49 protein-coding genes and 2 pseudogenes are annotated in these 46,153 nt (G+C 71.7%); 28 read left to right on the top strand and 23 right to left on the bottom strand.

What is annotated here, in order from left to right; translation table 11 throughout:
* Nucleotides 1–22: 22 nt before the first annotated feature.
* Nucleotides 23–739, top strand: a pseudogene (locus ACWEN3_RS03425) (SDR family NAD(P)-dependent oxidoreductase); the annotation flags it as partial.
* Here ACWEN3_RS03425 and ACWEN3_RS03420 read toward each other — a convergent pair.
* Complete coding sequence (locus tag ACWEN3_RS03420) at nucleotides 726–1,160, bottom strand: cupredoxin domain-containing protein (RefSeq protein ID WP_452965082.1); 435 nt, start codon at nucleotides 1,158–1,160, stop codon at nucleotides 726–728. The pseudogene ACWEN3_RS03425 and the gene ACWEN3_RS03420 sit on opposite strands and share 14 nt — an antisense overlap.
* Before the next feature lie 171 nt (nucleotides 1,161–1,331).
* Between ACWEN3_RS03420 and ACWEN3_RS03415 the strand changes: the two genes are divergently transcribed.
* The 4 genes from ACWEN3_RS03415 to ACWEN3_RS03400 all read left to right on the top strand — a co-directional run bounded on the left by ACWEN3_RS03415 (nucleotide 1,332) and on the right by ACWEN3_RS03400 (nucleotide 5,089).
* Complete coding sequence (locus ACWEN3_RS03415; protein ID WP_452965080.1) at nucleotides 1,332–2,114, top strand: SDR family oxidoreductase; 783 nt, start codon at nucleotides 1,332–1,334, stop codon at nucleotides 2,112–2,114.
* Between the two features lie 166 nt (nucleotides 2,115–2,280).
* The gene (locus ACWEN3_RS03410) at nucleotides 2,281–3,051 is read left to right on the top strand and encodes a trypsin-like serine peptidase (RefSeq protein WP_452965078.1); all 771 of its coding nucleotides are present in this window, start codon (nucleotides 2,281–2,283) and stop codon (nucleotides 3,049–3,051) included.
* A gap of 147 nt (nucleotides 3,052–3,198) precedes the next feature.
* Nucleotides 3,199–4,155: a bifunctional lytic transglycosylase/C40 family peptidase gene (locus ACWEN3_RS03405; protein WP_452965088.1), complete on the top strand. Its 957-nt coding sequence runs from the start codon at nucleotides 3,199–3,201 to the stop codon at nucleotides 4,153–4,155.
* Between the two features lie 229 nt (nucleotides 4,156–4,384).
* Nucleotides 4,385–5,089, top strand: coding sequence for a phosphatase PAP2 family protein (locus ACWEN3_RS03400; protein ID WP_452965075.1), 705 nt, complete (start codon nucleotides 4,385–4,387; stop codon nucleotides 5,087–5,089).
* Between the two features lie 7 nt (nucleotides 5,090–5,096).
* On the opposite strand, the gene ACWEN3_RS03395 is transcribed toward ACWEN3_RS03400, so the two are convergent.
* On the bottom strand, nucleotides 5,097–6,674 hold the full coding sequence (locus tag ACWEN3_RS03395) for an FAD-binding oxidoreductase (RefSeq protein WP_452965073.1): 1,578 nt from the start codon (nucleotides 6,672–6,674) through the stop codon (nucleotides 5,097–5,099).
* 324 nt (nucleotides 6,675–6,998) lie between these two features.
* Here ACWEN3_RS03395 and pstS point away from each other — a divergent pair, with 324 nt between their 5' ends.
* From pstS to pstB, 4 genes are all read left to right on the top strand, one after another.
* A complete protein-coding gene (gene pstS / locus ACWEN3_RS03390; protein WP_452965071.1) occupies nucleotides 6,999–8,135 on the top strand; it encodes a phosphate ABC transporter substrate-binding protein PstS in 1,137 nt (378 codons plus the stop codon).
* 123 nt (nucleotides 8,136–8,258) lie between these two features.
* Nucleotides 8,259–9,266, top strand: a complete 1,008-nt coding sequence (gene pstC, locus ACWEN3_RS03385; protein WP_452965069.1) for a phosphate ABC transporter permease subunit PstC — start codon at nucleotides 8,259–8,261, stop codon at nucleotides 9,264–9,266.
* Nucleotides 9,263–10,324: a phosphate ABC transporter permease PstA gene (gene pstA, locus ACWEN3_RS03380; RefSeq protein ID WP_452965066.1), complete on the top strand. Its 1,062-nt coding sequence runs from the start codon at nucleotides 9,263–9,265 to the stop codon at nucleotides 10,322–10,324. The genes pstC and pstA overlap by 4 nt, the downstream gene beginning before the upstream one ends.
* A gap of 48 nt (nucleotides 10,325–10,372) precedes the next feature.
* Nucleotides 10,373–11,149, top strand: coding sequence for a phosphate ABC transporter ATP-binding protein PstB (gene pstB / locus ACWEN3_RS03375; protein WP_452965064.1), 777 nt, complete (start codon nucleotides 10,373–10,375; stop codon nucleotides 11,147–11,149).
* 239 nt (nucleotides 11,150–11,388) lie between these two features.
* On the opposite strand, the gene ACWEN3_RS03370 is transcribed toward pstB, so the two are convergent.
* Nucleotides 11,389–12,387: an anion permease gene (locus ACWEN3_RS03370; protein ID WP_452965061.1), complete on the bottom strand. Its 999-nt coding sequence runs from the start codon at nucleotides 12,385–12,387 to the stop codon at nucleotides 11,389–11,391.
* Nucleotides 12,388–12,394: 7 nt separating this feature from the next.
* The gene (locus tag ACWEN3_RS03365; RefSeq protein ID WP_452965059.1) at nucleotides 12,395–13,015 is read right to left on the bottom strand and encodes a DUF47 domain-containing protein; all 621 of its coding nucleotides are present in this window, start codon (nucleotides 13,013–13,015) and stop codon (nucleotides 12,395–12,397) included.
* Nucleotides 13,016–13,233: 218 nt separating this feature from the next.
* Between ACWEN3_RS03365 and ACWEN3_RS03360 the strand changes: the two genes are divergently transcribed.
* A complete protein-coding gene (locus tag ACWEN3_RS03360) occupies nucleotides 13,234–13,539 on the top strand; it encodes a metal-sensitive transcriptional regulator (RefSeq protein WP_353598716.1) in 306 nt (101 codons plus the stop codon).
* Between the two features lie 4 nt (nucleotides 13,540–13,543).
* Here ACWEN3_RS03360 and ACWEN3_RS03355 read toward each other — a convergent pair whose 3' ends face one another.
* The gene (locus ACWEN3_RS03355; RefSeq protein ID WP_452965091.1) at nucleotides 13,544–13,702 is read right to left on the bottom strand and encodes a hypothetical protein; all 159 of its coding nucleotides are present in this window, start codon (nucleotides 13,700–13,702) and stop codon (nucleotides 13,544–13,546) included.
* A 118-nt stretch (nucleotides 13,703–13,820) separates the two neighbouring features.
* A complete protein-coding gene (locus tag ACWEN3_RS03350; RefSeq protein WP_452965086.1) occupies nucleotides 13,821–14,684 on the bottom strand; it encodes a hypothetical protein in 864 nt (287 codons plus the stop codon).
* Between the two features lie 127 nt (nucleotides 14,685–14,811).
* Here ACWEN3_RS03350 and ACWEN3_RS03345 point away from each other — a divergent pair, with 127 nt between their 5' ends.
* Entirely contained in the window at nucleotides 14,812–15,003 is a 192-nt protein-coding gene (locus ACWEN3_RS03345; protein WP_452965057.1) for a hypothetical protein, read from the top strand.
* Between the two features lie 6 nt (nucleotides 15,004–15,009).
* Here ACWEN3_RS03345 and ACWEN3_RS03340 read toward each other — a convergent pair whose 3' ends face one another.
* From ACWEN3_RS03340 to ACWEN3_RS03295, 10 genes are all read right to left on the bottom strand, one after another.
* Entirely contained in the window at nucleotides 15,010–15,423 is a 414-nt protein-coding gene (locus ACWEN3_RS03340; protein WP_452965055.1) for an NUDIX hydrolase, read from the bottom strand.
* Complete coding sequence (locus ACWEN3_RS03335) at nucleotides 15,420–16,526, bottom strand: CHAD domain-containing protein (protein ID WP_452965053.1); 1,107 nt, start codon at nucleotides 16,524–16,526, stop codon at nucleotides 15,420–15,422. The genes ACWEN3_RS03340 and ACWEN3_RS03335 overlap by 4 nt, the downstream gene beginning before the upstream one ends.
* Nucleotides 16,507–18,861 carry an RNA degradosome polyphosphate kinase gene (locus ACWEN3_RS03330; protein ID WP_452965050.1) on the bottom strand — a complete coding sequence of 785 codons (2,355 nt, stop codon included), beginning with the start codon at nucleotides 18,859–18,861 and terminating at the stop codon, nucleotides 16,507–16,509. Before ACWEN3_RS03330 ends, ACWEN3_RS03335 begins: the two co-directional genes overlap by 20 nt.
* 264 nt (nucleotides 18,862–19,125) lie before the next feature.
* Nucleotides 19,126–20,052 carry a mycothiol synthase gene (mshD, locus tag ACWEN3_RS03325; RefSeq protein ID WP_452965047.1) on the bottom strand — a complete coding sequence of 309 codons (927 nt, stop codon included), beginning with the start codon at nucleotides 20,050–20,052 and terminating at the stop codon, nucleotides 19,126–19,128.
* A 365-nt stretch (nucleotides 20,053–20,417) separates the two neighbouring features.
* On the bottom strand, nucleotides 20,418–21,890 hold the full coding sequence (locus ACWEN3_RS03320) for a sensor histidine kinase (RefSeq protein WP_452965044.1): 1,473 nt from the start codon (nucleotides 21,888–21,890) through the stop codon (nucleotides 20,418–20,420).
* Nucleotides 21,887–22,621 (bottom strand): response regulator transcription factor, encoded by a 735-nt coding sequence (locus ACWEN3_RS03315; protein WP_452965041.1) that lies wholly within the window; start codon nucleotides 22,619–22,621, stop codon nucleotides 21,887–21,889. Before ACWEN3_RS03315 ends, ACWEN3_RS03320 begins: the two co-directional genes overlap by 4 nt.
* A gap of 195 nt (nucleotides 22,622–22,816) precedes the next feature.
* Complete coding sequence (locus ACWEN3_RS03310; protein WP_452965038.1) at nucleotides 22,817–23,056, bottom strand: hypothetical protein; 240 nt, start codon at nucleotides 23,054–23,056, stop codon at nucleotides 22,817–22,819.
* A 13-nt stretch (nucleotides 23,057–23,069) separates the two neighbouring features.
* Complete coding sequence (locus ACWEN3_RS03305) at nucleotides 23,070–24,131, bottom strand: S1C family serine protease (RefSeq protein ID WP_452965036.1); 1,062 nt, start codon at nucleotides 24,129–24,131, stop codon at nucleotides 23,070–23,072.
* 132 nt (nucleotides 24,132–24,263) lie between these two features.
* Complete coding sequence (locus tag ACWEN3_RS03300; protein WP_452965034.1) at nucleotides 24,264–25,289, bottom strand: LacI family DNA-binding transcriptional regulator; 1,026 nt, start codon at nucleotides 25,287–25,289, stop codon at nucleotides 24,264–24,266.
* Between the two features lie 105 nt (nucleotides 25,290–25,394).
* Nucleotides 25,395–26,174 (bottom strand): response regulator transcription factor, encoded by a 780-nt coding sequence (locus ACWEN3_RS03295; RefSeq protein WP_452965032.1) that lies wholly within the window; start codon nucleotides 26,172–26,174, stop codon nucleotides 25,395–25,397.
* 171 nt (nucleotides 26,175–26,345) lie between these two features.
* Between ACWEN3_RS03295 and ACWEN3_RS03290 the strand changes: the two genes are divergently transcribed.
* The 3 genes from ACWEN3_RS03290 (at nucleotide 26,346) to ACWEN3_RS03280 (ending at nucleotide 28,850) form a co-directional block, all read left to right on the top strand.
* Complete coding sequence (locus tag ACWEN3_RS03290; RefSeq protein ID WP_452965031.1) at nucleotides 26,346–27,212, top strand: alpha/beta hydrolase; 867 nt, start codon at nucleotides 26,346–26,348, stop codon at nucleotides 27,210–27,212.
* A 125-nt stretch (nucleotides 27,213–27,337) separates the two neighbouring features.
* A complete protein-coding gene (locus ACWEN3_RS03285; RefSeq protein ID WP_452965030.1) occupies nucleotides 27,338–27,592 on the top strand; it encodes a MoaD/ThiS family protein in 255 nt (84 codons plus the stop codon).
* Between the two features lie 4 nt (nucleotides 27,593–27,596).
* Nucleotides 27,597–28,850, top strand: a complete 1,254-nt coding sequence (locus ACWEN3_RS03280) for a hypothetical protein (protein WP_452965027.1) — start codon at nucleotides 27,597–27,599, stop codon at nucleotides 28,848–28,850.
* A gap of 133 nt (nucleotides 28,851–28,983) precedes the next feature.
* On the opposite strand, the gene ACWEN3_RS03275 is transcribed toward ACWEN3_RS03280, so the two are convergent.
* The 4 genes from ACWEN3_RS03275 to ACWEN3_RS03260 form a co-directional block, all read right to left on the bottom strand.
* Entirely contained in the window at nucleotides 28,984–29,271 is a 288-nt protein-coding gene (locus tag ACWEN3_RS03275) for a DUF1416 domain-containing protein (RefSeq protein ID WP_006139129.1), read from the bottom strand.
* 54 nt (nucleotides 29,272–29,325) lie between these two features.
* On the bottom strand, nucleotides 29,326–30,171 hold the full coding sequence (locus ACWEN3_RS03270) for a sulfurtransferase (RefSeq protein WP_452965025.1): 846 nt from the start codon (nucleotides 30,169–30,171) through the stop codon (nucleotides 29,326–29,328).
* Nucleotides 30,172–30,297: 126 nt separating this feature from the next.
* On the bottom strand, nucleotides 30,298–30,378 hold the full coding sequence (locus ACWEN3_RS03265) for an Ms5788A family Cys-rich leader peptide (protein WP_350751515.1): 81 nt from the start codon (nucleotides 30,376–30,378) through the stop codon (nucleotides 30,298–30,300).
* A gap of 209 nt (nucleotides 30,379–30,587) precedes the next feature.
* Entirely contained in the window at nucleotides 30,588–31,325 is a 738-nt protein-coding gene (locus ACWEN3_RS03260; RefSeq protein WP_452965023.1) for an LmeA family phospholipid-binding protein, read from the bottom strand.
* A gap of 225 nt (nucleotides 31,326–31,550) precedes the next feature.
* Here ACWEN3_RS03260 and ACWEN3_RS03255 point away from each other — a divergent pair, with 225 nt between their 5' ends.
* Entirely contained in the window at nucleotides 31,551–31,850 is a 300-nt protein-coding gene (locus ACWEN3_RS03255) for a DUF3099 domain-containing protein (protein ID WP_452965020.1), read from the top strand.
* 7 nt (nucleotides 31,851–31,857) lie between these two features.
* Here the strand turns inward: ACWEN3_RS03255 and ACWEN3_RS03250 are convergent, their stop codons facing one another.
* Nucleotides 31,858–32,220: a DsrE family protein gene (locus ACWEN3_RS03250; RefSeq protein WP_452965019.1), complete on the bottom strand. Its 363-nt coding sequence runs from the start codon at nucleotides 32,218–32,220 to the stop codon at nucleotides 31,858–31,860.
* A 97-nt stretch (nucleotides 32,221–32,317) separates the two neighbouring features.
* Here ACWEN3_RS03250 and ACWEN3_RS03245 point away from each other — a divergent pair, with 97 nt between their 5' ends.
* The 6 genes from ACWEN3_RS03245 to ygfZ all read left to right on the top strand — a co-directional run bounded on the left by ACWEN3_RS03245 (nucleotide 32,318) and on the right by ygfZ (nucleotide 37,238).
* The gene (locus tag ACWEN3_RS03245) at nucleotides 32,318–33,076 is read left to right on the top strand and encodes a hypothetical protein (protein ID WP_452965017.1); all 759 of its coding nucleotides are present in this window, start codon (nucleotides 32,318–32,320) and stop codon (nucleotides 33,074–33,076) included.
* Nucleotides 33,073–33,816, top strand: a complete 744-nt coding sequence (locus tag ACWEN3_RS03240) for a hypothetical protein (protein WP_452965016.1) — start codon at nucleotides 33,073–33,075, stop codon at nucleotides 33,814–33,816. The genes ACWEN3_RS03245 and ACWEN3_RS03240 overlap by 4 nt, the downstream gene beginning before the upstream one ends.
* A complete protein-coding gene (locus ACWEN3_RS03235) occupies nucleotides 33,813–35,021 on the top strand; it encodes a hypothetical protein (RefSeq protein ID WP_452965014.1) in 1,209 nt (402 codons plus the stop codon). Before ACWEN3_RS03240 ends, ACWEN3_RS03235 begins: the two co-directional genes overlap by 4 nt.
* 211 nt (nucleotides 35,022–35,232) lie before the next feature.
* Nucleotides 35,233–35,808 (top strand): FABP family protein, encoded by a 576-nt coding sequence (locus ACWEN3_RS03230; RefSeq protein WP_452965011.1) that lies wholly within the window; start codon nucleotides 35,233–35,235, stop codon nucleotides 35,806–35,808.
* 16 nt (nucleotides 35,809–35,824) lie between these two features.
* Nucleotides 35,825–36,262, top strand: a complete 438-nt coding sequence (locus ACWEN3_RS03225; protein WP_452965010.1) for a Fur family transcriptional regulator — start codon at nucleotides 35,825–35,827, stop codon at nucleotides 36,260–36,262.
* A gap of 10 nt (nucleotides 36,263–36,272) precedes the next feature.
* Complete coding sequence (gene ygfZ, locus ACWEN3_RS03220; protein WP_452965008.1) at nucleotides 36,273–37,238, top strand: CAF17-like 4Fe-4S cluster assembly/insertion protein YgfZ; 966 nt, start codon at nucleotides 36,273–36,275, stop codon at nucleotides 37,236–37,238.
* Nucleotides 37,239–37,266: 28 nt separating this feature from the next.
* Here the strand turns inward: ygfZ and dtd are convergent, their stop codons facing one another.
* On the bottom strand, nucleotides 37,267–37,692 hold the full coding sequence (gene dtd, locus ACWEN3_RS03215; protein WP_452965006.1) for a D-aminoacyl-tRNA deacylase: 426 nt from the start codon (nucleotides 37,690–37,692) through the stop codon (nucleotides 37,267–37,269).
* 159 nt (nucleotides 37,693–37,851) lie between these two features.
* Between dtd and ACWEN3_RS03210 the strand changes: the two genes are divergently transcribed.
* The 3 genes from ACWEN3_RS03210 (at nucleotide 37,852) to ACWEN3_RS03200 (ending at nucleotide 40,989) form a co-directional block, all read left to right on the top strand.
* The gene (locus tag ACWEN3_RS03210; RefSeq protein WP_452965003.1) at nucleotides 37,852–38,454 is read left to right on the top strand and encodes an RsiG family protein; all 603 of its coding nucleotides are present in this window, start codon (nucleotides 37,852–37,854) and stop codon (nucleotides 38,452–38,454) included.
* Between the two features lie 81 nt (nucleotides 38,455–38,535).
* Nucleotides 38,536–39,771 carry a GNAT family N-acetyltransferase gene (locus tag ACWEN3_RS03205; protein WP_452965001.1) on the top strand — a complete coding sequence of 412 codons (1,236 nt, stop codon included), beginning with the start codon at nucleotides 38,536–38,538 and terminating at the stop codon, nucleotides 39,769–39,771.
* A 309-nt stretch (nucleotides 39,772–40,080) separates the two neighbouring features.
* Complete coding sequence (locus ACWEN3_RS03200) at nucleotides 40,081–40,989, top strand: winged helix-turn-helix domain-containing protein (protein WP_452964998.1); 909 nt, start codon at nucleotides 40,081–40,083, stop codon at nucleotides 40,987–40,989.
* Between the two features lie 12 nt (nucleotides 40,990–41,001).
* Here the strand turns inward: ACWEN3_RS03200 and ACWEN3_RS03195 are convergent, their stop codons facing one another.
* Nucleotides 41,002–41,190, bottom strand: coding sequence for a hypothetical protein (locus tag ACWEN3_RS03195; RefSeq protein ID WP_452964995.1), 189 nt, complete (start codon nucleotides 41,188–41,190; stop codon nucleotides 41,002–41,004).
* Nucleotides 41,191–41,340: 150 nt separating this feature from the next.
* Here ACWEN3_RS03195 and ACWEN3_RS03190 point away from each other — a divergent pair, with 150 nt between their 5' ends.
* The 4 genes and pseudogenes from ACWEN3_RS03190 to ACWEN3_RS03175 all read left to right on the top strand — a co-directional run bounded on the left by ACWEN3_RS03190 (nucleotide 41,341) and on the right by ACWEN3_RS03175 (nucleotide 46,087).
* The gene (locus ACWEN3_RS03190) at nucleotides 41,341–42,219 is read left to right on the top strand and encodes a winged helix-turn-helix domain-containing protein (protein ID WP_452964993.1); all 879 of its coding nucleotides are present in this window, start codon (nucleotides 41,341–41,343) and stop codon (nucleotides 42,217–42,219) included.
* Nucleotides 42,220–42,314: 95 nt separating this feature from the next.
* Nucleotides 42,315–42,980, top strand: coding sequence for an HAD family hydrolase (locus ACWEN3_RS03185; RefSeq protein WP_452964990.1), 666 nt, complete (start codon nucleotides 42,315–42,317; stop codon nucleotides 42,978–42,980).
* A gap of 255 nt (nucleotides 42,981–43,235) precedes the next feature.
* Complete coding sequence (locus ACWEN3_RS03180; RefSeq protein WP_452964987.1) at nucleotides 43,236–45,452, top strand: phosphotransferase; 2,217 nt, start codon at nucleotides 43,236–43,238, stop codon at nucleotides 45,450–45,452.
* A gap of 9 nt (nucleotides 45,453–45,461) precedes the next feature.
* Nucleotides 45,462–46,087: pseudogene (locus tag ACWEN3_RS03175) on the top strand (TetR family transcriptional regulator).
* Nucleotides 46,088–46,153: the final 66 nt, after the last annotated feature.

Below are 46,153 nucleotides of genomic sequence, written 5' to 3'. Positions count from 1 at the left end.
CTGAGGGGCGGGCGCGCGTCGCACTGAGGTGCGCCGTCTGGACCTGGCGGACCTGGACTCGGTGCGCGAGTTCGCCGCCGGCTGGGACCGCCCGCTGGACCTGCTGATCAACAACGCGGGCGTGATGATGCTGCCGGAACAGCGCACCCGGCAGGGCTTCGAGATGCAGTTCGGCACCAACCACCTGGGGCACTTCGCGCTGACGAACCTGCTGCTGCCCCACGTCACCGACCGGGTGGTGACGGTGTCGTCCACCTATCACGCCCTGGGCGACAAGGTGATCCACTTCGAGGACGTCAACCTGCGGGGCGGCTACCACCCGACGCGGGCCTACGCCCAGTCGAAGCTGGCCAACCTCCTGTTCACCCTGGAACTCCAGCGCCGCCTGGCCGAGGCGGGCTCCCCCGTCCGCGCCCTCGCGGCCCACCCCGGCTACGCGGCCACCAACCTCCAGAGCCACGCGGCCAGCCCGCTGTCCCGGGCGGTCATGCGGCTGGGCAACGTGTTCCTCGCCCAGGACGACAAGGGCGGCGCCCTGCCCACCCTCTACGCCGCGACCCGGGATCTGCCGGGGGCGTCGTACGTCGGTCCCGACGGCCTCGGGGGGATGCGCGGCGCCCCCGCCCTGGTCGGCCGCAGCGCGGCGGCCAGCGACCCGGAGGCGGCCCGGCGGCTGTGGACGCTGTCGGAGGAGCTGACCGGGGTCGAGTGGAACGCCGTGCCCGTCAGCCGACCTTGACCTGCTGGTCCATGCCGAGCTGCTTGTGTCCGTCGACGGGGCAGTACACGTCGTACGTGCCCTTCTGCAGAGTCACCGTCAGCGAGGCCTCCTTGCCGCTCGGGATGTCGGTGGTCCGGGCGTCCCGCACGCCGGGGCCGTCGACCGACAGGGCGTGCGTGATGTGGCCGGCGTTCCGGGAGACGAAGGTGTAGGTGCCCGGGGTGAAGGACGACCGGGGCAGCTTCAGCGCGTACTCGGTCTCGGTGACCGTCACCCGGGTCCCCGAGGCCGCCGTGCTCGCCCCGGGACTCGCCGGGCCGCTTGCGTGCCCGCCGCCTCCGCCGCTTCCGCCGGAGCAGGCGGCCAGGGCCAGGACGGCGGAGAAGGCCACCGCCGTCGTACCGAGTGCCGTACGGGTCGTGGGTGCCGAGATCAGCATTGCGGCTCATCCCTTTCCGGGGGCCGCCCGCGGGCTGCCGGGACTGTCCGGGTACGCCGCGAGTGGCCGCCTATAGAGGAATACGGGTGAATGTGCTCCGGAGTTCAGTGCGCCGCGACCCCACCGGATACGGTGACCTGGACGGACTTCCCCAGGACCCACGGACCCACCATGGCGGCAGAGACGGGCGGCACCGGCCCCGTGGACTTCCGGCTCGACGGCCGTACGGCCCTCGTGACCGGCTCGGCGCGCGGGCTCGGCCTGGAGATGGCCCGCGGGCTGGCCGGGGCCGGCGCGCGGGTGGTCCTCAACGGCCGGGACCCCGCCACTCTCGAAGGGGTGGCCGCGCGGCTGCGGGACGAGGGGGGACACGCCGTCACGACCGCCGCGTTCGACGTCACGGACCGGGCGGCCACCGAGCGGGCGGTCGGGGCGCTGGGTCCCCTCGACATCCTCGTCAACAACGTCGGCCACCGCGACCGGCGGGGTCTCGCCGAGATGACGCCGGAGGAGCTGAACGCGCTGCTCGACGTCCATCTGACCTCCGCGTACGCGCTGAGCCAGGAGGTGGCCCGGGGGCTGGCCGAGCGCGGCGTCCCGGGCCGGATCATCAACGTCTCCTCGGTCGTGGGCCAGTTGGGCCGCACGGGTGACGTCGGCTACACCACCGCGAAGGCGGGCCTCGACGGCCTGACCAGGGCGCTCGCCGCGGACCTCGGCCCGAGCGGCACGACGGTGAACTCCGTCGCGCCGGGCACGTTCGCCACCGAGGTGAACGCGGAGCTGACGACGGACCCGGAGTGGGAGGCCTGGCTGCGCACCCGCACGGCCCTGGGCCGCTGGGGCCGGCCGGAGGAGATCGCAGGCATCGTCGTCTTCCTGGCGAGCGACGCGGCGTCCTTCATCACCGGTCAGACGATCGCGGTGGACGGCGGGATGACGACGACGTTCTGACGGTTCTGGGCGCTTTTCGGGTGGTTAACCCGATCCGATGCACGAGGGAGGCTCCCGGGAACGACGTCGAGTACGGTGGTCTGCACCGGCCATCGGAAGGTTTCTGCGGAAAATCTCAGTGAAGTCGGAGCGGGTTTCTCACATTCGTGAGACAGAGTGAGGGCTGATGAAGCGCATCTCACGCATCTCTGTCACCTCGCGCCCCGCGCTGCTCGGGGCTGTGGTGATGCTCGCCCTGACCTCGGCGTCCGTGGCGGCCGCCGACGACGGGCCGGGACCCTTCGGGGTCACGGCGGACGCGGTCGCGTCCAGGCGGAGCGCGCGCGTCGGCGCGCTGTTCGGCGCCGACCGGGCGGACAACCTGGCGGGCGGCCACTTCTGCACCGCCTCGGTCGTGCACAGCCCGCACGGCAACCTCATCGTCACCGCCGCGCACTGCGTGAACGGCGGCGACAGCAACCTGGTGTTCGTGCCGGGCTACCGGGACGGGCGGGCTCCCTACGGGGTGTGGAAGGTGACGCGCCGCTTTCTACCCGACGGGTGGGCCAGGGACCAGGACGAGGACAGCGACATCGCCCTGGCCGTCGTGGCGGACCAGCACGGCAGGTCGATAGAGGACGTGGTCGGCGCCAACCAGTTCGTGCCCGGGACGGCCACCGGCGCCACCGCGGTGACCGTCACCGGCTACCCGGACGGCCGCGAGGTGCCCATCCGCTGCACCAACAAACCCCGTCTGCACAGCCGTACGCAGCAGCGCATCGACTGCCCCGCCTTCGCCGCCGGCACCAGCGGCAGCCCCTGGATCAACGGCGACGGACAGGTCGTCGGCGTCCTCGGCGGCCACGAGGAGGGCGGCCTGACGGACGACATCTCGTACAGCGTGGTCCTCGGCCCGCAGGCGGCGGAGCTCTACCGGGACGCCACTTCCGCCTCCTGAGACCGCTGAGACGGCGTCACTCCGGCCGCGCCTGCTGTGAAATGCCGCCACTTCCCGACCAAATGGCTCTGAACCGCGCCCGCATGGGGGAAAGTTGAACCCGTGCGGAAGGTATGGGTGATCGGTGGGGCGGCCGTCGGGCTCGGGATGGGCTTCGTCATGCTGCTCGTCGTCGGGGTGTACGTCGTCGCCGGCAACCTGGCGGGCGGGCTGACCTCGGGGGGACGGGCGCTCGCCAAGGGTGCCGTGCCCGCCGCCTACAAGCAGCTCGTGCAGCAGTGGGGCAATCTGTGCCCGGCGCTCAGCCCCGCGCTGCTCGCGGCCCAGCTGTACCAGGAGAGCGGCTGGAACCCGACGGTCGTCAGCCCGGCCGACGCCCAGGGGATCGCGCAGTTCATCCCGAGCACCTGGGCGACGCACGGCATCGACGGCAACGGCGACGGGAAGCGGGACATCTGGGACCCGAACGACGCCATTCCGTCCGCGGCGTCGTACGACTGCGAACTCGCCAAGTACGTCAAGGACGTTCCCGGCGACGTCTCCGACAACATGCTCGCCGCCTACAACGCGGGCGCCTACCGGGTCATAAGGGCGGGCGGGGTGCCGGCCATCCACGAGACGCAGGACTACGTCAAGCGCATCCGCAGCCTGGCGGAGAGCTTCGCCGCGCCGTCCACCCGGCTCGACCCCACCCGGCAGGCCGCCGGCGCCATCACCTTCGCCCAGAAGAAGCTCGGCACCCCCTATCTGTGGGGCGGCGAGGGAACCGCCGAACAGGGCGGCCGCTTCGACTGCTCGGGCCTGACCCAGGCCGCGTACTCGAGCGTCGGGATCACCCTGCCGCGCGTGGCCAACGACCAGTACAACGCCGGCCCGCACCCCACACGCAGTCAGCTCCTGCCGGGTGACCTGGTGTTCTTCTCCACGGACCTCACCGACTCCCGCGCCATCCACCACGTGGGCATGTACGTGGGCGGCGGATACATGATCGACGCGCCGCGCACGGGGGCCGTCATCCGGTTCGACCCGATCGACAGCCCCGACTACTTCGGCGCCACCCGTGTCACCGAAGATGGCGCAAAAGCGCTCCCCACAGCGGTGTGACGGAGCGTGAACCCACAGCCTGAGCTGCGATGATGAGTCTCTCTTCGATAACGTCTGCGTGATCATTCAGTGGAGAGTGGAACGTATTGGTGGGGGCCGTGCGTTCCTGTTGACGTAGCCGAGCGGACGTCAGTACGGCAGTGCAGCGGAAGCGGATCTACACACCACCGGGGGCACGGGCGACGCACACGAGGTGCGTCCGGGAAAACGACGAAGGGGCCGCAGCACCATGGCTGTACTCGCCGAATCCGGATCGAACCCCGACGTCGAACTGCTCTACGACATCAACGGCCTGGCCAAGGACGCGCCGCACTGGTTCGACCGGGTCATGGAGTTCGTGGGCGAGTACGGCCTGCTGGTCGCGATGGTCCTGCTCGTGCTGTGGTGCTGGTGGTCCGTGCGGCGCCGCGGCGGCGAGAACGCGGCGTCCTCGGTGGCCGCGCTGGTGTGGGCGCCGCTCGCGGCCGGCATCGCGGTGCTGGTGAACATCCCCATCCGCGGCTTCGTCGAACGCCCCCGGCCGTTCGTGGACCACCAGGGGCTCGACGTCCTCGTCCCCGGCAAGACGGACTTCTCCTTCGTCAGCGACCACGCGACGATCACCATGGCGCTCGGGGTGGGCCTCTTCGTCGCCAACCGGCGGTTCGGCGTCGCGGGGATCGCCCTCGCGCTGCTGGAGGGCTTCTGCCGTGTGTACATGGGCGTCCACTACCCGACCGACGTCGTCGGCGGCTTCGCCCTCGGCACGGCGGTCGCGCTGCTGCTGTCCCCGCCGGCCACGGCGCTGCTCACCCCGCTGACGCGGGCGGTGGAGCGCTCGCCGCGGGCGGGGTGGATCGTGCGGCGCCGGTCCCCGGCCGGGGACCGGCAGGAGGCGCTGGTGCCGGGCGCACGCCGGCCGGTCGAGTCCGAGGAACGGGACCTGGCCGCGTAGCCGCCCGCTACAGGCCCTGCCCGTACGAGAAGAAGCGGTTCGGGTCGTACTGCTGCTTCACCCTGCCCAGGCGTGACACCGCGTCCCCGTAATAGGCGGTGCGCCAGTTCGTCAGCGTCGGGTCCGTGTAGTTCTGGTAGGCGGCGCCGGAGGCGTAGGGGGCCATGGCGCTGTGGGCCGAGGTGAGCCAGGCCTGGGCGGTCGCGCCGGAGGCCCCCGCGCCCCAGGAGGCGATGTACTGGGCGAGCATCCGGGAGCGGCGGTGCACGAAGGCCGTGGCCGTGGGCGAGACGCGGTTGACCGCGCCGCCGAGGGCGGTGAAGGCGATGCTGCCCGCGCCGCCGCGTACCGAGCCGATCTGCCGCAGCGCGGTCTGGATGCCCGCGGCGGACAGCGAGCGGTCGAAGAAGTCGGAGCGGGCCGCGTAGGTCTCGCGGCCGAGCCTGCCCTGCGGGGACCGGCCGGGGGTCGAGCCCGGCAGATGGCACTGGGGCTCGGTGGAGAAGGAGGAGCAGCCGGCGTAGATCTCCATCGCCTCCTCGTAGCCCCGGCGGCGCAGGGAGACGGAGGAGGCGTTCGCGCCGGCCTGGTGGGCCAGGCGGTCCACGGCGTTCTGCAGCTCGCCGTAGGTGCCGAGGGAGAAGCAGGCCACGGAGACGCTCGGGGTGCGGCCCGGCGCGCACTCCAGGTGCAGGGAGGACCAGATCTCGTCGGGCCGGCTCGGGCCCCACTCCTGCCAGGCCTTGAGGACGGACGCGGCCTTGGCCCAGGGCCAGGTCATGTACGCGGTCACCGCCTGCGGCGCGGGGTGGGTCCTGAACTGCAGCTCGGTGACGACGCCGAAGTTGCCGTTGCCCGCGCCGCGCAGCGCCCAGAAGAGGTCGGAGTGGTTCTTGGCGTCCGCGGTCACCTGGGTGCCGTCCGCCGTGATCACCGTCGCCTGGGTGAGGCTGTCGCAGGTCAGGCCGTAGGCGCGGGAGGCGACGCCGTGGCCGCCGCCGAGCACCAGGCCGGAGACGCCGACCGTGGGGCAGGAGCCCGCGGGTATGGTCACGCCCTTGGCCGCGAGCGCCCGGTAGACGTCGATCAGCTTGGAGCCGGCGCCGACCACCGCCTGGCCGCCGCCGGCCCGGATCCGGTTCAGCCGGGAGACGTCGAGGATCAGGCGGCCGTCGCCGGAGGAGTAGCCCGCGTAGGAGTGGCCGCCGTTGCGTATCGCCACCTTCAAATGGTGGGCCTGGGCGTACGCCAGGGTCGTACGGATGTCACCGGCGTGGGCGACGTAGGCCACCGCGGCGGGCCTCAGGCCGTCGAAGCGGGTGTTGTACAGCTGGTGGGCCGTCTGCCAGCTCGCGTCGCCGGGCCGTACGAGGGTGCCGTCCAGGTCATGGGCGAGGGCGGTCCAGTTCGCGGCGGCGGTCGCGCTGGTGGTCTTCAGCGACGTAAGAGAGGATGAGGTCGCCCCGGCCGTGCCCGACGGGTGCGCCGGGGCCGCGGCGGAGTGGCCCCCGCCCGTACCGCACGCGGTCAGTGCCGTCGTCGCCAGGGCGGCCGCGCCGCCCGAGATGAACGTACGCCGTTCCATGTGTCCGTCGCCTTTCCTCGGCTCTCCTGGAACGAGACGACGGCGCGCACAACAGGGTTCCCCCGTTCGAGTGACGAACGCCGAATACGTGTTCGTGTAACACGACCGTCGGGACCGGCGCGTGCTCTCCCCGTAAGCATTCCGTGACCTCACCGGGCCGACGGCAGGGGTTCACCCGTCGTTCACTTACGGCCTTCGGCGGCTTCACCTGTTCTGCCTAATTTCGGCCGTGCACGGTGCGGAGTGCGGCCCTACGGGCGCTCCTCGCACTCACTTACCTCGCACGCCGCCGACAGCGGCGGCTCCTGGAAGGAACTTCCGAAAGTGATGCTTCAGCGCAAGAACCGGCTGCGCGCCCTTTCCCTCGGTGCTGTCGCCGTGACCGGCGCCCTGGCCCTGACGGCGTGCGGCTCCAACGACACCGGTGGCGGTTCCAAGGCGTCGGGCAACCCGTCCTCGGCGACGAACGCCAGCTCGATCAAGTGTGACAACGCCAAGGGTCAGCTGCTGGCGGACGGCTCCTCCGCGCAGAAGAACGCGATCGACGCGTGGGTGAAGAACTTCTCCCAGGCTTGTGGTGTGCAGATCAACTACAAGGGCGGCGGCTCCGGCGCCGGTGTCACCGCGTTCACGCAGGGCCAGGTCGCCTTCGCCGGTTCCGACTCCGCGCTGAAGCCGGCCGAGGTCGCGGCTTCCAAGAAGATCTGCACCGGTGGCGGCCAGGGCATCGACCTGCCGATGGTCGGCGGCCCGATCGCCCTCGGTTACAACGTCCCGGGTGTCGACAACCTGGTCCTGGACGCGCCGACGCTCGCCCAGATCTTCGACAGCAAGATCACCAACTGGAACGACCCGGCGATCAAGAAGCTGAACCCCTCGGCGAAGCTCCCCGACCTGAAGATCCAGGCCTTCCACCGCTCGGACGAGTCCGGCACCACGGACAACTTCACCAAGTACCTGATCGCCTCCACCCCGGCCAACTGGAAGTACTCCGGCGGCAAGGCCTGGCAGGCCAAGGGCGGCCAGTCCGCTCCGCAGTCCGCGGGTGTGGCCCAGCAGGTGAAGCAGACCTCCGGCGCCATCGGCTACTTCGAGCTGTCGTACGTCCAGGACGGCATCAAGGCCGTCTCCATCGACACGGGTGCCAGCAAGCCCGTCGCGCCCAGCACCGACAGCGCCACCGCCGACATCGCCGCCGCGAAGGTCGTCGGCACCGGCCAGGACCTGTCCCTGAAGCTGGACTACAAGACCAAGGCCGAGGGCGCCTACCCGATCACCCTGGTCACGTACGAGATCGTCTGCGACAAGGGCAACAAGCCCGACACCCTGCCCGCCACCAAGGCCTTCCTGAACTACATCGCCAGCGAGGACGGCCAGAAGGTCCTCTCGGGCATCGGCTACGCGCCGGTCCCCGACGCGATCATCAGCAAGGTTCGCACCACCATCGCGGGCCTGAGCTGACCTGATCCGAGAGTGCGGCCCGGTTCCCACGGCCTTCCGCGGGCCGGGCCGCACCGTCCGGTGCACCGCCGCCAAGAGTCGTGAACCCCGGTGGGTGAGCGGCTCCGCAGACCGGAGATCCCGATGGACATATCGACGAAGACAACCGACGCTCCACCCCCCGCCCCCCACTCGACCGTGACCGAGATGAAGCGCAACGCACGCGGCGCGAGCCGCCCCGGAGACCGAGTCTTCCTCGGGCTCTCCCGCGGTTCCGGCATCCTGCTGCTGGTGATCATGGCCGCCATCGCGGTCTTCCTCACCTACCGTGCCACCCTCGCGATCAGCAAGGACCACGGCAACTTCCTGACCACCTCCGAGTGGAACACCAACCTCCAGCCGCCGACCTTCGGCATCGCGGTGCTGGCCTTCGGCACGATCGTCTCCTCGGTCATCGCCATGATCATCGCGGTCCCGGTCGCGGTCGCGATCGCGCTGTTCATCACGCACTACGCGCCCCGCCGGCTGTCCGGCCCCGTCGCGTACGTGGTCGACCTGCTCGCCGCCGTGCCGTCCATCGTCTACGGCCTGTGGGGCGCGCTGATCCTCGTACCGCACATGAACGGCCTGTACGGCTGGCTCAACGACTTCTTCGGCTGGACCGGAGTCTTCTCCTGGGACCAGGGCGCGCCGCGCTCGATGCTCACCGTCGGCATCCTGCTGGCGATCATGATCCTGCCGATCATCACCAACGTGAGCCGCGAGGTCTTCCGCCAGGTCCCGCAGATGCACGAGGAGGCGGCCCTGGCTCTCGGCGCCACGCGCTGGGAGGTCATCCGCATGTCCGTGCTGCCCTTCGGCCGCTCCGGCGTGATCTCCGCGTCGATGCTCGGCCTCGGCCGTGCGCTCGGCGAGACGATGGCCGTGGCCACCGTGCTCTCGCCCGACTTCATCATCCACGCCAGCCTGCTCAACCCGGGCGGCGGCACCTTCGCCCAGAACATCGCCAGCAAGTTCAGCGAGGCGGACGAGTTCGGCCGGGACGCGCTCATCGCCTCCGGTCTGGTCCTGTTCGTCATCACGCTGGTGGTCAACGGCGCGGCCCGGCTGATCATCGCCCGCCGCGCGGAGTACTCGGGGGCCAACGCATGAGCACCGCAGCCGTCACCGACCGGCGCCACAGCACCCTGCGGGCCGCGAGCCTGCCCAAGTGGACGCCGTGGGCGATCGCCGCCGGCTCCCTCGCCCTCGGCATCGGCATCAGCCTGGCCGCCGGCCTGGACAGCAAGATCCAGTGGGCCCTGATCGCCGCGGTCCTGTTCGTCCTCGGGACGTACGGCGTCGCCGCGCGCGTCGAGGGCCGCCGCCAGGCCAGGGACCGCATCGCGACCAGCGTCGTCTGGGTCGCCTTCGTGCTCGCCGTGATCCCGCTGGTCTCCCTGATCTGGGTGACCGTCGCGCGCGGTGTGAAGGTCCTGAACGTCTACTTCCTGACCCACTCCATGGGTGTCGTCGCCGACACCGAGCCCGGCGGTGGCATCTACCACGCCATCATCGGCAGCCTGGAGCAGGTCGGCCTCGCCACCCTGATCGGCGCCCCGATCGGTGTGCTCACCGCGATCTACCTGGTGGAGTACGGCCGCGGCCGGCTCGCCAAGGCGGTCACCTTCTTCGTCGACGTCATGACGGGTATCCCGTCGATCGTCGCGGGTCTGTTCATCCTCAGCCTGATGCTCATCTTCAAGATGCAGCCGTTCGGCTTCGCCGGTTCGCTGGCCCTGGCCATCCTGATGATGCCGGTCGTCGTCCGCTCCACCGAGGAGATGCTGAAGCTCGTCCCGAACGAGCTGCGCGAGGCGTCCCTGGCGCTCGGCGTGCCGAAGTGGCGCACGATCCTGAAGGTGGTCCTGCCGACTTCCATCGGCGGTATCACCACCGGCATCATGCTGGCCGTGGCCCGTATCGCGGGTGAGACCGCCCCGGTGCTGCTGCTGGTGTTCGGCAACCCGTTCATCAACAACAACCCCTTCGAGGGTGCGCAGTCGTCGCTGCCGCTGTACATCTACCAGCAGTTCGCCAACAGCGCGGGTTCGGGTGCGGCCTACGACAGGGCCTGGGCGGCCTCGCTCACGCTGATCGCCTTCGTGATGATCCTGAACCTGGTGGCCCGCGGCATCGCCCGCTGGAAGGCCCCGAAGACCGGTCGCTGACTGCGGCCACACAGCGACCGAGCCTGAAAATCTGGAAGTGAAGTAGACATGGCCAAGCGAATCGACGTAAGCGGACTGACCGCCTACTACGGCTCCCACAAGGCGATCGAGGACATCTCGATGACCGTCGAGCCGCGTTCGGTGACGGCGTTCATCGGCCCCTCCGGCTGCGGCAAGTCGACGTTCCTGCGCACGCTGAACCGTATGCACGAGGTCACCGCCGGTGGCCGCGTCGAGGGCAAGGTGCTCCTTGACGACGAGGACCTCTACGGCGCCGGCATCGACCCGGTGTCGGTGCGGCGCGAGGTGGGCATGGTCTTCCAGCGCCCGAACCCGTTCCCCACGATGTCGATCTTCGACAACGTCGCGGCGGGCCTGCGCCTGAACGGCAACTACAGGAAGAGCGAGCTGAACGACATCGTCGAGAAGTCGCTCAAGGGCGCCAACCTCTGGAACGAGGTCAAGGACCGCCTGAACAAGCCGGGCTCCGGCCTCTCCGGTGGTCAGCAGCAGCGGCTGTGCATCGCGCGGGCGATCGCCGTGGAGCCGAAGGTGCTGCTCATGGACGAGCCCTGCTCCGCCCTGGACCCGATCTCGACCCTCGCGATCGAGGACCTGATCGGTGAGCTGAAGGAGCGCTTCACGATCGTCATCGTGACGCACAACATGCAGCAGGCGGCGCGCGTCTCGGACCGTACGGCGTTCTTCAACCTCGCGGCGGTCGGCCAGCCCGGCCGGCTGATCGAGATCGACGACACCGAGCGGATCTTCTCCAACCCCTCGGTCCAGGCGACGGAGGACTACATCTCCGGCCGCTTCGGCTGATCCCAGAACCCCTCGCGGTGCTGCATGGCGGTGCCACCGCGAGGACGCAAGAGGGCCCACCCCTGGCTTCCGGGGGCGGGCCCACGCGTTTCGCTGCGCTCGGCTCGGCGGCTGGTTTCGGGGGCTCCGACCCCAACCCCGCCGGGGCTTCGCCCCTGGCCCCCTTCGCCCGCTCAGGGTGGGAAACGGAACGCCCACCCGGCTCGGTCGAGGCGGGTGGGCGTGGGGGGAAGAGACCGTTACAGCACCGTCAGGTTCAGGACGCCGAAGGCCGCCGCGGCGACCAGTGCCGCCGCCGGCATCGTGATGAACCAGCCGAGGACGATGTTCTTGGCCACGCCCCAGCGGACGGCGTTGACGCGCTTGGTCGCGCCCACGCCCATGATCGCGGAGGTGATGACATGGGTGGTGGAGATCGGCGCCTTGAAGAGGTACGCCGTACCGAACATGATCGACGCGCCCGTGGCCTCCGCGGCGAAGCCCTGCGGCGGGTCCAGCTCGATGATCTTGCGGCCGAGGGTGCGCATGATGCGCCAGCCGCCCGCGTAGGTGCCGAGGGAGAGCATCAGCGCCGAGACGATCTTCACCCAGACCGGGATCGGGTCGCCGAAGGTCTCGTGGCCGGAAATCACCAGGGCCATGACCACGACACCCATGGTCTTCTGGGCGTCCTGGAGGCCGTGACCGAGGGCCATGCCGGCCGCGGAGACGGTCTGCGCCATGCGGAAGCCCCGCTTGGCCTTGTGCGGGTTGGCGCGGCGGAAGATCCACATGATCGCCAGCATCACCAGGTAGCCGACGATCAGGCCGACCACCGGGGACAGGAACATCGGGATGATGATCTTGTCGACGACGCCGTTCCAGTGCACCGCCGTACCGCCCGCCAGCGCCGCCCCCACCAGGCCGCCGAACAGCGCGTGGGAGGAGGACGAGGGCAGGCCGAAGTACCAGGTGATCAGGTTCCAGGTGATGGCGCCGACGAGCGCCGCGAAGAGGATCCCCATGCCGGCGGCGCCGGAGGGGGTCTCGATCAGCCCCTCGCTGACCGTCTTGGCGACCCCGGAGCCGAGGAAGGCGCCGGCGAGGTTCATCACCGCCGCCATGGCGAGGGCGGCCCGCGGGGTCAGCGCCCGCGTCGACACCGACGTCGCGATGGCGTTCGCCGAGTCGTGGAAACCGTTCGTGTACGTGAAGAAGAGCGCGACCGCGATGGTCACGATCAGGGCGAAGGTGGCCATCGAAGCCTCAGGACTCCTTGACGGCGATGGTCTCCACCGTGTTCGCCACGTGCTCGAACGCGTCCGCCGCCTCTTCCAGGACGTCCACGATCTGCTTGAGCTTGAGCACCTCGATCGCGTCGTACTTGCCGTTGAAGAGCTGGGCGAGCAGCTTGCGGTGGATCTGGTCCGCCTGGTTCTCCAGCCGGTTGACCTCGATCCAGTACTCGGTGAGGTTGTCCATGGTGCGGAGGTTGGGCATGGCCTCCGCGGTCAGCTCGGCCGCCCTGGCCAGCACCTCGATCTGCTGCTCGACGCCCTTCGGCAGCTCCTCGACGTTGTAGAGGACGACGAGGTCGACGGCCTCCTCCATGAAGTCCATGATGTCGTCGAGGGAGCCGGCGAGGGCGTAGATGTCCTCGCGGTCGAACGGCGTGATGAACGAGGAGTTCAGCTGGTGGAAGATCGCGTGCGTGGCGTCGTCACCTGCGTGTTCGGCTGCCCGCATACGCTCCGCGATCTCGGCCCGGGCGGAGGAGTCCGCCCCGAGCAGTTCCATCAGGAGTTTCGAGCCGGTGACGATGTTGTCCGCGGATGCGGAGAACATGTCGTAGAAGCTCGTCTCCCTGGGGGTCAGACGAAAGCGCACGTGGGGTCCTCGGGGTGCTTCGGTTTCGGTCAGGGTGATGCTAGGCGCATCATCCGGCCACGGCTATCGGGCCGCATCCCAGTGTCGCCCATCGGGCAAAGTGATCATCACGGGGGCGTACCAAGGGCCCCATACCCCGCGAAGTTCGGTACCATATACCCACTAGGGGTATGTTTCCGCAATCGTGTCCACAGCCCGTCCCGAGATGGAGGCCCGCGATGACGACGACCGAGGCCGGCGCCACGCACGGCTACCACAAGCAGAAGGACGAGCACCTCAAGCGGCTGCGCCGGATCGAGGGGCAGATCCGCGGTCTGCAGCGGATGGTCGAGGAGGACACGTACTGCATCGACATACTCACGCAGGTCTCCGCCTCCACCAAGGCGCTGCAGTCCTTCGCGCTCCAGCTGCTGGAGGAGCACCTGCGGCACTGCGTGGCCGACGCGGCCGTCAAGGGCGGCGACGAGATCGACGCGAAGGTGGACGAGGCGACGAAGGCGATCGGCCGGCTGCTGCGCACCTGACGGCTCAGGCGTCCCGCTCCTCGGCCACCCGCAGCACCTCGTCGATGCTCTCGAGGCTGAGCCGGTCCTCGGCGGCCGAGGCCGCGATGATCAGCTCGCCGCACAGCTCGATCTCGGCGAGGGCCACGTGGTCCTGAACCGCCGTGCCGCCGACCGGAGCCACCCGCCTCACCTCTTCCCTGCCGTCACCGACTTCCTAGAGTAGGGAGCGGTCTACACACCGCGCATGGCACGGACGGGCTACTTACGGGGTGGTGTCCCGGACTAGTGCCCGGCCGGTTTCAGGCCCCTTCCCCGCCGTCGCCCTCGGCGATCCGGCCCGCGTAGATGTCCCGGGAGCGCGGCAGGCGCACGTCGACGGGGGCGCCGAAGTCGTACAGCAGCAGGGTGGAGGCGACCGCCACCGGGGTCTTCTGGCGGCCGTTGACGAAGCTGAAGCGCTGCCGGAGCTTGCGGATGCGGCCCTGGTCGTCGAGGTAGACGTCGAACGGGACCTCGGCCGTGGCGAACCCCTTTGCCGCGGCCGCCAGGGACGCCCTGACGTCGGCGGAGGCGTACCGGGCCGCACGGCTCAGGTCCGCGGTCCCCCGGTAGTGCCTGACCGCGATGCCGCCGACCTCGGTCCGGCCGACGAAGGCCGCCTCCCGCGTCCCGCGCAGCACCTCGGCCGCCGCGTACGGGTCGGTCGCGCCGCCGGTGACCAGGTTGCCGTCGGAGAGAGAGGCGGTCTCCACGCGCACCCACTTGTCGGTGGGCACCCCGGCCCCCCGGTTCTTCATGAACAGCGCGCCCGGCGCGAGGAGTTCCGTGATGGGCCGGTGCTCGGAGGCGCCCGCCGGGTCCTCGGGCAGGACGACGGTGAGCTGTCCGAGGCGGTGCCGGTAGTCGTAGACGCCCCGGCCGCGGATGGTGACCCGGGTGCCGCCGGTCGCCATCTCCATGGAGGTGCTGGCCTTGGAGCTGCGCGCACCGAGCAGGGCGCCGGCGGCCCGGGTGAGGGTGGCGACCGGGTCGCCCGCGCCGCTCTTCACGTCCTGGGCGGCGGCACCAATACCGGAGCAGCCTGTGGTGGCCGCCCCGAGCCCGAGCATGATCCACACCGCGGCGACCGTCCGGCCCGCGTGCCTGTGCTGCCGCCGATCCATCGCCTGCCTACCCCCGGCCGGTACGTCCGTCATGGGCACCCCTGTCGTTCCGGTTAACGACGGGTAGGGGACTGTCGTCACGCGCTGCCGAAGCCTGGGAATGCGCATACGAAAGCTTTGGGCCGGGATGGGTAACGTTGTCGGCGTGGCGCAGCAGGACGGGCCGGAGCGAGTCCGGCAGGGGCAGGAACACCTCACGACGACGGACGAACAGGGCCGCTTCTGTGTGGCCCGGTGCATTTGCGGCTGGCGCGGGCCGGCCCGGCGGGCGCGCAGCCAGGCCCGTGCGGACGCGGCCGGGCACGCGGCCGGGCTGTAGCCCGGTCTACCGGCGCTCGGCCGGGCGGAGCAGCGCGTCCACCAGGTCCCGGTCCCGGGGCTGGGTGAGGCGTGCACGGGCCGCGCCGGGGGACAGCCACAGGATGCGGTCCACCTCGTCGTTCGGCGTGAAACGGCCCGCCGCGGCCTCGGCCGCCCAGTAGCGCACCTGCTTGGGGCGGCCGCCCGCCAGATAGTGCAGGGTCGGCAGCTCGGTGCCGGGCCTGGCCTCGTACCCGGTCTCCTCGGCGACCTCCCGCAGGGCCCCGGAGAGCGGGTCCTCGCCGCGCTTCAGTTTGCCCTTGGGGTGGGACCAGTCGTCGTACTTCGGCCGGTGGACCAGGCAGATCTCCAGGGCGCCGTCCACCGGGGAGCGGCGCCACAGGACGCAGCCCGCCGCTTGGACCGGGGTGTCGTTCACACCGCCTCCACCGTCGCCTTCTGCCAGGCCCGCTGGAACGCGAAGCGGGCCGCCTCCACCTCGTGCCGCTGGTCCGCGTGGAGCACGCCGAGCGCGTACGCCGTCGCCGGGGCGATCCGGGGCGTGCGGGCCGCCTGGGCCGCCGCGGCGGCGGCCTCCGAGGCGTCCCGGTGCCGGTTCAGCGCCTGGCCGGCCGTCAGCAGCCGTACGTCCACGGGGGCGTTGCCGCCGTACTGGGCCTCGCGGGCGTACCGGTGCAGGCGCAGCAGCAGGCGGACCTGGTGCCAGGGGCCGTCCTGGGGGTGCGGGGACGGGTCCGGGGAGAGGCCGTGGATCAGGGCCTCCGCGTTGTAGGGGTGGCCGGCGGTGACCAGGGGCAGGGCGACGACGGCGTCCGTGAGGCGTTCTTCCGCAGCGGCCGCGAGGGGGCGGAGGTCGGTGGCGGGCGCGGTGGGGGTGAGCGGGACCTCGCTGGCGAGTACGGCGACCTTGTCGGCGACGGCGTGGAAGCGGGAGGAGCCGAGGGCCTGGAGGGCGGTCGAGTGGGCGCGGGTCCGGGCCAGGGTCAGCTGCCGTTCGAGCAGCGCGCCCGCTTTCGCGGCGCCCACCGTGAGGTTGCCGCGTTCCAGGGTCGCCGTGGCGGCGGCCGGGCCGCCGGTGCTCTCCAGCGCCGTCGTGCCGTCGACCGCCTGGGTGGGGAACACCGTCGCCCCGGACAGCCGGTGCAGGGCCAGCAACAGCCGTTCCAGGCGGGCCTCGTAGGCGTGTTCAAGGCCAAGGGTGCCGGACAGCCAGGCCAGTTCGGGCCGCATCTCCTCGGACCAGTCGGGGTCCAGCAGGGGGCGGAAGGTGTGCAGGCTGCCGCTGATGCGGCGGGCGGAGCGGCGCAGGGCGCCGGCCGCGTCGACGGACTCCCTCGCGCCGTTCTCCCCCGCGCTCGCATACGCTCGCGCGTGGGCGCTCCCACCGTTGCCCCCGGTCTCCCGGTGCAGGCGCAGAGCGCGGAGGAACTCCGTGGCCTGGGCGCGCAGGTAGCCCGCCAGGGCGTCCCCGGTCACCACCCCGGCCGTGGGGTCCGTCGGGTCAAGGTGTTGCTGTGCCACGCCGGCGCCTCCGGGCGTCTATGAGCATCTCCTGGACGTTGCGCAGGGGCTGTCCGTCCGCGTCGGTCGCGTGCCGGGTCCACTCGCCGTCGGCGCCGAGGTGCCAGGAGACGGTGGTGTCGGACATGCCGGTGTCGAGCAGCCGGTTCAGGGCGGCCCGGTGGCCGGGGTCGACGACCCGGACGAGGGCCTCGATCCGGCGGTCGAGGTTGCGGTGCATCATGTCGGCGCTGCCGATCCACACCTCGGGTTCGCCGCCGTTGCCGAAGGCGAACACCCGGGAGTGCTCGAGGAAGCGGCCGAGGACGGAGCGGACCCGGATGTTCTCCGACAGGCCCGTGACGCCGGGGCGGATCGCGCAGATGCCGCGCACCCAGACGTCGACCGGGACGCCCGCCTGCGAGGCCCGGTAGAGCGCGTCGATGACCGCCTCGTCGACCATCGAGTTGACCTTGATGCGGATGAACGCCGGGCGGCCCGCGCGATGGTGCTGGGCCTCCTTGTTGATCCGTGAGACCAGGCCGTCCCGCAGGGACTTGGGGGCCACCAGCAGACGGCGGTAGGTCTCGCGGCGCGAGTAGCCCGACAGCCGGTTGAACAGGTCGGAGAGGTCCGCGCCGACCTGCGGGTCGGCGGTGAGCAGGCCGAGGTCCTCGTACAGGCGGGCGGTCTTCGGGTGGTAGTTGCCCGTGCCGACGTGGCTGTAGCGGCGCAGGGTCTCGCCCTCCTGGCGGACCACCAGCGACAGCTTGCAGTGCGTCTTCAGGCCGACGAGGCCGTAGACGACGTGGCAGCCGGCCTCCTCCAGCTTCTTCGCCCACTTGATGTTGGCGTGCTCGTCGAAGCGGGCCTTGATCTCGACCAGCACCAGGACCTGCTTGCCGGACTCGGCGGCGTCGATGAGCGCGTCGACGATCGGGGAGTCGCCGGAGGTGCGGTACAGGGTCTGCTTGATCGCGAGGACGTCCGGGTCGTCGGCGGCCTGCTGCAGGAAGGCCTGCACGGAGGTGGAGAAGGAGTCGTACGGGTGGTGCAGCAGCACGTCCCGCTGGCGCAGGGCGGCGAAGATGTCCGGCGCCGACGCCGACTCGACCTCGGCGAGGTCACGGTGGGTGCCCGCGACGAACTTCGGGTACTTCAGCTCCGGCCGGTCCAGGCCGTGGATGCGGAAGAGGCCGGTGAGGTCCAGCGGGCCGGGCAGCGGGTACACCTCGGCCTCGGAGATCTTCAGCTCGCGGACCAGCAGGTCCAGCACCTCGCGGTCGATGGACTCCTCGACCTCCAGGCGCACCGGCGGGCCGAAGCGGCGCCGCATGAGCTCCTTCTCCAGGGCCTGCAGGAGGTTCTCGGCGTCGTCCTCCTCGACCTCGAGGTCCTCGTTGCGGGTGAGGCGGAAGGTGTGGCTCTCCAGCACCTCCATGCCCGGGAACAGCTCCTCCAGGTGCGCGGCGATCACGTCCTCGACGGGGACGTACCGGCCGGGGCTGCTCTCCAGGAAGCGGGACAGCAGCGGCGGCACCTTCACGCGCGCGAAGTGCTTGTGGCCGCTGACCGGGTTGCGCACGACGACGGCCAGGTTCAGGGACAGGCCGGAGATGTACGGGAAGGGGTGCGCGGGGTCCACCGCCAGCGGGGTGAGGACCGGGAAGATCTGGTGCCGGAAGAGCGTGAACAGGCGGGCCTGCTCCTTGTCGGTCAGTTCGCTCCAGCGGACCAGGTGTATGCCCTCCTCCGCGAGCGCGGGGGCGACGTCCTCGTGGTAGCAGGCGGCGTGCCGGGCCATGAGCTCGCGCGAGCGGGCCCAGATCATCTCCAGCACCTCGCGCGGCTGGAGCCCGGAGGCGGACCGGGTCGCGACGCCGGTGGCGATGCGGCGCTTCAGGCCGGCCACCCGGACCATGAAGAACTCGTCCAGGTTGCTGGCGAAGATCGCGAGGAAGTTCGCGCGCTCCAGCAGGGGCGTGTTCGGGTCCTCGGCCAGTTCCAGGACGCGCTCGTTGAAGGCGAGCCAGCTGCGTTCCCGGTCGAGGAAGCGCCCCTGGGGAAGGGTGGCGCCGTCGGCTTTCGACTCGTCGTACGCGTCCAGGTCCGCGTCGAGGTCGGGCTCGAGGTCGGAGACCGAGCCGGCGACGGTGCGCGAGCGGTGCGCGGCTATGGAGCCCACGTCGGGCTGGATGTGCTGGACCTCTGCGTGGGTGTCTTGCTGACTCATGAACCCATTCTTCCGCGCGGCGGGCATTACAGGCGCGTCGGAACGTGCGGGCGGGAGCGTCACGGCCCCGTTTTCCGCTGGCCCCTCGGGGGGCGGCGAAGGCTCTGGCACGGCGGGCTTCATTGGCCGAGCGTCGCAAGCTCGTCTGAATCGATGGTTACGGAGACATGACGTGCGGGATAGCGAGGGGCGGCCCCCGGGAGTCCGCGTCGCAAAGGCGACGGATTTCGTACGGGACCGTACGCGGCTCGATCGGCCCGCACCACCTGGCGGCGCGGGCGACCACGCGCTGTAATCACCCTTTCACTCAGTGATTGGTGAAAGGGCGGTGCAGGAGAGGGGCGGCCGGCAATCCGGCCGCCCCTCGATGCCCGTGCCGGGCCCGTGTCACGTTTCGGTGCGGTACATGAGGTCCGTCTCGTAGGTCGTGAACCCGAGCCGCTCGTACACCGACACCGCCGCCTCGTTGTCGGCGTCGACGTAGAGCATCGCGGTCGGCAGGCCCTGCCCGGCGAGATGGCGCAGGCCGATCGTGGTGAGGGCCTTGCCGAGGCCGCCGCCCTGCTCGCCGGGGCGGACGCCGAGGACGTAGACCTCGCCCAGCCCCTCCTCCGCGTGCACCTTGGTCCAGTGGAAGCCGACCAGCTCCCCGCGCCGCTCGGCCAGGAAGAACCCGGCCGGGTCGAACCACGGCTGGGCCTTGCGGTCGTCGAGGTCCCGCTGGGTCAGCGAGCCCTGCTCGGGGTGGTGCGCGAACGCGGCCGCGTTGACCGCGAGCCAGGCCGCGTCGTCCTTGCCGGGCACGAAGGTGCGCACGCTCACGCCCTCCGGCAGCACCGGGTCGGGCAGCGCCAGGTCGGTCAACGCCCGCCGCATCTGGCGCAGTTCGCGGAACAGGGTCAGCCCCAGCACCTGGGCGAGGTGCCGGGCGGCGGAGTGCCCGCCGTGCGCCCACACCCGCAGGCGCTTGCCGGAGGCGGCGAGCAGGGCCGAGCCGAGCGCCCGGCCGTGCCCGTGCCCGCGCTGGCCGGGGTCGACGACGAGTTCGGCGGCCGGCGCCTCCACCGGGTCGGTGTCCTCCAGCTGGGCGTAGCCGACGAGTTGGCCGTCGACGCTCAGCAGCAGATGCGAGACGCCCTCGCGGGCGCCCCCGCGCAGCTGCAGCCGGCCCTGCTCGGACACCGGCTGCTGCCCGTCGACCCGGGCGGCCTCGCCGATCAGTGCCAGCACGGCCTCGGCCTGGTCCGGAGCGAGCGCGGAGTAGGTCTCGATGGAGCGGGAGGGGAAGGCCCGTACGGTGTCGTCGCTGCTCATGCGTAGAGGGTACGGCAGCCGACCGGCGAAACCGGTGCGAATGACACTTCGGTTCCGCAATTTCTCCGAGGGTTATGGGCGGTGATATTTCCTTGGGGTCCCATCGGAATTCGCTTTTCCTGGTCCCTGGATGCCGCGGCGTTTTCCGTGTCCGGCGACTCGGTGGCGAGATGGGAGAAAAGCCCACGTCGGAGCGTTGGGCGGACGGTCACCGGCACTGAATGGAATTCATCCGAGAGATGGACGGGAGGGGGGTGTCGTCGCGTCTTTCCGCGTGCCCGACCCCGGCAAGAATGCACAGGCTGTGAATCGACGCGGAATCATCGGGCACGGGCACGGGCACGGCCCCGCCCCCGCTTCGTCGGCTACTGCTGTTCGACCGTCGTGTCCGGCGGAGCCGTCGGGGCTCCTGGGAGGAGCACCGTCACCACCGTGCCGCCGTTCGGCGCCGGGGTCAGGGCGACCTCGCCGCCCGCCTGCTGGACGGTGCGGGCGACGATGGAGAGGCCGAGGCCGGAGCCGGGGAGCGCGCGGGCGCTGGGGGAGCGCCAGAAGCGGTCGAAGACGTGCGGGAGTTCGTCCTCGGGGATGCCCGGGCCGTGGTCGCGGACGGTGAGGACGCCCTCGCTCAGCTCGACCTCGACCGAGCCGCCCCCGGGGCTGAACTTGACCGCGTTGTCGAGGATGTTGACGACCGCCCGTTCCAGCGCGGAGGGCTCCGCCCGGACGAACCAGGGCTTCAGGTCCGCCGTGATCGTCAGCTCGGGGCCGCGCAGGCGTGCCCGGCGCAGGGCCGCCTCGACGGTGTCCTGGAAGGCCACCACCTGGACGCGCTCGCCGCGCTGGCCCTCGGAGCGGGACAGCTCCTGCAGGTCGCCGATGAGGGACGCCAGTTCCGTCATCTGGGCCTTCACCGAGGCGAGGAGCGCCTTGCGGTCCTCCGGCGGGAGCGGGCGGCCCGTCTCCTCGCTGCGGGTGAGGAGTTCGATGTTGGTGCGCAGGGAGGTGAGCGGGGTGCGCAGCTCGTGGCCGGCGTCCGCGATGAGCTGCTGCTGCAGCTCGCGGGAGCTGGCCAGCGAGGCCGTCATGGAGTTGAAGGACCGGGACAGCCGGGCCACCTCGTCCTCGCTGTCGTCCTCCACGGGGATGCGGATGGTCAGGTCCTCCGTGCGGGCCACGTGTTCCACGGCCTCGGTGAGCTTGTCGACCGGGCGCAGGCCCGCACGGGCCACGGCGAGTCCCGCCGCACCGGCGCCCACGACACCGACGCCGGAGACCAGGAGCAGGATGAGGGCGAGGTCGTTGAGGGTCTTCTCGGTGTTCCTGAGGGGAACGGCCAGCATCAGGGCCGCTCCGGGGTACACCTGCGGGCCCACGGCCGTGTCGACCACCAGCGGTATGGTCAGCACGCGGACGTCGTTGCCGCCGGTGTCCGTGCCGTTGCGGAGGATGCCGCCGCTGTGGTTGCCCGCGTTCCTGACGACGACCCGGTCGGCCGAGGTGGTCCTCACGGTGCCGGCGGAGTCCGAGGAGACGCAGGCCGTGCCGTCCGCCTTGACCAGCTGCAGATAGACGTCGTGCGTCCGCAGGCCGCTGTAGTGGGGCTCCGTCGGCTTCTGCAGACACGTGGTGAGCAGGGCGTACACCGTGTTCTGCTCCACCGGGCGGGGCGAGGACTTCTGCAGGTCGCTGTCCACCTGGTCGTACAGCTTGCCCTGCACGATGAACCAGCAGGTCACCGACACCGCCGCCACCGCGAACGCCACCGCCGCCGCGACCAGCATGGCCAGTCGGGCCCGGATCGGCAGCGAACGGTAGCGCCGTACGAGCCTGTTCACTCGGCGCCGCCCGGGCGCAGGACGTACCCGACGCCCCGCACGGTGTGGACCAACCGGGGCTCGCCGCCGGCCTCGGTCTTGCGGCGCAGGTACATGACGTAGACGTCGAGCGAGTTGGAGGAGGGCTCGAAGTCGAAGCCCCAGACCGCCTTGAGGATCTGCTCGCGGGTGAGGACCTGGCGCGGGTGCGCCATGAACATCTCCAGGAGCGTGAACTCGGTGCGGGTGAGCTCGACCTGGCGGCCGCCGCGCGTGACCTCGCGGGTCGCGAGGTCCATGCGCAGGTCGCCGAAGGTGAGGGCCTCGTCCTCCTGGGCTTCGGGGGAGACCGCGACCGCGTAGGAACTGCGCCGCAGCAGGGCCCGGATCCGGGCGAAGAGCTCGTCCAGTTCGAAGGGCTTGACCAGGTAGTCGTCCGCGCCCGCGTCCAGGCCGGTCACCCGGTCGCCGACCGTGTCGCGGGCCGTGAGCATGAGGATCGGGGTGGTGTCCCCCGCGCCGCGGATGCGGCGGGCCGCCGTCAGGCCGTCCATCCGGGGCATCTGGATGTCCAGGACGACCAGGTCCGGCTGGTAGGCCCTGGCCTTGTCCAGCGCGTCCGCGCCGTCGACGGCGACCTCGGTCTCGTACCCCTCGAAGGCGAGGCTGCGCTGGAGTGCCTCGCGTACGGCCGGCTCGTCGTCGACGATCAGGATGCGCTGGGTGTCACGGTCGCCTTCGGCGGGGCTCATGCTCGCGATTCCTCGGGGTGCGGTCGGGTGCGGATGCCGGGGTCGGGTGCCTCTCAGCCTGCCACGCCGGGGAGCCGCTGGGCACGTGCCGGGCCGGGTGCCGGGTGCGGCCGGGCCGTGCGTCGTGGTCAGGGGGGCCGGACGTGGCCGGCCCGCGCGTCGGGTGCCTGGTGCCGCCGGGCCGTGTGTCGTGGGTCAGGCGCCGAGTACCGCGAGGCTGCGCATCGTGGTCAGGCGGTGCAGCGGGACCTTGCGGCGGTGCGGACGGTCGGCGGAGGTGCGCAGGCCCATCAGCTGGGGGACCGGCGCCGGGACGATCTCCGGGGCGCGGGGCTCCGGGGCGGGCGGCGTGTGCAGTGCGTGGGCGACCGCCAGGGCGATGGTGACGTCGGCCGGGCCGCGGCCCGCGGGCTGGTGCGAGATCTTCCGGATCATGACGTGTTCCCTTCTAACTCTGCGAGCCCGACCGCAGCTTGGCCAGGTCGGACTTGACCGTGTTGACGGGGATCGCGAAGCCGAGACCGATGCTGCCCGCGTCCGAGGACGAGGAGGACTGCTGACTCGACGAGTACATCGCGGAGTTGATGCCGATGATGTTGCCGCCGGCGTCGATCAGGGCGCCGCCGGAGTTGCCGGGATTCAGGGACGCGTCGGTCTGGATCGCCTTGTACGTGGTCGTGGAAGAGCCCGTGTCGCCGTTGAACTGGCGGCCGCCGAACTGGAACGGCCACTGGCCGTCCCCGCCCTGGCTCTGCCCCTGGCCCTGGTCCGTGGAGACGGTGACGTCCCGGTCGAGCGCGGAGACGATTCCGCTGGTGACGGTGCCGGTCAGGCCCTCGGGGGAGCCGATGGCGACGACCGAGTCGCCGACCTGGACGCCGCCGGAGTCGCCGAGGGCGGCGGCCTTCAGGCCGGAGGCGCCCTTCAGCTTGATCAGCGCGAGGTCCTTGGAGCTGTCGGTGCCGACGACGTCGGCGGCGTAGCTCTTGCCGTCGCTGGTGCGCACCTTGACCGACTGCGCGCCGGCGATGACGTGGTTGTTGGTGACGACCTCGCCGCCGGACGTGACGACCACGCCGGAGCCGGTGGAGGAGCCGTTGCTGAGGGTCGCGTTGACCTCGACCACGCTCGGGGTGACCGCGGCGGCGATCGCGGCGACGTCGCCCTTCTTGCTCGACGGCACCACGGTGGTGCTCGTGCCGGCGGCGGCGACCGCGTCCTTGCCGGTCAGCTCCTGGAAGGCGTAGGCCGTGCCGCCGCCGACCGCCGCCGCGACGATCGCGACCGCCGCGAGGAGGGCGACCGGGCCGCGGGGACGCTTCTTCCCCGGCTCCGGCGCCGGCCCGGCATCCGTCGCCGTCGGCGGGTCGTACGACGGCGGGGGCGGCCACTCGGGATTCACGGGAGCGGAGTAGCCGTACTGCTGGGCATACGCACCCTGGGGGTGGCCGTACGCGCCCTGGGGGCCGTCTTCCTCGTACTCGCCGCTGCGGCGGATGCTCTCGGTCATGACTGAAGAGTCCCCCGCGACCATGAGAGCTTCCTGAGTGCTTGCTGAGAAGCCCGGCAGAACCTCGTTTGCCCGATGTAAAGGCGGCCGGGGCGGGCCGGGGCCCGCTCTCAGCCGCCTCTCACGAAGCCGTCAGGTCCCGCAGCCGCAGGACGCGCGTACCACCAGCCGGGACGGGAACGTCTTCAGCCGCTCCCGCCGGGACCCGGCCACCCGCAGCCCGTCGTCCAGCACCAGGTCGACCGCCGCCCGGGCCATCGCCGAGCGGTCCGAGGCGACCGTGGTCAGCGGCGGGTCGGCGAGCGCGGCCTCCTTGATGTCGTCGAAGCCGGCCACGGCCAGCTTCCCGGGTACGTCGATGCGCAGCTCGCGCGCGGCCCTCAGCAGTCCGATCGCCTGGTCGTCGGTGGAGCAGAAGACCGCCGGCGGCCGGTTGGGGCCGGAGAGGACGTCGAGCGCCACGCGGTAGGCGTCGTAGCGGTTGTACGGCGCCTCGAACAGCCGGCCCTCGGTGCTGAGGCCCGCCTCGGCCATGGCCCGCTTCCAGCCCTCGACGTGGTCGGAGACCGGGTCGCCGACGGCCGGCGTCTCCGCCGTACCGCCCATACAGGCGACGTACTCGTAGCCGTGCTCCAGCAGGTGGCGCACGGCGAGCTGGGCGCCGCCGAGGTCGTCGGTCACCACGGCCACGTCGTCGATGGCCTCGGGGCGCTCGTGCAGCAGCACCACCCGGGCGTCCCAGGCGTCGATCTCGGCGGCCGCGAGGTCGTTGAGGGCGTGGCTGACCAGGATCAGCCCGGAGACGCGCATGCCGAGGAAGGCACGCAGATAGTGGACCTCGCGTTCGCCGATGTAATCGGTGTTGCCGACGAGGACCATCTTTCCGCGCTCGGAGGCGGCCTGTTCGACCGCGTGCGCCATCTCGCCGAAGAAGGGCTGGCGGGCGTCCGGGATGATGAGGCCTATGAGGTCCGTGCGGCGCGAGGCCATCGCCTGCGCGACGCGGTCGGGGCGGTACCCCAGTTCCTTGATCGCTGCGAGGACGCGCTCGCGCGTGGCCGGTGCGACCGGCCGGGGTCCGTTGTTGATGACATAACTGACGACGGCGGTGGAGGTTCCAGCCAGCCGTGCCACGTCATCCCGAGTCACCTTGGCCACGCGCGGAGTCTACGCGGATTGATCCGCTCTGGGCAGGGCATATCGCTGCCTGGATGTGCGGAAGCAACGCCCCGCCCGAGCGCCCCCCGCGCGCGCCCCGGGAAACTACGCGTCCGCGTGGATCTCGGCGCCGCCCAGCACGCCGGATGTGTCCGCATCGCTCGCTTTCGCCCGGTCGGCCTTGGCTTTGGCCTCGTCGGTGGCGCGCTCGCCCTTCTCGGGGGTAACGAATCGATAACCGACGTTCCGGACGGTGCCGATCAGCGATTCGTGCTCCGGGCCGAGCTTGGCGCGCAGCCGCCGTACGTGCACGTCGACCGTCCTGGTGCCGCCGAAGTAGTCGTAGCCCCAGACCTCCTGCAGCAGCTGGGCGCGGGTGAAGACCCGGCCCGGGTGCTGGGCGAGGTACTTCAGCAGCTCGAACTCCTTGAAGGTCAGGTCGAGGACCCGGCCCTTGAGCTTGGCGGAGTAGGTGGCCTCGTCCACGGAGAGGTCGCCGTTGCGGATCTCCATGGGGGAGTCGTCGTTGACGATCTGCTGGCGGCCCATGGCGAGCCGCAGCCGCGCCTCGACCTCGGCCGGGCCCGCCGTGTCCAGCAGGACGTCGTCGATGCCCCAGTCCGCGGTGACGGCGGCGAGTCCGCCCTCGGTGACGACGAGGAGCAGGGGACAGCCGGGGCCGGTGGAGCGCAGCAGCTGGCACAGGCTGCGCACCTGGGGGAGGTCGCGGCGGCCGTCGACGAGGATGACGTCGGCGCCCGGGGTGTCGACGAGGGCGGGTCCCTCCGCCGGCGCCACCCGCACGTTGTGCAGCAGCAGTCCGAGGGCGGGGAGCACCTCCGTCGACGGCTGGAGGGCGTTGGTCAGGAGCAGCAGAGAACTCATACGTCTGGTTCCTCCTCGGTCCCTGCGAGGACGTGTGCGGTGCGGCACTGCTCTGCGATCCCGAAGGCCCCGTACACCCGCGGTTCCCCGCTTCGTATACAACGCTTCCGAAAGCACAAAAGGACCCGGGGGCTACGCTGCCCGAGTCCTCTGCCCAGCAGAATAGCCCACATGAGCAACCGTCCGGCAGGTCATGTGGCACGTTCCACCGTTCGTCCGAATTGCGAGACAGGCAGACGGGGCCCTATCCGGACGTTTCTGCGCACGGCCGACGGAATTCCGGTTGATTCCGTATACGATCCGGGCCCCGTCGTATACAAGGGGGGACCCGACACCTCCCGGCCGGCCTCCGGCGACCTGGTGTTCGTGATCGCCCACGGCTTCACCGGGGACGTGGACCGCCCGCACGTACGAAGGGTGGCGGGCGTGCTCGCCCGTCACGGCGCGGTCGTCACCTTCTCCTTCCGGGGCCACGGCCGCTCCGGCGGACGCTCCACGGTCGGCGACAGGGAGGTGCTGGACCTCGCCGCCGCCGTCGAGTGGGCCCGCGGCCTCGGGCACGCGCGCGTGGTGACCGTCGGCTTCTCCATGGGCGGCTCGGTGGTCCTGCGGCACGCGGCCCTGCACCCCGGCACGGCCGACGTGGTGGTCGCGGTCAGCGCGCCGGCCCGCTGGTACTACCGGGGCACCGCCCCGATGCGCCGTCTGCACTGGCTGGTCACCCGCCCCGAGGGCCGTCTGGTCGGCCGCTACGGCCTGCGCACCCGCATCCACCACCGCGACTGGGACCCGGTACCGCTCTCCCCGGTCGAGTCGGTGCCGAGGATCGCCCCGGCCCCGCTGCTGATCGTGCACGGCGACCGCGACGGCTACTTCCCCCTCGACCACCCCCGCATGCTCGCCGAGGCGGCCGGCGGCCACGCGGAGCTCTGGCTGGAACCGGGCATGGGTCACGCGGAGCACGCGGCGGACGACGCCCTGCTGGCCCGGATCGGGAACTGGGCCGTCAGCCGTCCGGACCCGGGCGCCGCGTCGTGAGCCGCCACACGCGGCAGGCCGGGGAGCAAGGGCCCCGGTGATCGGCGCAGGGGGCCGGGGCGGCCCGGGGGTGCCTTAGCCTGGCACCGTCCGTCCCTACTCTTTGCCGTCGATTGAGGAACCAGATGCCCAAGGTCACGGTGCGCTACTGGGCCGCCGCCAAGGCCGCGGCCGGGGTCGCCGAGGAGCCGTACGACGCGGAGACGCTCGCCGACGCGCTGTCCGCCGTAAGCGCGCGGCACCCCGGCGAGCTCACGCGCGTGCTGCAGCGATGCTCGTTCCTCCTCGACGGGCACCCCGTCGGCACCCGCCCGCATGAGACGGTACGGCTGGCCGAGGGCGGCACGGTCGAGGTGCTCCCGCCGTTCGCAGGAGGATGAGCCGATGAGCGACCAGCCGTACGAGGGCGGCCCGTACCCGGGCTACGACCCCTACCAGCAGCAGGCTCCTCAGCAGGACTGGGCCGGACAGGACCCCCACGCACAGCCCGGCTACGACCCGCAGCACACGCTGCAGTGGCAGGGGCGGACCTGGGAGACCCAGACGCACCCGCCGGTGCAGGCGGCGGAGACGTATTCGCCCCGGCAGCAGTACCAGCAGCCGCAGCAGGGATACCAGCAGCAGCCTCAGCAGCCGGCGTACCAGCAGCCCGGTCCGCAGCAGGCGTACCAGCAGCCGCAGCAACCGCAGCAGGGGTACCAGCAGTACGAGCGGCCGCAGCAGCAGTTCACGGAGCAGCCGTACGCCCAGCCGCAGCCGCAGCCGCAGCCGCAGCCGCAGCCGCAGCCGCAGTCCGAGCCGGCGTCTGCTGCGCCCGCGGCGCCCACGGGGGAGGCCGGAGGGCCTGCCTACGGACCCGCCACCCTCGGCGGCAACGCCCGGATCACCGACGCGCAGCGGGCGCGTCTGGACGGCCGTTCGCCGATCATCGAGCCCGGCATGCAGCCGGCGGCCCTCACCGCGCTGCTGGGCCTGCTGCTGGCCGGGACGGCGGGCGTCGGCTCCTACGCCCTCGTCGTCCCGCTCGTGCTGCTCCAGGCGGTGACGGCCGCGGGCTGGTTCCGGCTGAACGGCATGTGGCCGGCCCGGCAGGGCATCGCGCTGGCCTTCGCGGGCGGGCTGGCGGCCGACGTGGCCGTCCTGGCCGCGGGCCGCGGGAACGCGCCGGCCGCGATCCTCGGTCCCCTCGGCATCTGGGTCCTGCTGTCACTGGTCCTCCAGCTGCGCTCGCACGCCTCGCCGGACGAGCGCATGTACGGCCTCATGGCGACGGTCGTCTCCGCGGCCCTGGCGATCCTGGCCACCGGATACCTGGGCGCCGAACCGCACGCGGTCTCCGTGGGCGCGGCGGCGGTCGCCGTGGCCGTGCTGGCGCGTGCGCTGCCCCTGCCGACTGCGGCGTCGGTCGTGGTCGCGGTACTGGCCGCCTCCGGCGCGGGGATCGCCGTGGGAGGCATGACGGGCTTCGGGGCGAAGGGCGCGCTGATCGGGGCGGCCGCCGGGGCCTGCGCGCTGATCGGTCACCGTGTGGCCGGCTACGACTACCCGTCGCGGTTCGTGCACTTCACCGCGGGCGTGGCACTGCCGCTGTCGGCGGCGGCGCCGGTCGTATGGGCGCTGGGGCGCGCGCTGGGCTGACCTCTGTGGGGCTCGCGCACGACGGACCCGCACCCGGCGACGTGCGGGCACCCGCCGACGGCAGACCGAAGGGCCGTATCCCCTCTGGCGTCCAACCCAGGGGATACGGCCCTTCGGCCCGTCACGCGACCGCTCAGACCGCGATGGCGACCTCCGCGAGGCCGCCCTGCTGGGCGACGACCGTGCGGTCGGCGGAGCCGCCCGGCACCAGCGCCCGGACGGTCCACGTGCCCTCGGCCGCGTAGAAACGGAACTGACCGGTCGCCGAGGTCGGGACCTCCGCGGTGAACTCGCCGGTCGAGTCCAGCAGCCGGACGTAGCCCGTCACCGGCTCGCCGTCGCGGGTCACCTGGCCCTGGATCGTCGTCTCACCGGGCTTGATCGTCGAGGCGTCCGGGCCGCCGGCCTTCGCTCCACACATGTACTTCTCCTGAGGGGTCTGACCGGAAGGCCGGTCGGGATGGATTCTGTTGGCTTACTTGCCGGCGCCGAGCTCGATCGGCACGCCGACCAGGGAGCCGTACTCGGTCCAGGAGCCGTCGTAGTTCTTGACGTTCTGGACGCCGAGCAGCTCGTGCAGCACGAACCAGGTCAGGGCCGAGCGCTCACCGATGCGGCAGTAGGCGATCGTGTCCCTGGCGAGGTCCACGCTCTCCGCGGCGTAGAGCTCCCTGAGGGCGTCGTCCGACTTGAAGGTGCCGTCGTCGTTGGCGTTCTTCGACCACGGGATGTTGCGGGCGGTCGGGACGTGGCCCGGACGCTGCGACTGCTCCTGCGGGAGGTGGGCCGGGGCGAGCAGCTTGCCGGAGAACTCGTCGGGCGAGCGGACGTCGACCAGGTTCTGCGCGCCGATCGCGGCGACGACGTCGTCACGGAAGGCGCGGATCGAGGTGTCCTGGGCCTTGGCCGTGTAGTCGGTCGCGGCGCGCTCGGGCACGTCGGAGCCGTCGACCAGCTCGCGGGCGTCCAGCTCCCACTTCTTGCGGCCGCCGTCGAGAAGCTTGACGTTCTCGTGGCCGTACAGCTTGAAGTACCAGTAGGCGTACGACGCGAACCAGTTGTTGTTGCCGCCGTAGAGGATCACCAGCGTGTCGTTGGCGATGCCCTTCTTCGACAGGAGCTTCTCGAAGCCCTCCTGGTCGATGAAGTCACGGCGGACCGGGTCCTGGAGGTCCTTGGTCCAGTCGATGCGGACCGCGTTCTTGATGTGGTTCTTCTCGTAGGCGGACGTGTCCTCGTCCACCTCGACGATCGCGATGGTCGGGTCGTCCAGGTGCTCCTGCAGCCAATCGGCGTCGACCAGGACGTCGCTGCGGCTCATGCTCTTCTCCTCCGGGGCAGTCGCGGCGGGGCGTGCGAGTGTGAGGGGGCGCGCCCGAGGTGCGGGCGGCGCACGGGTGCCCTTCCAGCAGGGCGGGGGTGAGACGCGGAAGTCGGGGACTTTCGCTCAGAAGGGGCGACAGAGCATGGCGGCAACGCGGCACAGGTCCACTGCCCGCCGCTTCGTGAGGTCCGCCTGTCGCTTCATGCGGTCGATCGTAGGGACGTCCGGGCGGGCGTGTCACCGGCGTGTCACATGACGAGACGCGATCGTCCGAATGGCGGGACAAGCGAAGCGCCCGGGCGGCTGCCGCGCAGCCTCCGGGCGCTCGTGAGGGTCTTCGCTTCTGCGTTGCGGACGGGGCCGTCTCGCCAGTCGGACGGGCCGTCCACCGGCCGTCCCCACCGGGAGGGTCCCTACCCCGCCAGCTTGACGTGCGAACCCTTCACGGTGATCTCCACGCCGTCCTTCGCGGCCTCCACCTTGTCCAGCACGATGCCGCCGGGCAGCCGGTCGATGGCCTGCTGGAAGTCGGTGATCTGGCGGATGCGGTCATCGGCCACGGCGGCGGCGCCCAGCTTGGGCAGGGAGTCGGCGTGGACCTCGACCTTGTCGTTCTTGACGGTCACCGTGCTGAGCACGGACACGGTCTGCTTGATGCCGAGGCGCGGGACGGCGCCCTCCACCGCGACCTTGATCTTGCCGTTGCCGCCGTCGGACAGGCCCACCACCCGGGCGGTGATCCCGGGGGCCACCTGGGTCGGCTCGGACTTGGCGGTCCTCAGCAGCTCGGCGTAGGAGATCGTCGCGGTGCCGGTGGCGCTGGAGGCGGTGGCGGAGCTGTAGTCGCCGGAGAACTCGACGCCCTTCATGTCGGCCTTCAGGTCGTCGATCCGGATGGTTCGACCGGCGGTGCCGGTGGCCGCCTCGTAGTTCTTGATCCCGACCTCGACGTCGTCCAGGGACCCGCTCGCGACCTGGGTGAGGAAGGGGAACCCCTTGATGTTCACGTCCGGCGTCGACGCCAGGTTCTCCGTCGCCTTCAGCTTGCCCGCCGCCTCACCCTCGGCGAAGTGCACCGCGATCCGGTCCACGATCACGAACAGGCCGCCCAGGACCACGACGAGGATCAGCAGTATTCGCAGGGCGCGCATGTGGTGTTCCCCCGGGTCGGCGGTGTCGTTCGACGTACGGTTCGGCGTACGCCACGGTAACCCCGCCCGGCACGGCGGCGGACGGATTGTCGATCACTTGTGACAGGTTCGTCCCGGGTTCCCGGCCCACACGTGCCGTCCCACCCGCCTTCGGGCGGCCCTTCTCCCTTGGCCCGTACCGGTCGTCGCGGGGCCGAACCGGGGGGACGGACCTACCCTGGAGGCATGTACGCACGGCGGCGTCACGTGTACTTCGCCATGATGGCGGTCTGTATCGGCCTGTTCGTCCTGGCGTGGGGCGTCGTGCGCATCTGGTCCATCCCCGCGGCCGTCGGCATGTGCATCGTGGCCATGCTGATCCCGCCGGTCGCCGCGATGATCGCCAACCGGCGTGGCCCGGAGGACCGTTGGTGGGACGATCCGTCCGGGGACCCCCAGTCCGACGAGTGGTGGGACGAGCTGGACGGCAAGAAGCCGCCACGCTCGGAAGGCCCGCCACGCTCGGAGGGCCCGCCCCGCTCGTAGGCCGGCTTCAGTACACGAGCGCCTGGGTGTCGTCCGCCAGCGCTTCCTGGACGAACACCTGCGCGCCCGCGATCCGCACGCCCTCGACGACGTCCTTCTCGGTGATCTCCCGCCGGGCCGCGCACTGCGTGCACAGCGTCACGCGGCCGGCCGCGAGGATCGAGTCGAGCAGGCCGGGCAGCGGCGCCGCGTGCGGCAGCTCGAACTCGGCGGCCCGCCCCGGCAGCGCGAACCAGGACGACTCCCCGGTCAGCCAGAGCGAGACGTCCACCCCGCTGGCCACCGCCACCGCCGCCACCGTGAACGCCTGAGAGCAGCGCTCGGGGGCATCGGCCCCGGCCGTCACCTTGATCACGAGCTTCTTCGCCATGCCCGAATCGTAATCCGTCCCCCTACAACTCCATGCACATGCCATGAGTCTCCTGTGCGCGCGGGCGACGGAGTCCGCGCTGTCGCAGGGAGACATCTTGGAAGTACTGGAAACAGAAGTCCTGGAAGCGGCGGAACCGGACGGACCCGCGCCCTCGGCCCCCCGGCGCGGCCGCACCGCCGGTCTGATCGCGGGCGCCGCCGCCCTCGGCGTCGTCGCGGGCGCCTGCGCCGGTTACGTCGTGCAGGCGGGCCGTCCGCCCACGCGGCTGCCCTCCCTCTCCCAGCCGGTCGTCCGCCAGGCCGAGGGGGACGTGGCGCCCCTGTCGGCGGCCGAGGACCGCCGGGTGAAGACGGACGGCGATCTGCGCAAGCTGCTGCTGAAGCGGCCGCGCGGCGCCCGGAACGAGGAACTCGGCGTGGACGGCTGGATGGACGTCGCCGACTACGCGGACACCTTCGACAAGCCCGCCGGGGCCTTCGCCGACCTGCTGACGGACGAGTTCCGCCGCGCCGCCGTCACCCGCTGGCAGACCGGCGGCACGTACACCGTCGAGATACGGCTCGTGCAGTACCGCCAGGAGACGAAGACGGCCGCCGCGCAGAGCGTGGAGGACCAGCAGTACTGGTCGGGTCGCAAGCCGAACACCAGCAGCCGGCAGGTGCCGGGCACCGGTGACGGCATGGCGTACGTGCACCACACGCCGAGGACCGAGCCCGGATATCTGCCGCAGTACGTCGCCGAGGCCCAGGCCTCGCGCGGCGACATCGTCATGGAGATCTGGATCACCGACACCAGGCCGATCGCCGAGGAGAAGATCATGGACCTGGCCGAGCGACAGGTGGCCCGGCTGTGAACACCTCATGGGGCAGGATCGCCGGCGCGGGTCTGCTGGCCGCCGCGGTCGTCGCCGGGATCGGGTTCACCGCCGTGACCGTCTCGCACGCCGACCGGGACCCCGGAAAGCCCGTCTGGAAGTTCCCCGCGGCGGACCACCACGAGGGCCGGGCGGGCAAGGACGCGTCGGGGCTGCGCGGGCTGCTGGTGCCGTACTCGGAGGGTTCCATGGGATACGGGCGGGGGCCGGACATCGGTGCGTTCGGCTCCGACGTCGAACTCACGGGACGTCAGGCCACCGCCCTGCGCAAGCAGTCGATCCGCGACCTGCCGCCGCAGACCCGGCGCAGGCTGGAGGAGATGATCGACAAGGAGCGGATCAAGGGCATGGCCATGCGCAGCTACAGCCGTGCCGACAGCTGGTCCGTCTCCCGCAAGCACGCCTTCACCCTCAGCTTCGAGCTGGTGCGGATGGACCGTGACTCCGTGCGCGCGCTGTCGACCACCCAGAACCAGCTCTTCTCCGCCCTCCGCTTCTTCCGCAAGGGGCCCGCGATCGAGGGCCACAAGAACGCGGCCTGCTTCCTCGCACCCGGGGATGGCGGCGAGAAGCTCGACCGCATGGTCTGCTCCGCCTACGAGGGCGACGTACTGGTCGGCGTCGACGTCTCCGGGCACCGCCCGCTCGACGGCAACGCCGTCGCCCGGTTCATCGGGCAGCAGCTCGACCGCATCAAGGACCGGGGGGAGGCCGTATGACCGAGCAGGACACGGGCCACACGCCCGAACAGCCGACGCCCACGCCGGTGACGGCATCCGCGGCCGCGCCGACGACCGCACCTTCGGCCGCGACGACGGCCGCACCCCCGATCGCCCCGGCGCCCGTCGCGGACGCACCGCCCCTGGCAGGACGGCCCCACGCGCCGACCGTGCCGGGACGGCCCGAGGCGTCGATCGTGCCGGAGCCCCCTGTGCCGGCCGAGTCATTCGAGCGGCCGGCACAGTCGGAGCCGCCTGTGCCGGCCGAGCCGATCGAGCAGCCCCCGCAGCCGGAGCCGTCTGCGGCGGCCGAGCCGTCCGAGCGGCCCGAGCTGCCTGTGCCTGCCATGCGGCCCGTCCAGCCCGAGCCGCCCGTCCAGCCCGAGCAGCCCGTACTGACCGAGTCGCCGAGCCTGCCCGAGTCGCTGGTCCCGCCCGCGCGGGGCCCGCGGCGGCTGCGCGCGGTGGTGCGCTGGACCGCGGCCGTCGCCGTCTTCGCGGTGGTCGGGGCGGCCACGGCGTACGGCGTCACGCAGGTGGAACGCACCGACGTACCCGGCCTCGCCACCGTCTCGGACGGACGCTGGGACTACCCGGAGATCGTCCGCCCGCCGCTGCCCGCCGGCAGCCCGGAGCCCTTCGCCGACTCCAACAAGGCCACCGCCCACTTCGCCGACCTGCGCCGGCTGGTCCTGCCGGCGCCGAGGGGCGCCACGGCGGACAAGGCGCTCGCGGGCGGCCACGGCTGGGTGCGGCCGAAGGTCTTCCTCGCCGAGTACGCCTCCAAGGACGACCGGGAGACCCTGGCCGGCGTGCTCACCGACCGCGGCCTCAGACACATCGCCGCCCGCGGCTGGACCATGCCGGACGGCACCCGCACCCGGATCTACCTGCTGCAGTTCGACACCGGCCTGATCGCAGGGGAGGTCCAGCAGGACGAGTTCTCCGGCTACGACGTGACCACCAACCACCTGCGCGGGGCGCCGCGTACGCAGTTGGACGAGAAGTTCCCCGAGCGCGCCCAGGTCCCGAACGTCCTGTACTACCCGTACGTCGAGGCCCGGCCGTACGGCGCCGAGCACGTCCGGCAGGCCTACATCGTCGCCGGGGACGTCGTCGGACTCGTGGTGCAGTCCCGCAGGGGCGGCGCGAAGGAGGTGCCGTTCCAGCAGACGGTCGTGCTCCAGGAGCAACTGCTCGGCTGACGCCCACCTCGGAAAGAGAGCCGGGGCACGGCCGCGTAAGCTGGGCCCCGGCTCTGTCGTACGCCCACCCTCGCTCAAGGAGCACCCGTGGAGATCTTCTTCGAAACCCTGCTGGTCCTGGTCTGCGTCGGCGTGCTCGCCTTCGCCTACCTGACCGTGAAGAAGCTGTACCAGGGCCAGCGCTGACCCCTCACCCAGGAAAGCTCCGCTCATGATCGAGATCCCGTCCGACCTGCACAAGGACCTCGTCCCGCTCGCCTTCCTGCTCGGCAGCTGGGCCGGGGCGGGCGTGCACGACTTCCCCGGTTCGGAGAAGTGCAACTTCGGCCAGGAAGTCGCCTTCACCCACGACGGCCGGGACTTCCTGGAGTACCACTCCCACACCTGGGTGCTGGACAACGACGGCAACAAGGTCCGCCCGCTGGAGTCGGAGTCCGGCTACTGGCGGATCGACGCGGACCGCAAGGTCGAGGTCACGATGACCCGCGACGACGGCACGGTGGAGATCTGGTACGGCTCCATGGCCGACAAGAAGCCCCAGATCGACCTGGTGACGGACGCCGTCGCCCGGACGGCCGCCTCGCAGCCGTACACCGGCGGCAAGCGGCTCTACGGCTACGTCAAGAGCGACCTGATGTGGGTCGGCGAGAAGCAGACCCCCGAGGTCGAGCTGCGCCCCTACATGTCGGCCCACCTGAAGAAGGTCGTCACCCCGGAGGACGTCGAGCGCTGGGCCAAGGCCCTGCCCGACGACATGCCCGACGACGGCATCGCCTTCTTCAAGTAGTCCTAGACTTTCCGGTGTGGTGAGCACCGACTGGAAGAGCGACCTCAGGCAGCGCGGCTACCGGCTGACGCCGCAGCGGCAGCTTGTCCTCGAAGCCGTGGACACCCTTGAGCACGCGACCCCCGACGACATCCTCGTGGAAGTGAGGAAGACGGCGTCGGGGGTCAACATTTCCACCGTCTACCGCACGCTGGAGCTGCTGGAGGAACTGGGCCTGGTCAGCCACGCCCACCTCGGCCACGGCGCGCCCACCTACCACCTCGCCGACCGCCACCACCATCTGCACCTGGTGTGCCGCGACTGCGAGAACGTCATCGAGGCCGACGTGGACGTGGCGGCCGAGTTCACGGCCAAGCTGCGGCAGCAGTTCGGGTTCGACACCGACATGAAGCACTTCGCGATCTTCGGCCGCTGCAAGGACTGTTCGCTGAAGAGTCCAACCACCACGTCGTAGGCTTGATCATATGAAGAGCCCTCTGCTGTCCCTGCCCGGCGCCGTCCCCGCCGAGGGCGTGGACGAAGGTGTCGCCGCCCACTACGGCGACCTGTTCCGTGAGCAGCGCGCACTCGCCGACGGCAACGGATTCGTCGACCTCTCGCACCGCGGTGTCGTCACGGTCACCGGCGACGACCGCCTCGCCTGGCTGCACCTCCTGCTCACCCAGCACGTCAGCGAACTGCCCGTCGGCGAGGCCACCGAGGCGCTGATCCTGTCCGCGCACGGGCACATCGAACACGCCCTGTACCTGGTGGACGACGGCACGACGGTCTGGGCGCACGTCGAGCCCGGCACCCAGGACGCGCTGCTCGCGTACCTGGAGTCGATGAAGTTCTTCTACCGGGTGGAGACGGCCGACCGCACCGGCGACTTCGCGGTCGTCCATCTGCCCGCCGGTTCGATCGCCGAGGTCCCCGAGGGCGTCGTCGTACGCGAGACGCCGTACGGCCGCGATCTGTTCCTGCCGCGCGCCGACCTGGAGTCCTTCGCGGCCGCGCACGGCCCGGCCGCCGGCCTCCTCGCCCACGAGGCGCTGCGCGTCGAGCACCACCGCCCCCGCCTCGGCTTCGAGACCGACCACCGCACCATCCCGCACGAGCTGGGCTGGATCGGCACGGCGGTGCACCTGCAGAAGGGCTGCTACCGGGGGCAGGAGACCGTGGCCCGGGTCCAGAACCTGGGCAAGCCGCCGCGCCGGCTCGTCTTCCTGCACCTCGACGGCAGCGACGTCCACCTGCCGGTGGCCGGCACCGAGATCCGCCTCGCCGACGAGGGCCCGGACGGCCGGAAGATCGGCTTCGTGACGACGTCGGCACGGCATCACGAGCTGGGCCCGGTGGCCCTCGCCCTGGTGAAGCGGAACGTGCCGGTCGACGCGAGGCTCCTCGCCGGGGAGACGGCCGCCGCGCAGGAGGTCGTGGTCGAGCCGTAGTCCCCCTGGGGAACCGCGGTGCCGCCGGCTAGATCTCCAGCAGCACCGTGAACGGCCCGTCGTTCGTCAGGGACACCCGCATCTGCGCGCCGAAGCGTCCCGTGGCCACCGTCGCCCCGAGCGCCCGCAGCCGGGCCACCACCTCGTCCACCAGCGGCTCGGCGACATCGCCGGGAGCGGCGGCGTTCCACGTCGGCCGGCGGCCCTTGCGCGCGTCCCCGTACAGCGTGAACTGGCTGATGACCAGGAGCGGGGCGTCGACGTCGCTGCACGACCGCTCGTCGTGCAGCATCCGGATCGACCACAGCTTCCGGGCCAGCTGCGCCGCCTTCTCCTTGGTGTCCTCGTGGGTCACCCCGACGAGGACGCACAGGCCCTCGCCCTCGATCGCGCCCACCGTCTCGCCGTCCACGACGACGCTCGCGCCGTCCACCCTCTGCACCACCGCACGCATGCGGACCATCATGCCGGGTGCCCGGCGCGCGGTCGGCGGCGGTCCCTTATGGATCCCTTACCCCCCATCTGGGGCCGTTCGGGGGCACTCGGTCACATAGCGGCCACTTGGGGTGGCACGATGCTGTCACACGCCGGTCGAGGGGACGGTCAGAACCACATGAGCACACCGAGCACCAGCGGTCGGCTGAGCGCGCAGGGTACGCACCGGCCGCCCGCGCAACGCGCCGACGGCCCGGCGGGCCCGGCGCTGCCCGCGGAGCCGCCCGAGTACGACCTGGCCCCGCTGAGCCTGCCCGAACTGCGCGCCCTGCGCCGCGACGCCCAGCGCGACGAGGCGGACCTCAGCTATGTGCGGCGGCTGCTGCAGGGCCGGATCGACATCCTGCGCGCGGAGCTGGCCCGGCGGGGCCGGGCGGCCGTGCCGGCGCCCGCGGACGGCTCCGTGGTGGACCGGCTCCCGGAGATCCTGAAGGACGCCCCGGCCCGGCACCGCTCCTCGGCCCGCCATGTCACGCTCGGCACCCCGCACAACGAGGAGTACCGGCAGCTGGCCGCCGAGATGCTCGGCGAGGTCGAGCTGAGCGACCTGGGGGCGCGCACCGACCTCGAACTGACCACCGCGATGGGGCGGCTGGTCCGGTACGAGCAGGAGGTGTCCCGGCGCCGCCAGCGGCTGCAGCGCACGACGGACGACTGCAGCGGGGAGATCGCCCGCCGGTACCGCGAGGGCGAGGCGCAGGTGGACGACCTGCTCCTGTGAGCGGCGCCGGGGGGATACGACCGGTAATACGAGCAGGTAATGGGGACGACAGGCGCCGGGCCGCCCGCCTACGGTGACACCATGATTGAGGTCCGTACCGTCACCGAGGCCGAGTTCGAGGACTGGCAGCGCGCCCTGTCCGTCGGGTTCCTGCGGCCTCCCGCCCTGCCCCCCGAGCAACTCGAGGCCCGCCGCGCGCAGTTCGTCCCGGGCCGGCTGCTCGGCGCCTTCGACGGCGGCCGGTGCGTGGCCACCTTCCGCTCCTTCGCGCAGGAGCTGACCGCGGTGGGCGGCGGCCCGGTCCCCGCGGACGCCGTCACCAACGTCAGCGTCAGCCCCACCCACCGCCGCCGGGGCCTGCTGAGCCGCATGATGGGGCAGGACCTCGCGGCGGCGAAGGAGCGCGGTGACGTCGTCGCCACGCTGATCGCCGCCGAGTACCCGATCTACGGGCGGTACGGCTTCGGGCCCGCGACCTGGACGACCGAGTGGACCGTCGAGGTCACCCGGGCCGGACTGGACCCGCGCTGGTCGGGCCCGGCGGACGGCGGTCGGATCGACCTGGTGGACGGCGAGGACGTGCGCAAGCTCGGCCCCGAGCTGTACGAGCGGTTCCGCCGCGCCCAGCCCGGCGCGGTCAGCCGCGACGAGCTGTGGTGGCAGGCGCACACCGGAGCGGTCCGCTTCCACGAGACGTGGACCGAGCCGTTCTACGCCGTCTACCGAGCGCCCGGCGGCGAGGTCGAGGGCCTGGTGTCGTACAAGTCCGACGAGGCCTGGAACGGCAAGCAGCCGGAGCAGACCGCCGCCGTGCAGAAGCTCATCGCGACCACTGCGGCGGCCGAGCGCGCGCTGTGGCACTACCTGTGCTCGATCGACTGGATCACCAAGGTCAAGAGCGGTTGCCGCGGCCCCGACGACCTGCTGCCCCTGTACCTCCCCGACCCGCGCGCGGCCCGGATCGCCGGGCACGCGGACTGGCTGTGGGTGCGGATCCTGGACGTCGTACGGGCCCTGGAGGCGCGGACGTACGAGGGGGAGGGCGCGCTGGTGCTGGAGGTCGCCGACGGGGACGGGTTCGCCGGCGGGCGGTACCGGCTGGAGGTCTCGGCGGGGGGCGCCTCGTGCACGCCGGTGACCGCGAGCGCCGATCTCACACTGGACGTGGGCGACCTGGCCTCGGTGTGGCTCGGCGGGGAGTCGCTGCTCCGGCTCGCCGCGCTCGGCCGGGTCCGGGAAGAACGAGAGGGCGCCGCCCGGAAGGCCGACGCCCTGTTCCGCTCACCCGGGCGTCCTTGGTGCCCGGACATCTTCTGACGGCTCCCTTCTCCCGGTGGTCCTGACCGTTCATCCGTAGCGAGCTGTTCAGTTGTGGCTGTGCTCTGCGGTGTTCAGTTGTGGCTGTGCGATGTGGTGTTCAGTTGTGACTGTGCGCTTCGGTGGCCGTCCCCTGTCCGGGCTCCCGGCTCCCCTCCGGAAGGGAGCCCGGTCGGCCAACCACTGGGAAGCTCGACCATGTCGTGCGAGTTGGCAGCCAACTCACTGTACTTATCTCCGTTGGAAGGCGGCTCATAACCAGCTGTCGCCGAACTGCCGCAAGATGGCGGGAAGTTGTAGGGTTTTTCCGTGGACCCGGAGCACGTCTCCGCCAGTGGACGGACGAGGTCACAGCGGCCCCACGCGTCCCACGGGGAGATCGCGGACGAACTGCGCAGCCGGATCAGGTCCGGACTGCTGCGGCCGGGTCAGCGCATGCCCACGCAGGCCGAGCTGGCCGACGAGTTCGGCGTCGAGCGCGGGGCCGTGCGCCAGGCGCTGCGCATCCTGCAGTCGGAGCAGCTGCTCACCAACGTCTCCAAGGGCAGCCCCGCCAGGGTGGCGGCCGGCCCGGCGGCCCTGCGCCCGCCGGCCGGTCCCGCGGCGCCGCCCCAGCCCACCATGGTGGGCCTCGCCCCGCGCATAGCGGCGGCCTTCGCCGCCCCGCACGTGGAGATCGACGCGATCTGCCTGACCTCGGTCTCGCTCACCCTGGCCGTCGGAGAACCGCTCCGGCAGATCCACGCGGAGCGGCTGAAACCGGCCAAGATCGATGTGCGGGTGCTGCTGCCCAGCCGTGACATCGACCTCGCCTTCCCGGCGCCGGTGGACGCCGACGACGGCGGGCTGCTGCACCGGCGCTGGCTGGCCCAGCGCAACGCCCAGGGCATGGTGCTGCGGCAGAACCTGCTGGCGCTGCGCACCACGCACGGCATCGACGTGCGGGTCTCCTTCCGGGCGCTGCCTTTCACCCCGCCGGTGAAGCTGTACCTGCTCAACGGGCGCGAGGCGCTGTTCGCGTACTACACGCTCAAGCGCCGCGAGCGGCAGATCGGGCACGAGCACCTGGAGCTGTACGACGCCGACGGCACGCGCTCGATGCTGTTCGCGTTCCCGCAGGGCGCGGGGCTGCGGGACACCACGTTCGTGGAGCAGTGCAACCTGTGGTTCGACTCCCTGTGGGAGACGATCAGTTCGGACCTGGTGCTGACGTCGTAGCGCCCCGTTCCGTCACAGCACGGGGCCCGCGAGGAGCACCGCGAGCAGGAGGGCCCCGGCGGAGCTGACCGCCGGGCTCCTGGCCTTGATGCCCACGCTGAGCAGCAGCAGGCCGACGATGCCGGCGACACCGTACTTCCACTGGACGAGCTGTTCGAAGCCGACGACGAAGGCGGCGGAGAGGAGGGCGAGGGCGGGCACGGCGATTCCCCCTTCGGGTGCCGATGGGAGGCAAAAGTTCCACCAACTTGCAAAAGTTGGCAACCAACTCCAACTAAGTTGTCCCCACTTGGCAGCAGTTCATAAACAACTTTCGAGCAACTCCCTTTAGATGGATCCGAGTTGTAGCGTTTGGTCGTGACCCAGGAGCAGGTGGCAGTGAACGGGAGCAGCAGACGCAGTCCGCAGGAGATCGCCGACACCCTGCGCGAACGCATTCGCGCCGGTGTCCTGCGACCGGGCGAGCGGCTGCCCACCCAGGCCGAGTTGGCCGAGGAGTTCGGCGTGGAGCGCGGTGCCGTGCGCCAGGCCCTGCGGGCACTTCAGCAGGACCGTCTGCTCACCGACGTCAGCAAGGGCAGCCCGCCGCGGATCGCCGGACCCCAGTCGGCCCCCGACGAGCCGCAGCCGACCATGGTGGCCCTCGCGCCCCGGCTGACCGAGGCATTCTCGGCGCCCCATGTGCGCATCGACGCGGTCTGCCTGACCGCGCAGAGCCTGATCCCCGCCCTCGGCGAGCCGCTGCGGCTGATCCACGAGGGCCGGCTGCGCCCGGAGCGGATCGACGCCCGCGTCCTGCTGCCCTCCCGGGACATCAACCTCGCCTTCCCCGTCTCGGTGGACGCCGGGCGCGACGACGACGCCGTCCACCAGCGCTGGCTGGCGATGCGCAACGCCCAGGGCCAGGTCCTCCAGTACAACCTCCAGGCCCTGCGCGGCACGCACGACATCGAGGTCCAGGTGACCTTCCGGGCGCTGCCGTTCACCCCGCCGGTGAAGCTGTACCTGCTCAACGGAAACGAGGCGCTGTTCGCCCACTACATGATCACGCGCCGGGCGGAGCCCACCGACAGCGGGACGCTGGAGATGTTCGACGCCGTCGGCTCCGAGTCCCTGCTGTTCTCCTTCGAGCGGCGGGCGGGACAGCGGGACGCGGCGTTCGTGGAGCAATCGGAGAAGTGGTTCGACGCCCTCTGGGAAACCATCACGACGGACCTGACACTCTCCTAGTGACTTCTGATGCGACTTCTGATGCGTCCTCCGGTACCACTTCTGCTGCGAACGAGACCGAGAAGCTTCGTGGACTGATCACTTCTGCCCGGGTCGTGCTGTGGGACTTCGACGGGCCCATCTGCCGGCTGTTCGCCACGCACAAGGCGGAGCGGGTGGCCGCCGACCTGGTGGCGTGGCTGGAGCGGCAGGGGCTGCGCGGGCTGCTCACCGAGACCGAACGGGAGACGCTGGATCCGCAGGTGGTGCTGCGCGCGGTGGGCCGCCGGCGCCCGGGCAGCGACCTCGTCGCCGGGCTGGAGGAACGGCTCACCCAGGAGGAGCTGCGGGCCGCCGGCTCCGCGTTGCCCACCGCCTACGCCGATCCGCTGATCCGCACCTGGACGGCCCTCGGCGCCCGGCTGGCCGTCACCACCAACAACTCGCCCCGCGTGGTGCGTACCTACCTGGAGACCCGGGGCCTGACCGGCTGCTTCGCCCCCCACCTCTACGGCCGCACCGAGCACCTGCACCACCTCAAGCCGGACCCGCACTGCCTGGTCCGCGCCCTCAACGCGATGGGCGCCGCCGCTTCGGCCGCCCTGATGATCGGCGACGCGCCCTCCGACCTCGCCGCGGCCCGGGACGCCGGCGTTCCCTTCCTGGGCTACGCGCGTAACGAGACCAAGGAGAAGCACCTGCGCGCGGCGGGCGCCGAACGGGTCGTACGGTCGCTGGAGCCCTTGCTGCGCTTGCTCCGGAGCGGGCGTCGGGTCGGCTAGCATTCGCACACGTCTGAGCCACCGCTCGGATGTGTGCGTACTCGTGCGCAGGGAACGGCAACGAGCCGGTCCTGGCCGCCGGCCTGGCACAGACGAGTGGCGGACCACCCGTCGGGCTGCTCCACTGCGCCTTGGAGGCCGCACCTGCCACCATCGGGGAACAGCGTCTCCCCGGACATGTCGTGCGACGTGTCCGAGAAGCGCCGTCCCCGTGCCCGACCCTTCCTTATCGCGCGATCGACCCCGGAGCGGCCAGTGGGCGCACCGTCTGTTCCCCGTGCCGCGGCCGGGGGACACGCCGGCAGAGTTCGGACGGACGCCGTCGTCCAGGCGTTCGTGGCCCGTGCCGCCGAGGCCGGCGAGGGGAGCGCCGGCTTCCACCACCGCAACCATGTGCTGCCCCTGACCGAGCCGCTCGCCACCCTGCTGGGCCGGCCGCCGGGCACCCTGGTGACCGTACGGCTGCCGCGGCCGGACGTGGTGCCCGTGGTGATCCGGACCTGGCCGAGCGAGCCGGAGATCCTGCGCGCGGTCCACCGGGTCCTGCCCCAGGTGCCGGAGTGCCTGGCCGCCGGGGACGGGTACGCCGTCCACAGCCATGTGGACGGACGGGTCCTGGCCGACGTCTGCGGGCCCGGCAAGCCCGTCGACGGGCCGCTCCTGAAGGACCTCGCGGACCTGCTCGCCGCCGTCGTCCAGGTGCGCGGCGGCGCGCTGCCGCCCCTGCCGGCCCACTGGCCGCGCAACCACACCGACTCCCAGGGCTTCCTGCGCACCCTGGCCCACCTCGCCGACCACCAGATCCGCCGCCCCAACTGGCTGCGGTACGGAGGCCTGTTCACGGCCCTCGGCGTGCCCGAGGACGCCCTGCTGCGGTTCGCCGACCGGGTGCCGGCGATGACCCGGCGGCCGTACGGCCTGCTCCACGGCGACCTGCACCGCGGCAACCTGGTGCTGCCGTCCGCCGGGACGCCGCCGCTGCACTGCGTGGACTGGGAACTGGCCGGATTCGGCGACCCGTTGCACGACCTAGCGGTCCACCTGGTGCGGATGCGCTACCCCGAGCACCAGTGGCACGAGGTGGTCGACGCCTGGGCCGACGCGGTGCGCCGGGCGCGGCCCGCCGCCGTGGCCGGGCTCGGCAGGGACCTGCGCCACTACCTCGCGTTCGAACACGCGCAGTCCCTCTACGCCGATGTCATCCGGGCCGCCCGGACCCTGGAACACTCCTTCGACCGGGCGAGCCTGCGGCAGGCGACGGCGACCGTGCGCGACGCCCTCCGGGCGGCCACCGAGCCGCTGCGGCTGGGCCGGGTGCCGGGGGAGGACGAGATCGAGCGGATCCTCTTCCGGCGCGGGGCCAGCCGGCCCGGCAGACGCCCGCGCAGCATCGGCTGGGTGCCGGACCGGCGGGTGCCCGAGCGCCCGGACTTCCCGCACGAGGCGGTCGCCGACGCGCTGTTCCTGGAGGGCGCCGCCCCCGCGGACCGGGTCTTCAAGGGGGCCGCGCACCTCAACACCGTGATCCGCGTCCCCGGCACCGGTGTTCCCGTCGTCGTCCGCCGCGAGGTGACCGTCCTGCTCCGGCGCGAGCGCAGCTTCCTCAGCGAGCACGCCGTCCTCGCGGCGATCGAGCGGTCAGGGGTCCCGGTGGCCGCGCCCCGGGTCCTGGCGCTGGGCAGGAGCCACGCCACCGACCCGGACCACCGCTACCGCGGCGACCGCTTCGCCGTGCACACCTACGAAGGCGCCCGCGACCTCGGCCGCCGCCCCGAGCACCCGGTGCACGGGCTGCGGCCGCACGAGGCGGACTGCCTGGTCGACCAGCTGGCCGCGCTGACCAAGGTCGACCACGCCGAGATCGACCCGGTGGGCGGCCGGCCCGGCTTCTACGGCTGGCTCAGCGACCAGCTGGTCGCGCTGGTCGAGGGCCTGCCCAGGGAGTCCCAGCAGCTGGCCCGCTTCCTCGGCCTGCCCGACGCGCCCCGGCTGCGCGAGATCCTCGCCCGGCACCACGTCACCGACCGCGACCCCGCCCTGCTGCACGGCGACCTCAACCCCTGGAACCTGGTGCGCCGCGACGACGGCACGGCCCTCACCCTCATCGACTGGGAGATGGCCCTGGTCGGCGACCCGCTGTACGAACTGGTCCGGCACATGCACCTCACCCCCACCCGGCCGGAGATCCGTGACCGCATGTTCCGGCGCTGGGAGGCCGGGCTGCCCGAGCGGTTCACCCGGGACTGGCGCCGGGACTGGCGGGTGTACCGGTGGACCGAGCTGGTCCGCTCCGCCTACGTCGACCTCGACCGGCTGGTCACCGGAGCGAGCCTCGACGCCCCCAACGTGCGCCGCGCGGTGGAGTCGTACGCCATGACCCTGGCCGCGGCCATCGCGTCCCTCGGCCTGTCGTCCCGCCGGCGCGGCGCCCCGCCCCTGGCCTGGCCGACCGGACCGGGCGGCGCTGCGTAGGCTCGCCCCATGGGTGAGACGGGGCCGCGCGAGCGCAGGCGGCGGCGGATGTACCAGGACGTGTCGGACACCGCCGTGCGGCTGTTCCTGGAGCGAGGCTTCGACGCGGTGTCGGTGGCGGAGGTCGCCGCGGCCGCCGGGATCTCCAAGCCGACCCTCTTCCGGTACTTCCCGGCGAAGGAGGACCTGGTCCTGCACCGGATCGCCGACCACGAGACGGAGGCCGCGCGGGTCGTCGCCGGGGCGGCGGACCCGGTGGACGCGCTGCGCCGGCACTTCCTCGCCGGCTGGAGCGGCAGGACCCGGTCACCGGCCTGAACGACCACCCCCAGGTGCTCGCCTTCCACACCCTGCTCTACGGCACCCCGGCCCTGGTGGCGCGGGCGTACGGCCATCTGCGGCGGTCGGAGGCGGCGCTCGCCGAGGCGCTCGGCGGCGGGCTGGACGCACGGCTGGCCGCCGGTCAGATCATCGCCGTCCAGCGCGTCCTCGCCGAGGAGAACTGGCGGCGGATCGCGGCGGGCGAGCCGGTCGCCCGGGTGGCGCCGGACGCCGTACGCGCGGCCGAGCGGGCGTTCGGCCGGCTGGCGCGGGGGCTGCCGGAGCTGAGGTCAGACGGCCGGGACCCGAACTGAGATCTGAGGGCCCTGGCCGGCCGGCCAGGGCCGCGTGCCCGATGGCGCCGCACCCCGGACCCGCCG

This window comes from Streptomyces sp. NPDC004561, from assembly GCF_053602155.1.
Note: the sequence above shows the minus strand (reverse complement) of the source record. Positions and strands in the feature narration are given on the sequence as shown.

Excerpts from the sequence above, each read along its gene's own strand:
- ACWEN3_RS03310 (WP_452965038.1), bottom strand. The coding sequence starts at position 23,056 with ATGATCCGGAAGATCTCGCACCAGCCCGCGGGCCGCGGCCCGGCCGAC.
- ACWEN3_RS03205 (WP_452965001.1), top strand. The coding sequence starts at position 38,536 with ATGATTGAGGTCCGTACCGTCACCGAGGCCGAGTTCGAGGACTGGCAG.
- ACWEN3_RS03260 (WP_452965023.1), bottom strand. The coding sequence starts at position 31,325 with ATGCGCGCCCTGCGAATACTGCTGATCCTCGTCGTGGTCCTGGGCGGC.
- ACWEN3_RS03360 (WP_353598716.1), top strand. The coding sequence starts at position 13,234 with ATGACGACGACCGAGGCCGGCGCCACGCACGGCTACCACAAGCAGAAG.
- ACWEN3_RS03420 (WP_452965082.1), bottom strand. The coding sequence starts at position 1,160 with ATGCTGATCTCGGCACCCACGACCCGTACGGCACTCGGTACGACGGCG.
- pstA (WP_452965066.1), top strand. The coding sequence starts at position 9,263 with ATGAGCACCGCAGCCGTCACCGACCGGCGCCACAGCACCCTGCGGGCC.
- dtd (WP_452965006.1), bottom strand. The coding sequence starts at position 37,692 with ATGCGTGCGGTGGTGCAGAGGGTGGACGGCGCGAGCGTCGTCGTGGAC.
- ACWEN3_RS03275 (WP_006139129.1), bottom strand. The coding sequence starts at position 29,271 with ATGTGTGGAGCGAAGGCCGGCGGCCCGGACGCCTCGACGATCAAGCCC.
- ACWEN3_RS03270 (WP_452965025.1), bottom strand. The coding sequence starts at position 30,171 with ATGAGCCGCAGCGACGTCCTGGTCGACGCCGATTGGCTGCAGGAGCAC.
- ACWEN3_RS03255 (WP_452965020.1), top strand. The coding sequence starts at position 31,551 with ATGTACGCACGGCGGCGTCACGTGTACTTCGCCATGATGGCGGTCTGT.
- ACWEN3_RS03415 (WP_452965080.1), top strand. The coding sequence starts at position 1,332 with ATGGCGGCAGAGACGGGCGGCACCGGCCCCGTGGACTTCCGGCTCGAC.
- ACWEN3_RS03345 (WP_452965057.1), top strand. The coding sequence starts at position 14,812 with ATGGGTAACGTTGTCGGCGTGGCGCAGCAGGACGGGCCGGAGCGAGTC.
- ACWEN3_RS03280 (WP_452965027.1), top strand. The coding sequence starts at position 27,597 with ATGAGCGACCAGCCGTACGAGGGCGGCCCGTACCCGGGCTACGACCCC.
- ACWEN3_RS03405 (WP_452965088.1), top strand. The coding sequence starts at position 3,199 with ATGGGCTTCGTCATGCTGCTCGTCGTCGGGGTGTACGTCGTCGCCGGC.
- ACWEN3_RS03290 (WP_452965031.1), top strand. The coding sequence starts at position 26,346 with ATGAGCAACCGTCCGGCAGGTCATGTGGCACGTTCCACCGTTCGTCCG.
- ACWEN3_RS03305 (WP_452965036.1), bottom strand. The coding sequence starts at position 24,131 with ATGACCGAGAGCATCCGCCGCAGCGGCGAGTACGAGGAAGACGGCCCC.
- ACWEN3_RS03250 (WP_452965019.1), bottom strand. The coding sequence starts at position 32,220 with ATGGCGAAGAAGCTCGTGATCAAGGTGACGGCCGGGGCCGATGCCCCC.
- ACWEN3_RS03210 (WP_452965003.1), top strand. The coding sequence starts at position 37,852 with ATGAGCACACCGAGCACCAGCGGTCGGCTGAGCGCGCAGGGTACGCAC.
- ACWEN3_RS03400 (WP_452965075.1), top strand. The coding sequence starts at position 4,385 with ATGGCTGTACTCGCCGAATCCGGATCGAACCCCGACGTCGAACTGCTC.
- ACWEN3_RS03295 (WP_452965032.1), bottom strand. The coding sequence starts at position 26,174 with ATGAGTTCTCTGCTGCTCCTGACCAACGCCCTCCAGCCGTCGACGGAG.
- ACWEN3_RS03330 (WP_452965050.1), bottom strand. The coding sequence starts at position 18,861 with ATGAAGCCCGCCGTGCCAGAGCCTTCGCCGCCCCCCGAGGGGCCAGCG.
- ACWEN3_RS03350 (WP_452965086.1), bottom strand. The coding sequence starts at position 14,684 with ATGGATCGGCGGCAGCACAGGCACGCGGGCCGGACGGTCGCCGCGGTG.
- ACWEN3_RS03230 (WP_452965011.1), top strand. The coding sequence starts at position 35,233 with ATGATCGAGATCCCGTCCGACCTGCACAAGGACCTCGTCCCGCTCGCC.
- ACWEN3_RS03265 (WP_350751515.1), bottom strand. The coding sequence starts at position 30,378 with ATGAAGCGACAGGCGGACCTCACGAAGCGGCGGGCAGTGGACCTGTGC.
- ACWEN3_RS03370 (WP_452965061.1), bottom strand. The coding sequence starts at position 12,387 with ATGGCCACCTTCGCCCTGATCGTGACCATCGCGGTCGCGCTCTTCTTC.
- pstB (WP_452965064.1), top strand. The coding sequence starts at position 10,373 with ATGGCCAAGCGAATCGACGTAAGCGGACTGACCGCCTACTACGGCTCC.
- ACWEN3_RS03235 (WP_452965014.1), top strand. The coding sequence starts at position 33,813 with ATGACCGAGCAGGACACGGGCCACACGCCCGAACAGCCGACGCCCACG.
- ACWEN3_RS03395 (WP_452965073.1), bottom strand. The coding sequence starts at position 6,674 with ATGGAACGGCGTACGTTCATCTCGGGCGGCGCGGCCGCCCTGGCGACG.
- ygfZ (WP_452965008.1), top strand. The coding sequence starts at position 36,273 with ATGAAGAGCCCTCTGCTGTCCCTGCCCGGCGCCGTCCCCGCCGAGGGC.
- pstC (WP_452965069.1), top strand. The coding sequence starts at position 8,259 with ATGGACATATCGACGAAGACAACCGACGCTCCACCCCCCGCCCCCCAC.
- mshD (WP_452965047.1), bottom strand. The coding sequence starts at position 20,052 with ATGAGCAGCGACGACACCGTACGGGCCTTCCCCTCCCGCTCCATCGAG.
- ACWEN3_RS03285 (WP_452965030.1), top strand. The coding sequence starts at position 27,338 with ATGCCCAAGGTCACGGTGCGCTACTGGGCCGCCGCCAAGGCCGCGGCC.
- ACWEN3_RS03315 (WP_452965041.1), bottom strand. The coding sequence starts at position 22,621 with ATGAGCCCCGCCGAAGGCGACCGTGACACCCAGCGCATCCTGATCGTC.
- ACWEN3_RS03410 (WP_452965078.1), top strand. The coding sequence starts at position 2,281 with ATGAAGCGCATCTCACGCATCTCTGTCACCTCGCGCCCCGCGCTGCTC.